This window comes from Amphritea pacifica (assembly GCF_016924145.1).
In the GTDB taxonomy this organism is placed as follows: domain Bacteria; phylum Pseudomonadota; class Gammaproteobacteria; order Pseudomonadales; family Balneatricaceae; genus Amphritea; species Amphritea pacifica.
In genome coordinates this window covers 1-51,233 of the sequence record NZ_JAFFZO010000036.1, presented here as the reverse complement: position 1 = coordinate 51,233, position 51,233 = coordinate 1, and the positions used below count along the sequence as shown (strand labels likewise).

Sequence of the window (51,233 nt, the reverse complement as noted above, 5' to 3'; positions counted from 1 at the left end):
GCTCAGCCTTTTCTTCTTCAGTAAGCACAATAGGGGTGGCAATTCGCATGCGATAAGTCCGATTCTCTCAGGGTATTTGAGCTGAGGATACATTAAGAATCATCAAGAGTGAAACACTACACTAGCAAGTGACGAAGTCACGTTCTAGCCACTTTGTTTTTCCCGCATAACGCAGTACAGTCTGAATCCATAAATTGTGTAAAGACAGTTAAGAAAACCGAAGACAATATCGAACAAACTGCGGATCATCAGTGAATCAATGCCCATAACCTGCAGCAGGGTTTCGATTAACAGGTTACCGCCCAGCAGTACAACAAACAGAAAAGCCAGTCCGTTAAGCAGCGGCCAGAAGTAGTCTGAGGTGTCCTGCCAGCTGTTTTTGAGGGCATCAGCCGGAGCCGATCGTTCGATAATGCTGTGATATTCAGCGAAGCCCAGGCGGATCAGGATAAACACTCCGGGAATAAAAAACAGCAGCAGACCCATGACGATAGCGAAAGCGCCTAGCAGTTTGGTGACAAACAGTGATCCCCAGCGCTGGAGGCCAATTTTCAGGGCTGCTGTAGTGCTGATCGGAGCATTATTGACCACTGACTCCAGGTAGGCGATGGTGGCGCCTGCATAGAGGGGCAGGAAGATCAGGCTGGCCAGATAGAACATCAGGACTGAGTTGTTTAACTCCGGGTTTTCCGGGTCGACCGATTGCATCGCGCTCATGCTGATCAGGGTTATCAAAATGATAAACGGCAGCTGTATACGCATTATCGGTTGCATATTGGCGCGGAAGAAAAACCAGGTTTGTTTAAGATAGGTGGAGACCATGCTGTGTTTTTAACTCATCTCTTATTTCGGTTGGGCCAGTAATATCAGCTTAAAACTGCCATTATCGGCGATTGTTTCTACGGTTGAGAACCGCTTTTGGGCTTTTCGTTCAAGGGGAATGTGCAGGTTTACCACAAAACAGGCGACACCATCAGTCTGCAGATGTTTACGGGCAGCCTCCAGAAACCGGTCGGTCATGTCTCCCTCGATACCGAAGCCCTGATGGAACGGGGGGTTGCAAACGATCAGTGGAAATCGCGCCGCAACGCCCTCTGCACAATCGGCCGCAACGACCTCGGCATCGATCCCCTGCTGCTTAAAGTTTTCCCTGCAGGCTTGCAGGGCGCCGGCGTTGTTATCGGTGGCGGTGAGCCGGCAGTCTCTGGGGGAACAGTTCAGCGACAGATAACCATAGCCGCAGCCCAGATCAAGGGCGGTTTGCGGCGGGCTTGGTAACCGTTCGATAAAGCGGGGTAGTTCGGCGACCAGAAAAGCGCTGCCTTTGTCGATCTTATTCCAGCCGTAGACCCCAGGTTTGCTGATATAACTGAAGTTTTCGTCAGCCGCTACTTCACGAAGGCGGGTGTAATCCTGATCTTCGAGTAACTCTGTATCAGGGGCTCCCGGTGACGTCAGCACCCCCATCCAGGTATTCTTGTCTGACTTGGACTGTTCCATCTGTCCGGCAAACAGTTTTCTGGCCTTATCCAGATAGGTTTTTATCCCTTCGTTTTTCAGACCGGAGATACACAGAGTGCCGCCGGGTTTGAGGATGCGGATCGCCTGGTTGATCACATGGTGCACCACCGGCTTTTCTTTTGAGATCCGGTAGATAATTTTATCCACACTATGATTCTCATAGGGGCTGAAATCAAAGTCAGAAAACTGGCTGTTCCAGCCGGCCACGTTCAACTGCTGGCAGAGGTCAAAGCGGTTGCTGATAACGGTAACGGCCGGATTAACCCGGCTGGTCTGATTCAGCAGGTTTTCATCGGCAATCCACAGAGCGATGCCGGCAGCGCTGTCCAGCTCAGGTTTTAACAGGGAAAAGGCGGTGTCAGTCATCAGAAAGAGTTAGCCTCTGCTTCGGTAAGATAACGAAATTCGCCAGGTTCCAGCGCATCATCCAGGGCAATCGCGCCAATCTGCTCGCGGTGCAGGGCGACGACTTTATTGCCCATGGCGGCAAACATTCGCTTAACCTGATGGTAACGGCCTTCGTGCAGGGTCACCCGGGCCTGAGTCTCCGAGAGGATATCCAGCTGAGCCGGCTGTGTCGGTTTCTCCTCGTTGCGCAGCGTGATACCGGCAGCAAACGCTTCTACACAGTTTTCTGTGATCGGATCAGCCGTGGTGACAAGGTAGACCTTATCGCAACGATGTCGCGGTGAGGTGACCCGGTGTGACCATTGCCCATCGTTGGTGATCAGTACCAGTCCGGTGGTGTCAATATCCAGTCGTCCGGCGGGGTGAAGGTCACGGATGTTGTCCAGCTCAAGCAGATCGATCACTGTTGGGTGTTCTGCATCTTCAGTGGCACATACGGTGCCCTGCGGTTTGTTCAGCATCAGATATCTGGGGCCCGGTGGTGAAACTTCCCGCCCCTCAAGTGACACCTCATCATCGCTGCTAACTTTATAACCGTGATCCTGACAGATCTGACCGTTGACCTCGACATTCTTACATTTGATCTGTCGTTTAATAAGACTGCGGGGTAAACCGGTTGCCTGACTCAGATATTTATCCAGTCGCATCGAATTTCATCTGCCTGTTATCAAAAAACAGCTAGTATACCGGTAGCAGCCGGAATGCAATAGAGCTGGTAATCAGCTAATATATGCCGCCCGTCTAATGACTAATTTAAACTGACCGTGTGACTGCCTGTGAAGCTTTTTGTAGATAACCTGACCAACGTTGACTTTTCTTACCTGCACCCGCAAAGAGGTCTGCTGGGAGAGTCCTGGCTGGTCCAGCTGGTGCTGGATGGCAACCTGAATGAGCAGGGCATGATCTGTGACTTCGCGATTGTCAAAAAAGCGGTCAAGCAGTGGTTTGATAACTGTATCGACCATGGCTTAGTGGTGCCCACCGCAATGGCTAACCTTTCAGCCATTCAAACCGGTGGGGAAACAACCGTGACCTGGCAATACCCTGATGGCGGAGAGTTTTTCTGCCGTTCACCAAAGCAGGCGATAGTGCTGGTGGATCTGGAGCAGGTGACGGAGACCAGTCTGGCTAAGTGGTGTAAAGATCAGCTGCTGGCGCTGTTTCCTGATGAGGTGCAGGGGCTGGAGATCAGTTTTGTGCCTGAGGCGATCAGTGGTGCCTTCTATCACTATAGCCATGGTTTACAGCAGCACGATGGCAACTGTCAGCGCATCGCTCACGGACATCGCTCGCGGATTGAGATCTTTCTCGATGGTCAGCGTGATACCGGTGTGGAGCAGCTGTGGGCTGAAACCTTCCGTGATATCTATATCGGCACTCGCAGCCACCTGCTGGAAGAACCATCTGCAGAGCACCATTATCAGTATGATGCGCCTCAGGGGCAGTTTGAGATCAGGTTGCCTGCAGCGCATTGCTATCTGATCGATACGGAAACGACAGTGGAGCAGATTGCCTGTCATCTGGCCGGGCAGGTGAAAGCGGAATACCCTGATCGAGAGGTGATGGTGAGAGCATTTGAAGGGGTCGGTAAAGGCGCGATAGCCACTGCCTGAGGATTGTGGGAAGCGCGCCCCGCGGCGATTAGGGCTCCAGCGTGAGGGATACCTCCCGATGACGCAAAAAAAAGCCCTGACTAATCAGTCAGGGCTTTTTTGTTTTCGGAATGCGATTATGCGCGTTCGATCGCCAGTGCAGTACCCATACCGCCACCGATACAGAGTGTCGCCAGACCTTTCTTCGCGTCCCGACGAGCCATCTCGTGTAGCAGCGAAACGAAGATACGGCAGCCTGAAGCACCGATTGGGTGACCCAGAGCGATAGCACCACCGTTCACGTTGACGATGTTAGTATCCCAGCCCAGGTCTTTGTTAACTGACATCGCCTGTGCCGCAAACGCTTCGTTGGCTTCAACCAGTTCCAGATCATCAATGGTCCAGCCCGCTTTTTCCAGCGCTTTCTGCGTGGCGCAGATCGGGCCAGTACCCATGATAGAAGGGTCAACCCCTGCAGAGGCATAGGCTTTAATAGTCGCCAGAACCGGCAGACCCAGTTCAGCAGCTTTCTCTGCAGAGCAAAGAATTACCGCAGCAGCGCCATCGTTAATCGTAGAGGAGTTACCGGCAGTAACGGTACCATCTTTCTTGAATGCTGGGCGTAGTTTGCCCAGTGCTTCAGCAGTAGCGCCGTGACGTGGCTGCTCATCCGTATCAAAAACGACTGGATCGCCTTTGCGCTGAGGAATAATCACAGGGATGATCTCATCAGCAAATTTGCCTGCTTTCTGAGCAGCTTCAGCTTTGTTCTGAGACGCTGCGGCAAAGGCATCCTGCTCTTCACGGGTGAAACCGTATTTCTCAACGATGTTTTCAGTGGTGATACCCATGTGATAGTCGTTGAACGCATCCCACAGGCCATCTTTGATCATGGTGTCGACCATCTTCCAGTCACCCATGCGGGCACCGTTGCGGGAGTTAGGCAGGATGTGCGCAGAGGCGCTCATGTTTTCCTGGCCGCCGGCAATAATCATCTCAGCATCGCCACAGCGGATTGCCTGAGTGGCCAGTTGCAGTGCTTTCAGACCGGAACCACAGACTTTGTTGATCGTCATGGCCGGGACATCAATCGGCAGGCCGGCATTGATCGTTGCCTGGCGGGCAGGGTTCTGGCCGCAGCCAGCGGTCAGAACCTGTCCCAGAATAACTTCATCGATCTGGTCAGCCTGGATGCCGGATTTTTCCAGCAGACCTTTAATAACGGTAGCGCCAAGATCGCTGGCAGGAACTGATGCCAGAGAACCATTAAAATTACCTACAGCCGTACGGCCTGCAGCTACAACAACAACATCACGCATGATCATTCCTCTTGCTTGTAAGATTGCTGCGGTAGTGTAGTCACGCACTGTGACTATTTAATGGCAGGTCAGCCAGTAACCCGTCACGAAACACTCTGCAGCTTTTTTGTAGTAATCATATTTGTGCAGTGCAGTACAGCATAGTCGAAAGCCAACTGCAATGGGGTTTCCCCTAATCTGGCGGCATGAAGAATAAAAAAATGACGCCAGACCGTTCAATTTAGCAGTAGTTTAATCGATTACCAAGCCGACCAAAGGTGAAGATGCCGCATAAGGGTTATGTTCAGAGATCAACAACCATATTATCAATCAGACGGGCTTTGCCTAAATAGGCGGCAGCCACCAGTACTAACTGGGTATCTTCCGGGCCGGCGGGTTGCAGATCCTTGCGGTTGCAGATGGTGTAGTAGTCCCGCTTAAAGCCTGCCTCTTCGAGGCGCTGCTGAGCTTCTTCCTGTAATGCGGCATAGTCACGGCGACCAGCACTGATCTGGGCAATAGTCTGACAGATCGTCTGGTTCAGAATGGGAGCCGTCGCTAGCTCTGCTTCGGTCAGATAGCCGTTACGTGAACTCAGGGCCAGGCCGCTCTGGGCCCGGGCAATTGGTGCGCCAAGGATTTCAACCGGCAGAAACAGATCTTCAGCCATACGACGGATAACCATCAGTTGCTGGAAATCTTTTTCGCCAAAGATAGCGACATCGGGCTGGACGATTCCAAACAGCTTACACACCACGGTGGCAACCCCGCGAAAATGTCCTGGGCGGCTGGCACCGCAGTGGATATCGGAGATCCCTGGCACTTCGATCAGTGTTTGGATTACCTGACCGTTGGGGTACATCTCATTGATATTCGGCGCAAACAGATAATCGCAGCCAGCGGCTGTCAGTTTTTCCTGGTCTGATGTCAGGGTGCGTGGATAGGCATCCAGGTCCTCATTCTCACCAAACTGCAGTGGGTTGACAAAGATGCTGGCGACGGTTATATCGGCATGATTGTTCGCCTGGTGAATCAGTTGGATATGCCCGGTATGGAGATTGCCCATGGTTGGAACAAAACCGATTTTTTTGCCCGCACGACGCTCTTGGCCGAGGGCTTCACGCAGCTCAGCGATAGAATAGATGGTTTTCATGATGGTTAGAATCCGTGTTCAGGTCCGGGGAAGGTACCGGCCTTCACTTCGTCAGCATAGGCTTTGAAAGCGGCGGCGATATCATTATTGTCAGCCATAAAGTTTTTGACAAACCTGGGGCTGCGGCCCGGAGTGATTCCCAGCATATCGTGCATCACCAGCACCTGAGCATCAGTGTCTGCACCAGCGCCGATACCGATAACCGGAATGTCTACCGCTTTAGTGATCTCGCCTGCCAGCAGTGCGGGAACGCATTCCAGCAGCAGCATCGCTGCGCCAGCCTGTTCCAGACGTACGGCATCTTCGATCATCTTTTTTGCGGCACTGTTATCACGTCCCTGTACCCTATATCCCCCCAGGACATTGACCGCTTGTGGTGTGAGCCCAAGATGAGCGCATACCGGAACTCCGCGTTCTGCCAAAAGGGTAATTGTTTCGTCCAGCCAGGCAGCACCTTCCAGTTTAACGATATGGGCGCCGGCCTGCATCAGTGCTGCGGCGCTGTCCATTGCCTGCGCGGGAGTGCCATAGCTCATAAAGGGCAGATCGGTCATGATCATCGAGCCCTGATTACCTGCTTTTACGGCGGCGGTATGGTAAGCCATCTCTTCAAGGGTGACCGGCAGAGTGCTGTCATTGCCCTGCAATACCATGCCCAGGGAGTCGCCCACTAATATCACCTCAACACCAGCGGTGCTGATAAGGTGGGAAAAACAGGCGTCGTATGCGGTAAGTACCGCAAACTTTTCACCGGCCTGTTTACGAGCCATCAGTGTATGAAGGGTAATGCTGCTCATAAGAGAACCTGCTTATTTATTACTCAGACGGGGGGATTATACATAGCCCTTTTCCGTTTAACTATTATCTATTGTGCATAGCAGTAAAAAACGATTTATATTATTGTTTTTAAAGTATTTTATGTTTTATTAAATTCGTTCGAGAGTGCCTTTTTCGCACTGCTTAATGCATTCAGCGAGACTTTTTTGCTGTGCAATAGTGAGGTCTGGGTTAATTTCTGCCAGAGGATAGAGCACAAAATTGCGCTCATGAAGGTAGGGGTGGGGGACGGTTAATCGTTCATTGCTGATCAACTGATCACCGTAGAGCAGCAGGTCCAGATCCAGAGTTCGGGGACCCCAGTGCTGAACTCTGATCCGCTGATGCTGTTGTTCCAGTGCCTGCAGTGCATCAAGCAGCTCAAGCGGAGAAAGACTGGTCTCCAGGCTGGCAACTGCATTGATATAGTCGGGCTGACCGGGCGGACCAACCGGATCGCTGCGATACAGGCTGGAGTGGATCAGATGGCGGCAGTTGTCTAAACGTTGCAGCTCCAGCAGTGCGGTGGTCACCTGTGTCACCGGGTTTTCAAGATTGCTGCCCAGCCCTATATAGCAACGGGTCCAGGGGCGGGATACGGGTGACTCAGCCATTATTCTGCTCATGCTTCTTTGCCGGTGAGCGGCGTCTGCGGCGTCGTTTGGGGGCCTCATCTTTGGGGACTTCGCGGGACATATGGCTGCGTATCTGCGGGTTCTGTGTCTGATAGTCAGTCCACCATTTACCCAGGCCTTCCAGATCTTCACCGCTGTTTTCGCGCAACACCAGCAGGTCATAGGCGGCCCTGAAACGTGGATGTTCCATCAGCCGGTCGGCCCGTTTGCCCTGGCGACGGGGCAGGCGGAACTGCAGCTCCCAGATCTCTCTGATCGGAGTGGAGAAGCGCCGTGGAATGGCGGTCTGGCTTATCTGTTCACCAATTACCTGATTGGCAGCTTCATGCATTGCCGGCACCGTATGCAGCCCCTCCTGCTTTTGCAGTTTGCGCATCCGTTGTTGCATTGGATACCAGAGCAGGGCGGCAAACAGGAAGGCTGGCGTGACGCTTTTGTCCTGCTGCAGCCGGCGATCGGTATTCTGCAGGGCATTCAGTACCAGTTGCTCTACCGGAGCCCCTTGCGGGTTATCAAGACAGTATGCGGTCTGGCTGAAGATATGTTCCAGCAAACCGTATTTACGGAACTGATGGTAAGATTCCACACCATGGCCAGACTGGAATATTTTCAGTACTTCGTCAAACAATCGGGCCGGCGCGATATCTTTCAGCAGATAGCCCAGCTCATACAGCGGGGCTTCTGTTTCTGGCTCAATGGTAAACCCCAGTTTGGCAGCAAAGCGCGCTGCTCTGAGCATCCTTACCGGGTCTTCCCGGTAGCGGGCCTCGGGATCACCGATCATCCGCAGGGTGCGGTTTTTCAGGTCGTTGTAGCCGTGAGTGAAATCATAGACACAGTGGTCTTTCGGACAGTAGTAAAGTGCATTGACGGTGAAATCGCGCCGTAGTGCGTCCTCTTCAATGGTGCCGTAGACGTTATCGCGCACGATCATACCGCTGTCGTTCTGACGGCCATGCTCGCCATCGCTATTTTTGGGGTGGCTGTCATGGCTGGCGCGGAAGGTGGCTACTTCGATCATGTCCCGGCCAAACCGGACATGCAGTAGTTTAAAGCGCCGGCCGATCAGGCGCGAGCGACGGAACAGCGCATGTGCCTGCTCCGGGGTGGCATTGGTGGCAACATCAAAATCTTTGGGGTGCTTATTCATCAGCAGGTCGCGAATACATCCGCCCACCAGATAGCCTTCGTAGCCTTCATCCTGCAGGTGATAAGCGGTTTTCATCGCCGCGTCATTCAGCTGTCGGCGAGGAATTTGATGAACCTCTTCGGGTATAAGCTGAGGGCCGCTGGTTTGCGGGCTGGCTTCGCCGGCTGAGCGTTTTCGATGACTACCGAATAGTTTACGGATAAACGAGCCTATTGGTGATGAGTTTTTGTCCATATAACACTGAGAAACTTGCGCAGAAATAAGAGCGCAGAATAATAGCATGAAATCTAATCAAAAACGCAGTTAAAGCCGCAGTTTTACTGATCTATAGTGCAAAGAATGTGTGAAATATAACAGGACAAAAGGAGATGGGTAAGCTGACCGCTTTTAGACAACAACTCTGTCTTAGCTTGTTGTTTTTATTTCTAAGAGCACTGTTTCGGGACCGTTGTATTGGGTGTCAATTCAGCGATCAGCTTGTAGAGCCTCATTTTTATTTTTATTCGAGGCGGAGTACTTATCGACCATAATCTGGGTTTTATTTTTATTATGATTATTGGCGGTAAGTATTGTTCTTCTTCTTGCCCGTATATAGAGCAGTAGTTGTGCCAGTTTTGTTAACTTTTTGTTTTTATTGTATTTATTGTTTTTGTGGTCTGTTTGTTACCCTGTCGCCACAATGAAGGGTAACAAAAAGTGTTACCTTTTTACTCATGCTGCATCTGCTCAATGGGGGATAAGTAACACTTTTGCCCCCGTTCTGGTGACAGCCTTTTCAGACGTTGTTATGTTCTTTAGACTTTCGTGGGATGCCCAGTTTCTGGCGGCGCTCCCATAAACACTTGCGACTGATACCCAGTTTTTTTGCCAGCTTGGTTTCACTCATGCTGTCCTGATTCTCCAGTACGAAGCGCTGGAAGTAATCATCCAGAGAGAGGTTCTGTTCCGGGCGGCGCTCACGGAGATCGATGTCTGTTTCCGCGACAAGTGAGTGACCACTGGCAAAACTGGATTCCAGCTCTGCCAGGCTACCGCACTCGATATCGAGCCCCAGCAGGTCTGTGGTGATGTGGTGATCATCCGCCAGAATAACCGCCCGTTCAATGGCATTCTGCAGTTCGCGGACATTACCTGGCCAGTTATACCGTATCATCGTCTCACAGGCATCGGCACTGAAACTGAGCAGAGGGGAGCCGAGCTTCTCGCAGCTTTTCTGCAGGAACTGCTGAGCGATCTCAATAATATCCTCACCGCGTTCCCGCAGTGGTGGCATTTGCAGCTCCATTACATAAAGCCGGTAATAGAGGTCTTCGCGGAACTCGCCTGTTTTGGCCAGGGCTTTCAGGTTGCGGTGGGTGGCGGCAATCAGCCGGACATCAACATGGGTCGATTTGACCGCGCCTACTCTGCGGATCTCGCCCTCCTGTAAAAAGCGCAGTAGCCGGGCTTGTGCTTCCAGAGGCAGTTCGCCAATCTCATCAAGGAACAGAGTGCCGCCATTGGCGGCTTCGATCAGGCCGTTGCGGGCCGAGTCTGCTCCGGTAAATGCCCCTTTCTCGTGGCCAAACAGCTCTGATTCGATCAGGGTTTCCGGGATCGATGCACAGTTTACAGACACCATGGGCGAGCCTGAACGGTCGCTTTGCTGGTGGATCGCTCTGGCCGCCAGTTCTTTACCGGTGCCAGATTCGCCCTGAATCAGAACGGTGGCATCGGTGCGCGCCACCTTGTGAATCCGGCTGAAGAGGTTTCTCATCGCAGCGCAGTTACCAACCATCTGGTTTTCCGGCAACTGTGCTCCTGCACTACGGTCAGCGGTTTTGTCATCGCCCCCGCGCAGCTTGATAATACTGGCGATGGTTTCCAGAATCTCTTCGTGATCAAACGGTTTAGCAATATAGTCAACGGCCCCCAGCTTCATCGCATCCACGGCGGAGCGCATGCTGGCATAACTGGTCATAATGACCACCGGGACCGCTTTGGCCAGGTTGATCAGGTCAGTGCCTGGTGCTCCGGGCAGGCGCAGGTCGCTGATGATCAGGTTGTAATCATTGAGATTGAACTGGCTGGTTGCTTCGTCAACGGACCCTGCGTCGTCGACACTGTAGCTGTTGCGCTCCAGCAGTCGCCGGAGGGCAGAACGTATAATAGACTCATCTTCTACGATCAGAATGCGGCTCATTCGGTTTACCTTTGCTTCTTGTCCTCTGGTCTGCAGGTGTTTGTTATCTTACAAACTTAATCCTGCAAAGTGACCGGGAGGGTGATAACCACCTGAGTGCCATTGTTCTGATTTTTATTGGCGGGACTCACTATGCTTATACTACCATAATGCTCTTCAATGATGTTATAGACCAAAGGCAGCCCTAATCCAGTGCCTTTACCGGGGTCTTTGGTGGTAAAAAAGGGTTCAAACAACTTGTTCTGGTGTTCCGGGGCGATCCCGCTGCCCTCATCCGTCACCGTGATCTCGAAGGAGTTGCTGTTGCGTTTGGCATCCAGCCATACCCGGCCATGGATCGGAGTTGCATCACAGGCATTATTGATCAGATTGACAAACACCTGCATCAGCCGTTGTGGGTCGCCGCTGATATTGATGGCTGCATCGATATTGTTGATCAGGTTAATCTCGCGTCCACGGCTGTCCATCGACACCAGGTGAAGTGCCTCATCGGTCAGCGCTTTGAGGTTGATATCTTCCTGAAGCTGTTTGCCCTCACTCTGACCGGTATGCGCAAAGCGGATCAGCGACTGCACAATACGGGTGATGCGGTTAGTCTGAGCAACAATCTGTTCGCCGCTTTCAAGGATGATCTCATCATCGGTTTCATATTTCAGGTTCTGCGCCAGGCAGGCGATTCCGGTGACCGGATTGCCAATTTCGTGTGCTACTCCGGCAGCAAAGCGGCCGATTGAGGCGAGTCGTTCGTTGTGGGATAGCCGGTTGACCAGAATCTGGTTTTCGGTTTCATTTTCCAGCAGGATCACCATCGACTCTGAGTTTTCCGCCAGACTGGCTTTGTGCAGACTCAGCCAGCAATTCTCTCCGTTGATCAGCAGATGGTGAGAGAGCAGATGGTTTTGTTCCTGTGTTGAAAAATCATGCAGCAGCTCCCCCCAGGGCTCAGGCAGGTTGATTAACCTGCGGGTTAGCACCGATGAGGTTTGCAGGCCGGTAAACTGTTCCATCTCCTGATTCCAGAAGATAATCTGGCCTTTTTCGTCCAGCGAACAGGCGCCCACAGGTAAGCGTTGCAGGGTCATCCGGTGGTGGCGGCGCAGGTTATCCAGTTCAGCTGCCAGGCCGCTGAGCCGGGTTTGATAGTTTTCCAGTTGTCCCTCCAGCAGATGGATGTCCCGGGTGCGGTACTGATCCAGGGTGTCTTTGTGAATCTGCTGGTTTAACAGCGTGCTGGCCTCAACCGGTCCGAACAGAGCGCTAAGCCGGCTCTCAATCAGGGTCCTGAGGCGCATCAGGTCGATAGCGTTAAGCTCGCCGCGATGCAGATTCAACTCCTGTAATGCTTGTTCAACCTCCTTCTGGGCGGTCCCTTTTCCCAATCGGGTACTGAGTAACGTCACCAGTTCATCGCTGTGACTGATGTTTAACTGGGGGCCAACCGGACGTTGCAGGCTGTTATGCAGACAGGCGCTGGCGCTGGCGATCTCTTCCGGTGAGCTGCGGGTCAGAATGGAGGCCAGCAGGAAGACGATAATATTTGCTGTCAGCGCATAGATGGCGATGTGGTGCCAGTTCTGATGATACATAATCGATGCGTCATCGCTGATCGTTCCATTCAGCAGAGCGGTGAGCATCGGAAAAATCCAGGTGCTCATGCCAACAATCAGTCCGAGGCAGAAGCCCGTGCGGTTGGCTCCCGGCCAGAAAAGTGTTGCGAGGATGCCCGGCAGAAACTGCATAAAGGCGATAAATGCCAGGGTGCCAAGCCAGTGGATATTGTAATTCAGGCCGACCTCAGCATAGAACAGATAGCTGCCGATCATCATCACGATAATGAGTATCCGTCTGAGCCACAGCAGGTGGGAATATAACCGCTGTGTTGATAGCGGCGGAACCAGTGGCAGGATCAGATGATTCTGTAGCATAGAGGCGATTGATATGGTCGCTACAATGATGATTCCGCTGGCTGCGGTCAGGCCGCCGATAAAGGCCAGGGTGGTGATAAAACCGGATTCCAGTTTAATGCCCAGATTGAGAATCAGGAAAGCGGGCTGATCTGCAATCCCAAGGCGGATGCCCGCCCAGAGAACAGGAGGCACTGCTAACGCCAGTATCAGCAGGTAAAGCGGTACCCCCCAACTGGCTTTGTGCAGGCTGTTGGATGAGGTGTTTTCGGTAAACATCATATGGAAGGTGTGCGGCATCACGATGATGGCTGAGAAAAAACCCAGCAACATGGTGCGCCACATATCGCTGTCCAGTTGTGTGTCGAATACCGCCAGCTCTTCAGGGTGCTGCTGCAGCCATAGCTCCAGTCCGCCCGGACCTCCCATCACATTGAACAGAGCGTACAGCGCTATGGTCGTGAGGGCGAACAGCTTGATCAGTGATCCCGTTGCCATCGCCACAATCAGACCGGTACGGTTATAGCGCAGAGAGGGGTTGCGGGCCCCCACCAGAATCGAAAACAGAGCGATCAGCGTGCAGAAGCCCACCGCGATCTGATCTGAAGAGAAGTCCTGATTAAGAATATGCAGTGAATCTGAGACCGCCTGAATCTGAATCGATATGAGTGGCAGAATTGCGATCAGGGAAAAAATCGCTGTCAGGGCACCAGCCGTGGCGGAACGAAAGCGGAAGGCAAACAGGTCGGCCAGCGAGCTTAGCTGGTAGGTGCGGGTGATCCGCAGAATCGGAATCAGAATCACCGGAGCCAGAAAGAAGGCGGCTGACGCACCGAGGTAGGATGCCAGAAAACTGTAGCCAGATTCTTTGGCAATGGCGAAGGTGCCATAAAAGGTCCAGACGCTGGTGAATACCCCCAGTGACAGCACATAGGTGGCCGGATGATAGATGATGCGTTTGGCAATCCAGCCCCGTTCAGTGATGTAAGCGGTACCAAACAGGGCGGTCAGATAGGCGATGGCGATCAGCAGCAGGCCAGCCAGATTAAAATTCATCGCTACGCCGTCTCCTTTCCAGTATGGCGACAATCAGGATCAGAGCAGCCCAGATAATATAGGGCCTGTACCAGGGCGTGGCGGAATCGGGCCACCACTGATCGAGCATAGGCGACAGCAGGTACCCTCCGATGACCAGGACGATCAGGGCGCGGTAAAAATGCATCAGCTATCCTCCAGAATGATGCCTGTTTGGTTTGGCACAGCCGTGATATCCCAGTGCGCAGAGGCCCAGCTAAGACACTCTTCAATATTGCTGTCGGTTAATTCTGCCACGGGTTGCTGGCCAAGAAAATCCAGGGCGCGGATGATCAGCTGTAGCGCCTGACCTTCATCCAGCGCCGGGGCCAGGGTCTGTTTACTGAGCTTCTGGCCCCGGATGTTGGTTGCGACGGGGATATGGGCATAGACAGGCTGAGGGTATCCCAGCTGCTGTTGCAGCTGTATCTGCTTCGGCGTTGAATCAAGCAGGTCGGAACCGCGAACGATGTGGCTGATCTGTTGCGCGGCATCATCAATAGTGACGGCCAACTGATAGGCAAAAAAACCATCGCGGCGGAAGATGACAAAATCCTCAACCTGATTACTGAACTGCTGGTGGCCCTGAATCCGGTCGTAGAACGGGTGATCCTGATCACAGCGACTGCGAATAGCACAGTGCGTATCGGTTGCGGGCGGGTTGTTGCGGCAATAACGATCATAAAGTAAGCCGCCGCTACGCTTGCGAATCTGCTGTCGGGAACAACCGCAGCGATAGGCCGCGTCATTCTGGATGAGTTGTGACAGGATATCGCTATAGATCGCGTATCGGTCACTCTGACGAATGACTTCACCATCCCAGTGCAGTCCAAACTGTTCCAGTGTTTTTAAGATGCTGTCGCTGGCACCTTCAACTTCGCGCGGTGGGTCAAGATCTTCGATGCGTAACAGCCAGCGACCCTTATGTGCGCGGGCGTCGAGGTAGCTGGCAATCGCAGCGAGAAGGGAGCCGAAATGGAGCGGGCCAGTGGGTGAGGGAGCGAAGCGACCGGTATAGACCATTGCAGAAGCGGCTGACAGGGTCAGCCGCGAACAGATCAGATACCCAGCTGTTTCTCTTTGATCTCAGCCAGTGTTTTGCAGTCAATGCAGAGTGTTGCTGTCGGGCGTGCTTCCAGACGTCGCACGCCGATCTCTACACCGCAGGCTTCGCAGTAGCCGTAATCATCTTCGTCGATGCTTTCCATCGCTTTAGATATTTTGTTGATCAGCTTACGCTCCCGGTCCCGGGTGCGTAGTTCAAGGCTGAACTCTTCTTCCTGGCTGGCGCGGTCGCTGGGATCAGCAAAGTTGGTTGCTTCTTCCTGCAAATGGTTAACGGTACGGTCTACCTCTTCCATCAGCTCCTGTTTCCAGGCGTTCAGAATTTGGCGGAAATGATCTTTTTGAGCTTCGTTCATGTACTCTTCGCCATCCTTAATAGGATAAGGCACAAAGTGTGTGAACTGTGTTTCTTGATTCGGCATAGTTCTGCCTCGCTTCTCTCTCAACAGGTCGGGCAATGGTGCCCGAACGCTTCTACCAACGGCCATGATACTGAAGGTGTTTAAACCAACCATCAGAAGGGAGCTGAAGTTACCAGAACCTTTGAGTTTTCACCAGCCCCAAGATCAAAAAACTGTAAATCATCTGAAACGGCTACATTTTAATTTTTTTCAATCTGTTGTGTAGTCCAGAGTCATTCAAAGCGGCACAACAACTAACTATAGCAGCGATTAGCTGTTTTATCGCAATCGTTACCTGGCGGAAATGGTGATTCCGGGGAGTGAAGTTCTGCTTTCAGGCTATGACTAATGTATAATCCTGACCATTCAAAAACGGTCAACAGAGGGAGCCGCGTGTGATGAATCACTGGTCGGATCGGGTCGCTGATATCGAATCCTTTAAAGTTATGGATCTGCTCAAACGGGCCAAAGAGCTGGATGCTCAGGGGCATGATGTCGTGCATATGTGTGCCGGAGAACCCGACTTTGCCACCCCGGCACCGGTTGCCGAGGCGGGGATCGCGGCGATTCGTGATGGCCACACCCAGTACACTCCAGCGGCCGGAATTCCCCCGCTACGTGAGGCGATCGCCGGGTTTTATCAGCAACGTTATGGTCTGAATATTCCGGCGGAACGGGTGATTGTTACGGCGGGCGCTTCCGGAGCATTGCTGATGGTGTTTGCGACCCTGACTAACCCGGGGCAGACCTTTATGATGGCTGATCCCGGTTACCCCTGCAATCCCCGTTTCCTGCGTTTGCTGGAGGCTCGGGGACAACTGGTGCCGGTTGGCACAGACGACAACTACCAGTTAACTCCGGAGCTGATCGAGCAGAACTGGAACAGCAATACTGCGGGGGTTCTGCTGGCTTCGCCCGCTAATCCTACCGGTAGTGTGGTGCACAGAGAGCAGTTGGAGCTGATCTCGCAGACGGTCAAAAGCAGAGCGGGTCACCTGGTTGTGGATGAGCTGTATCATGGCCTGACCTATGGCTTTGATGCCCCCACGGTACTGTCGGTAGATCAGGATGCGTTTGTTCTGAACAGCTTCTCAAAGTATTTCGGCATGACGGGCTGGCGACTGGGCTGGACGATTGTGCCCGACGCTGCGGTGGCGGATATTGAACGGCTGGCGCAGAATCTGTTTATCTCGCCTCCGACGATTGCTCAGCACGCCGCCCTGGCGGCGTTTCGTCCTGAGACTATTGATATCCTTGAACAGCGCCGCGAAGCGTTCCGCGAGCGGCGGGATCTGCTGGTCGATGGTTTGCGGAAACTGGGTTTTGAGATCCCGCTGATGCCTGAGGGCGCGTTTTACGTCTATGCCGATGCCTCCAGGTTTACCGATAATACCTTCGATTTCTGCTGGGAGCTGCTGGAACAGGATAAAGTGGCGGTAACCCCGGGTATCGACTTTGGTGAGTACCGGGCCAACCGATATATCCGTTTCTCTTACACCACCAGTCTGACACAGATCGAAAAAGCGCTTGAACGACTGCGGAAAAGGCTGAGCTGATGCAACTGAACAATATGCAACCGGGCCGGCTGATCAAACGCTACAAACGGTTTCTGGCGGATATCGAACTGGACAATGGGCGACAGTTGACGGTGCACTGCCCGAATACAGGGTCAATGAAAAACTGTGCCGATCCTGGCAGTCAGGTCTGGATTCAGGACTCCGGCAATCTGAAACGTAAATACCCCTTTGGCTGGGAGCTGGTGCAGGTTGAGGGGCGTTTCTGGGCCTGTATCAATACCGGCCGGGCGAATGCGCTGATCCGGGAAGGGATCGAAACCGGGGTGATCTCTGAACTGCAGGGGTACAGCTCAATCCGGCAGGAGGTCAGGTATGGCGATGAGAACAGCCGTATTGATCTGTATCTGGAGGATGAGCAGCGGCCCCCCTGCTATGTGGAGATCAAGAATGTCACCCTGCTGGAAGAGAGCGGGATCGGCACCTTTCCTGATGCGGTTACCGCCCGGGGGGCTAAGCATCTGCGGGAGCTGATGTTGATGGTCTCTGAGGGATATCGGGCGGTGTTGATGTTCTGTGTCCCCCACACCGGTATTGAACAGGTGCGCCCGGCGGATCATATCGATCCGGCCTATGGTCAGTTGCTGCGCGAGGCGGCCGCTGCGGGTGTGGAGGTCTACGCCTATGGCGCCTCGATTTCGCCACAGCAGGTGGTGATCAGTCAGTCGCTGCCGGTCTGTCTGTGATCCCTATTCCGGGATGCAGAGCTGCCCGTCGATAATCTCATAGCTAACCGGGATCAGGCTGGCTCCGGCGCAGGGGCCTGCGATGCAGAGCCCCTTGTCGATGGTGAATAGCGCACCATGGGTGGAACACTGGATAAACTGTTTTTCCACATCGAGAAATGTATCGGGCAGCCACTCCAGCGGAACACCTTTATGGGGACAACGGTTTTCATACAGGTAGATGCGTCCCTGTCGACAGACCGCAAACAGCTTGCGCTGATTCAGTTCGATCCCTTTCGCGCTGTTTTCAGTCAGCTCACTGATGTCGAATAACGGGGTAACGGTTGGCATAGTGAATCCGGTTAATCTTCGGTTGAGAAAATATCAGGTCGTTGTGCTGATACTGCTATTATAATCGCCAACTTTCATTGCCAATGATAGCGTCTTATTAAAAAGAGGATGCCCTTAATCTGTGAATAGCCTGCTGGCAACTCTGATTGAGTTGCGTGTTTTTATAATTACCCTGTTAGTGTCGGGTGCTGTTCATCTGACACTGATCGGTAGCGGCTGGCTGTCTTCACCACAACCGGTTCGTCTGGGCGGACAGGAGCTGAATGTCCGGGTGACCGCTCCCCGCAGCGACAACGGCAGTGAGGAAAGCAGCCGGGAGGTGAATGAATCACATGAGCATAGTGCGCCACATGAAAGCAGCGCGCCTGTTATTGCAACGGCAACCGATCAGCCGGCAGTAATGTCTGCAGCCAAACCGCCTGTCAGGCCTGCAGCTCAGCCGGTTGCGACCTCCCCCGAACGGGTGCCTGATCATGTTCCCCCCGCCGCTGAGCCGGATTCGAAAGCTGACTCCGCTGAGACTCAGCTACCCAAAGCCGAGGCTCCTGCGGTGGTTCGGGAACCGCCTGAGAAGCCACCGGTAACGCGTCATCAGGCAGAACTGCTGTCATCTCAAAGCACACCGGTGTATCAGAACCACCCGGAATTTAGGGTGTCGCCAGAGCCGCCTCCGTATCCGCGACTGGCACGTAAAAGGGGGATTGAGGGGCAGGTGGTTTTGCGGGCTGAGATCGGCCGGGATGGCGCTGTCGAGGGGGTAAAGGTGGAACACAGTTCAGGCTCTGACTTGCTGGATCAGGCCGCCCGGGACGCGGTGCAGCAGTGGCAGTTTGTTCCGGCCAGACAGAATGGATTAGCGGTGGCGTCTTATGTCCGGGTGCCGGTTGATTTTGTTCTGGAGAAACGCTGATGAGTCATCGCACGATAGTGATTGGATTATGGTTTTTATTATTAATATCGGCGCTTTTTTCACTGATGACCGGTCCTGTGGCGGTCGATCTGAGTGGCGTGTTTGATGACTCTGTCGCCAGTCAGGTGTTCTGGCAGCTGCGTCTGCCACGCCTGCTGCTGACGTTGCTGGCCGGGGCACTACTGGCGATCACCGGAGCCGCTGCACAGTCGTTGTTTCGTAATCCGCTGGCCGATCCCGGTCTGATCGGTATCTCCGCCGGGGCGGCCCTCAGTGCGGGGGGAATGATGGTGTTGCTGGGCAGTTCGGTCTACCTGCTGGGGGGGCTGATGTTACCACTGGCGGCGTTTGCCGGAGGAGTGCTGACCACTTTGCTGGTGGCGCGGTTATCGGTCACCCTGCAGGGGGTGTCAGTCACCAATATGTTGCTCTGCGGTATCGCGATCAATGCGATTGCGCTGGCCGGTCTTGGCGGGCTGAAATATCTGGCAGGAGATCAGCAGCTGCGTCAGCTGAGCTTCTGGTTACTGGGCAGTCTGAATCATAGTCGCTGGCAGGACCTGCTGGTGCTGCTGGTGGCTGCAGTACCGGTATTATGGTTATTACCCCGCTATGGCCAGAAGCTGAATCTATTGTTGCTGGGTGAACAGCAGGCCGGTTTGTTAGGACTGAATGTGGTGCGTTGTAAGCGGCTGATGATTCTGCTGATCGCTCTGGGAGTCGGCGCCGTTGTGGCTCTCACTGGTATTATCGGATTTGTCGGTCTGGTCGTCCCCCATCTGGTGCGTCTGTTAACCGGCCCTGATAACCGCCGTCTGCTGCCTCTGTCGGCGCTGCTGGGGGCGGTGTTGCTGACCGTTGCCGATAGTGTATCGCGACTGCTGGTGAGTCCTGCGGAGTTGCCGGTCGGTATTGTCACAGCGCTGGTGGGCGGGCCATTTTTTCTGTTGCTGTTAACCCGGCGCAAGCGGGAGTTGAGCATATGTTAACCGCTACCGGTCTCTGCCTGAAACGCAATGGACAAACGTTGCTGGACGATATCTCTGTAGAACTGCCGCCCGGGGAGATAACGGTATTGCTCGGACCAAATGGTGCAGGTAAATCCACTTTGTTAGGGATGCTCTGTGGGTTGAACCGGGCAGACAGTGGCCGGGTTTGTCTGGCTGGCGTTGAGTTGTCCGGGATGGAGCCGCAGCTGAGAGCGCGTTATCTGGCGATGTATACCCAGCAGCAGCCGCTCAACTTTCCATTCCGGGTGGAGGAGGTGGTGGCGCTGGGCTGCTACCCGTTGCTGTTGGACCGGTCTGCGACAGCGGTAAGGGTGTCAGCCTGTTTACAGCAGTTTCAACTGGAATCGCTGGCGCAGCGCGATTATACCTCCCTCTCCGGCGGTGAACAGCAGCGGGTGCAGGTTGCCCGGGTGCTGGCTCAGGCGGGGCCCGATTGTCAGGTGTTGTTGCTGGATGAGCCGGTCAGCGAGATGGATCTGAGGTATCAGCAACTGCTGCTGCAACAGATCAGAATGGTCGCCGCGGCAGGGGTATCGGTCTGTTGTGTGCTGCATGATCTCAATCTGGCGGCGCAACTGGCAGACCGGGTGGTGCTGTTACAGCAGGGGCGGATGGCCGCCGTGGGGCCGGTGGACAGTGTGATGACCGAACGACAGCTCAGCGATCTTTATCAGGTGACTGTGCGAAAAACCGACACCCTGTCTGGTCCTGTCTTTATCAGCCAGCCCGGCCCTTAATCGTTTAATGATAAACTGATCTGTGGATCCCGCCGGATCTGCTCAAAGAGACTTTCGACTGGATCTGCGCAGTTGGTATCCACTTTATAGCAACAGCGTTGCTCTGCCTGGGTTAATGGCTGTTTGGTTTTCTGCTGCTGCCGCATGATCTGTACATCGGCATCGGAAGGGTCTGCAGCCTCTGCTACGCGACGTTCCAGACGTTGCTCCATTAAGGTCTGGTTGCAGGTGCAGGAGATAATGCGCATCTCAATCCCCAGTTTTTCAGCGATGCGGCGATAGCTCAGACGGGTACGTTCGCGGATAAAGGTGGCATCAACGATCACCGTTTCCCCCACTCTGAGCAGCTTCTCTGTGAGGGCCTTGAGATGGTTGAAGGTATGCACATTCATCTCGTTGCCATACAGCTGCAATTTTTCCCCTTTCAGACTCAGCTCCCGGTGCAATCGTTTACGTTCAACGTCTGAGCGGATTCGGATCGCGCCACTGCGCTCCAGCAGTTGCTGGCTCAGGTAGCTTTTGCCGCTGCCTGATACACCATGCATCAGAAACAAAACCGGGGAGGGTTTGTTGGCATAGCTCAGTGCCAGCCTGATATAGCGGCGGTATTCCGCAAGGTCGACTTGCTGGCCAATCACCGCAACTTTGGCGCGTACCATCGCCCGATAACCTTTGTAAAAGTTAAGTAACCGGGTGCCGTCGTAGTCACCGGTAATTTCCAGATAGCGGTTCAGGCAGCGATTGGCAAAGGCATGCTGTTGATTGGCTTCCAGGTCCATCAGCAGGAATGCCAGATCGCAGATGGTGTCGATCCAGCGAAACTCCAGATTGAACTCAATACAGTCAAACAGCCTGACCTGGTTATCCAGCAGGGTGGTATTACCCAGATGCAGATCGCCGTGACATTCACGAATATTGCCGTCGCGCTTGCGTTGTTCAATCTTTGAAGACAGACTGCGGAACTGCTGACTGACCTGATAGGCTAACTGCTGTAGTTCCAGCCAGTCATCGAGTGAATGCAGATGCTCGCCGGTGTGGGTGAAATTATCGCTGACCACCTGCCAGACCGTGTCAGTTTCGCCCCAGGGACCATCGTTGCTGGCGTGGGGTACAGCAAGGTGAAAGTCTGCAATCTGCTGACTCAGCGCGTCAATGTGGGCGTTGGTCAGGGCGCATTTCTGTAACAGCCGGTCCAGCCGCAGGCCGTCATCAAACTGGCGCATTTTTACCGCATACTCGAACGGTTCTGCCGAACTATTCGGTTCAGAGTTGTCTGTATCAGCAGCGGGTGCGTCGCTCTCCACCGGTGTGGCTGTCACTGAAGATGTGTTGGCCGGTTCAGGAATGGTTAATTCCACAGCGGTTAGTGTGGGGCTGGCCGGCGAGCCGCAAATGGCGACGACCTCCTGATATATATCCGGAGCTAATCGTTGATTCAGGCGGAGTTCTTCATAACAGTAGTGTTTGCGACTCTCCAGACTGGTAAAATCAAGAAAACCAAAATTGACCGGTTTCTTGATTTTATAGGCGATCTCGCCGGTCAGAATTACCCAGGAGATATGCGTCTCAATCACCCGGATCTCAGCGACCGGATGAGGATAATGGTTTGGATCTGACAGGGCTGTGATCAGTTCTTGAGTCATATATTTTTTAGTAGTTGCCGGAATTCACAGAGGATTATACGTAGCCAATGGCAAAAAAGAGAGGGGCAGCTGCATCCCGTTCCCAAAAGAGTCGCAAAACGAAGTCAAATAAGCCCTCCTGGAAGCGTCGGCTGTTTAAACTGTTTCTGAAAGTGTCCCTGGTGATGCTGGTGATTGCCGCCGCCGGGCTGGTATATCTGGATGCTCAGGTGCGGGCGAAGTTTGAGGGTAAACGCTGGGCGCTGCCCGCGAAGGTGTATGCCCGGCCTCTGGAGCTGTTTCCCGGTCAGCAACTGAGTCGTGACGATCTGAAAATCGAGCTGAAAGGGTTGGGCTATCAGTTTACCTCCCGCGCTACTCAGCCGGGCAGTGCCGAATGGGCAACCTCGCGGGTGCGGCTGTATACCCGTGGGTTTGATTTTCCCGATGGTCAGGAGAGCGCCCGTAAACTACTGATCGATTTCAGTGGCGATACGCTGACCCGTATTCGTGATGAGTCGGGCAGTCAGTTGCCGCTGGCACGCTTAGAGCCTGTTTTGATTGGCGGTATCTACCCCAAAGATAATGAAGACCGCGATCTGATCCAGCTCTCTGAAGCGCCCCCCCATCTGGTGGATGCCCTGATCGCCATCGAAGACCGCAACTATTACAGTCACTTCGGTATCTCCCCGCGGGGGATCGCCCGGGCGATGGTCGTCAATGCTAAAGCGGGTCGTTTTGTACAGGGCGGCAGTACCCTGACGCAGCAACTGATTAAAAACTTCTACCTCAGCTCAGAACGTTCGCTCAGCCGTAAGCTGGCCGAGATTCCGATGGCGGTGCTGCTGGATCTGCACTACAGCAAAGATGAGATTCTCGAGGCGTATCTCAATGAAGTTTATCTGGGGCAGGAGGGTTCCCGGGCGATTCACGGTTTCGGTCTGGCCAGCCAGTATCTGTTTGCACAGCCGATTCGGGAGCTGAAGCTGCATCAGGTTGCGCTGATGGCGGCGCTGGTTAAGGGGCCTTCGTTTTATGATCCCCGTCGCCACCCACAACGGGCCACTGAGCGGCGAAATCTGGTGCTTAAAGTGTTGCAGGAGCAGGGCAGCATTACTCTGGAAGAACGGCAACAGGCGGAGCAGCAACCGCTGGGGGTGGTGGAACAGCAGAGTCTGCTCAAAGGCGCTTATCCGGCATATCTGGACCTGGTAAAGCGGCAACTGCGACAGGAATATCCCGAAGAGGCGCTTAACAGTGAGGGGCTGAGGGTGTTTACGGCCCTGGACCCGATCGCCCAGACACGGGCTGAAACCAGCCTGGTCAGTGTTATCGGTAAGTTGCAGCAGCGTTATGGTAAACCGGTTAAAGAGCTGGAGGGCGGGATGGTCGTGAGTAACCCGCTGAGTGGAGAGGTGCTGGCTATTGTGGGTGGGCGCAATACCCGCTATCAGGGGTTTAACCGGGCGCTGGATACGCTGCGTCCGGTGGGATCATTGATTAAACCGGTGGTATATCTGGCAGCGCTGGAGGGGGATTATACCCTCGCTTCGATCATAGAGGATGAACCGCTCGAGGTGAAACTGCCCAATGGCGACGTGTGGCAACCACAGAACTACAGCCGTACCAGCCACGGTCCGGTGCCGTTGCACACTGCGCTGGCACACTCCTACAATCAGTCATCTGCGCGACTGGGACTTGAGATCGGCACCGCTAAGGTGGTGGATATGCTCAGGCGACTGGGGTTGCAGCGTGATGTCGATGAGTACCCTTCAATGCTGCTGGGGTCGACCGCGCTATCACCGCTGGAGGTCGCTCAGCTGTATCAAACCATCGCCGGAAACGGCTTTCAGGTGCCGATGCGGGCGATCCGGATGGTGACCGATAGCAACAATGAGGAGCTGTCCCGATACTCTTACAACATCCTGCAGACAGTGGCATCCGGCCCGGTACACCTGATTCAGTATGGTTTGCAGGAGGTGGTGCGCGAGGGCACCGCCCGTTCGGTGTATAATCGTTTACCTCAGGATCTTATTGTGGCGGGAAAAACCGGCACCACCAATGATCAGCGGGATAGCTGGTTTGCCGGTTTTGCCGGTGACCGGCTGGCGGTTGTCTGGCTGGGACTGGATGATAACCAGCCGTTGCCGCTGACCGGTAGTAGCGGCGCGCTGCGGGTATGGACCGAGTTTATGGCGCGCACCCGGCCGCAGCCTTTCATGGCGGAAAGACCGGATACAATCAAGTATCATTGGGTTGAAGATAGCACCGGGCTGATGTCGGGTGAAGGGTGTGAGGGAGCCCGGGAACTACCCTTTATCGAGGGCACTGAACCTAAGGAATCATCCGGGTGCGGTGACAGTGTTATCAGTAATCCGCTTGATCTTCTCAAGCGCTGGTTCAGAACGGAATAAACAGATGAAAAAAGTGATATCGACAGGTTGTGGGCTGCTCTTAACATCATTACTCGCCGGTTGTATGGGCGGTAATGCCAATATTAATCCGATTGTGGAAGACCGCTCAGAATCCGGCAGCGGGGTCGCGGTTGATCCGAATGTCGGTTCAGATACTGCCGTGGCGACGCCGGTTGATACCGGTCAGGGCTTCACTGTGGTGAACCGTCAGGTTGCCGCGCCAGCGCCTGTATCCAGCAGCAATCCGGCCGTTATCGCTCTGCTTCAGGGCGCGCTTGAACAGCAGAAACAGGGTGAGTACAGTGCAGCGCAAAGCAGCCTTGAGCGGGCTCAGCGGATAGCTCCCCGTGATCCCCATGTGTATATGCGGCTGGCCGATCTGCGTCGTCAGCAGGGACAGTATCTGCAGGCAGAACAGTTTGCCCTCAAAGGGCTGACCCTGGCCCGTGGGCAGTCGGCCATGGAGCGCAAATTCTGGATTCTGATTGCGGATATTCGCAGTGAGGGTGGCGATCACAGCGGCGCGGCGGCTGCCCGGGATAAGGCGAACATGTTGTGAAATACGGCGTTATCGCTGGTGTTGAGTTAAACCGATTATTGCCGCTATGATTGAATAGCGGTTTAGGCGGCTTTTAATATTCACAGTGTCTGAGTCATAAACCGGTTTATCAGACCGGGCAGCGCTGACGCCCAGGGTGGAAGTGCTGACCGCTGATCGCCTTGGCTAAGGCGAAGATGCCCAGCAATACAAATCCGGTATGCATCACAATCAGGTACAGCAGGATCATAGAGATGCCTGCTGCGCTGCCTGCCAGTAAGACCCACAGGGTGGTTCCTCCCCCGATCACAATCAGACAGAACCAGCCGCTTATCAGACACGCCTGATGCAGATGGCAACGCTCCAGTGGATTACTGCTATGGCGGTATTTCCAGCGCAGAAAACAGAGTATCACCAAGGCGATGCCGGGCAGAGCCAGTAAATTGATCAGATAAAGCGACTCAGCGACGATGGCCAGCCGGTTTCTGTTTGCTGTTGATTCGATGGATCGCATAACGCGCTTCAGTCTCCGCAAAATCTTTATACGCTCATTAATAGCGCAGGTTTTTCTAAAAGCCTATAAAAACACTCAGGTATTTTTCCAGAATTGACCTTGATCAAGGTTACCTTGCCGTAAGTGGCGACAATTGTGGCACGTAGTGAGTTGCTATAAGGCGGCTATATTCTGGTTGCCAGTCACAGTTTAAGGGGTGGAGATACCTTATGAACGAAACGTTTACCAAGTCGATGGCCAGGAATATCTTCTTCGGAGGAAGCTTGTTCTTCTTTCTGTTGCTGATAGGACTAACCACGCATTCCGTACAGGGATTACCTAAGCAGGATAACCGCCAGAATCTGACTGAAGAGGTTGCTCTCGGTAAGAAGGTCTGGGAAGACAATAACTGTATTGGCTGCCACACATTACTGGGCGAAGGTGCATATTTCGCACCGGAACTGGGTAATGTCTATGAACGGTTTGGCCACAGTAAAGAGGCGATTAAAGGGTTTATCAAGAGTCGTCCGGTGAATGGTATTCCGGGACGGCGCAGTATGCCTCAGTTCAACCTGACCGATCAGGAGCTGGATGCGATTGCAGCGTTCCTTAAATATACCTCAGAAATCAAAGCCAATAACTGGCCACCGAATATTCAGGGCTAAGGGGCACTTATGAAATATAGATCTCAATCTGTTGCTAAACCGTATTTTATTGCGGCAATTGGTCTGTTCGTCGGACAGATTCTGTTCGGTTTGATCATGGGGCTGCAATATGTTCTGGGGGATTTCCTGTTTCCGGAGATACCTTTCAACGTTGCCCGTATGGTGCATACCAATCTGCTGATCGTATGGTTGCTGTTTGGTTTTATGGGTTCGACTTATTATCTGGTACCGGAAGAGTCTCAAACTGAACTTTTCTCACCAAAACTGGCGCTGCTGCTGTTCTGGGTTTTCCTGGTCGCTGGTGCGCTGACAATTATCGGCTATCTGGCGGTGCCTTATGCCAGGCTGGCAGAGCTGACCGGTAATGATCTGTTACCCACCATGGGACGGGAGTTCCTCGAGCAGCCGACAATCACTAAGATCGGTATAGTGATTGTGGCGCTGGGCTTCCTGTTTAATATTGGCATGACCATTTTGCGGGGACGTAAAACCGTGATCTCCATGGTGCTGTTGCTGGGGCTGGTCGGGTTGGCAGTGTTCTTCCTGTTCTCCTTCTACAACCCCGATAACCTGGTGCTGGATAAGATGTTCTGGTGGTGGGTGGTACATCTGTGGGTTGAGGGTGTCTGGGAACTGATTCTGGGGGCGATCCTGGCGTTTACCCTGATCAAAATTACCGGTGTCGATCGGGAGGTCATTGAAAAGTGGCTCTATATGATCATTGCGATGGCGCTGATTACCGGTCTGCTGGGCACGGGTCACCACTATTACTACATCGGAACTCCGGATTACTGGCTGTGGATTGGTTCGGTGTTCTCTGCGATGGAACCGGTGCCGTTCTTTATGATGACGCTGTTTGCATTCAATATGGTCAACAAACGCCGTCGTCAGCATCCTAACCGGGCTGCGACGCTATGGGCGCTGGGTACCGGGGTGATGGCCTTCCTTGGGGCCGGTGTCTGGGGGTTCCTGCATACGCTGGCCCCGGTAAACTACTATACCCATGGTTCGCAGATCACCGCCGCCCATGGTCATATGGCTTTTTACGGTGCCTACGTAATGATCGTCCTGACGATGATCTCCTATGCGATGCCGATGCTGAATGGCCGGGATGCAGCCAATAGTAATAAGTCGCAGGTCGCTGAGATGTGGGCTTTCTGGCTGATGACCGTTTCTATGGTGTTTATCACTCTGTTTCTGACCGGTGCCGGAATCCTGCAGGTTTATCTGCAGCGTTACAGCGAAAGTCCGCTGCCATTTATGGTGGTACAGGATCAGATTTCACTGTTCTACTGGTTGCGTGAAGCTGCGGGTGTGATCTTCCTGATCGGGTTGGTGGTGTATCTCACCAGCTTCTTCATCAAGGGAGAGGAAGCGCGTCTGGTCAAAGCTGAAAATGTGATTTCCGATTAACAGGAGACGCTCTCCCCGCCACTGATCGTGGAGAGCGTCTGGATATTCTGATGTACCAGCCTCAGCAGTTCTATCGCAACCTTAGCCGCAGTGGTTTTTTTATCCTGTTTCTGCTGGCACCGGTTACCAATCTGTTCCGTTATGACCTGACTCAGGGGCACTTTATCCTGTTTGGACAGCCGTTGGGGCTGGGTATCGATCAGGCGGTCGCCGGGGTTGCCGGTAGCGATGCTGCAGTACAGATTCTGTTACGGGTACTGCTGCCCATTGTGGTGCTGGTGGTTGCTGGAATCTGGATTGCTGTCAGGTATGGCCGGCTGTACTGTGGCTGGCTGTGTCCCCATTTTTCCGTCGTGGAGCTGATTAACGGGCAGATGCAGCGATTGATCGGCCGCCCCACCGTCTGGGAAAAAGGCAGTAAACCTCACAGTCTGAGCGCCTGGCTGATGCTGCTTGTCAGCAGTTCGGTTATTGCGCTGGTCTGGTCTGTCGGATTGCTGGGTTATCTGGTGTCGCCGCTGGAACTGTACTCAGATCTGTGGCAACTACAGTTAAACGGGGGACGAGCGATATTTATCGCTGTCGCCACGCTGGTGTTCCTCACGGACTTTTTGTTTGCCAGGCATCTGTTCTGTAAGTATGGCTGTGCACTGGGGGTATTGCAGAGCCTGTTATGGATGATGAACCCCAAAGCGCTGATGGTCAGTTTTGACAGTAGCAGAGCGGCGTTATGCAAGGATTGTAATAATGCCTGCGATACCGCTTGTCCAATGCGCTTACCCGCACGCAGTATCAAACGGCGTAAATTTACCTGTACGCAGTGCAGTGAATGTATAGATGCCTGCAATGAGGTGCAGAAAGACAACCCACAAGGAGGCCTGTTGCACTGGACCGCGGGTGATCAGCGGCGCTCAGCGAATAGTGACCGGATGATCCCGGTACTGGAACTTGATAGCGCTAAGGATAGTACTAAGGAGAGTGAAAGATGAACGCTGCTGAATACCCTCAACCGGTTAGCGCTACGAAAATTCTCCCGGGCGATTTTGCTGTCTGGTTGTTTATTTTTGCTGAGCTGAGTGTATTTGCTCTGCTGTTCCTGTTGTTTGCGATCACCCGGGTGCGATATCCGGAGATGTTTGCTCAGGGACAGGCGTCTATCAGCACCGCCGCCGGGTTGGCAAATACTCTGGCACTACTGACCAGTAGTTACTTTGTGGTTATCGCTCAGCGGGCGCTGTTAAATCGGCAGAGAATCGCCAGTGTGATTAATCTGCTGTTGGCGCTGGCCTGTGCCGGGCTCTATCTGGGGGTAAAGAGCGGTGAATATCAGCATTTGGCGGAACGTGGCTTTGGTTTCGGGAGTAATGATTTTTATTTTTTCTACTTCGGCCTGACCGGCTTTCATATGCTGCACGTGATTTTAGGCATGCTGGTGCTGCTGTTCCTCAGTCACCAGGTGTACCGGGGCCGTTATCACTGCGAACGGATGAATGAGTTTGAGAGTGGCGCCTGCTACTGGCATATGGTCGATCTGTTATGGCTGATGCTGTTTCCGCTGGTGTATGTGTTGCAGGCCTAAAGCGGCACAGGAGGATCAGGTGGATGACAGATAGATACAAACTGACCGGACTGTGGTTGCTGCTGTTACTGTTGACCGTGGCTATGGCGCAGCTGACAGAACCTTACCAGGTAACCTTTGGGCTGGTGATTATCGCACTGTTGGGTAGCGTGATAAAAGCCGCTGTGCTGGTGGAGTATTTTATGGGTCTGAAACAGGCTCCGCTGTTGTGGCGTGGGCTGATGCTGGCCTATGTACCGGTGCTGGCCATCTGTATCAGCCTGACCTATGTCTTCTGAGCCTGTAAAAGTGAACATTTTCGGAGGTGCGTTATGAGCACGGTTTCTCAACTTAATCAGGCAGAGTCTCTGCCGTTTTATGAGCCGCAGGGGCATGAGATTGAGCTCTTCATGCATGCCTATAAACACAAACTGCCGGTACTCATCAAGGGACCGACCGGTTGCGGCAAAACCCGTTTCATCAGCTATATGGCTGAAAAGCTGGGCTTGCCTCTGTATACCGTGGCCTGCCACGATGATCTGAGTGCCCCGGATCTGGTGGGACGTCACCTGATCGGTGATGGTGAAACTGTCTGGAGCGATGGCCCGCTGACCCGGGCGGTGCGCACCGGCGGTATCTGTTATCTGGATGAGGTGGTGGAGGCCCGCAAAGACACCACCGTAGTGATTCACCCGCTGACCGATGACCGGCGTATCCTGCCCATCGACCGCACCGGCGAAACTCTCCAGGCCCCGGATAATTTCATGCTGGTAGTCTCCTACAACCCCGGTTACCAGAACCTGCTGAAGGGGATGAAGCCCAGTACCCGGCAGCGTTTTGTCTCGATGAGCTTTGATTACCTGCCAGCCGCGGCAGAGGTCGAAGTGCTGCTCAATGAAACCGCGGTGGATAAAGCGATGGCTGAACAGTTGGTGATTCTGGGCAATGGTTTGCGGCAACTGAAGGATCAGGACCTGGAAGAGGGCGCCAGTACCCGTTTGCTAGTGTACACCGCAACACTGATCAGTACCGGATTTGAGCCGGTGCAGGCCTGCCGGGCGGGTATGATTGAACCCTTGAGTGATGATCCGGATACTATTGCCGGGTTGATGGAATTGGTGCAGGCGGCGTTTGGTCGTGCTGATTAAATCCTAGTCATCTGGTTTCGCAGGAGGTACAGCGATGGAAGAGCGGGTCGGTCAGATATGGGATCGGTTTATCACCCGGATGGCCCACCAGGGACATCCACAGGCGGCGGTGGCCCTGGATCAGGTCAGCGGCCCGCTGGGTGTTTTTTACCGGGCTATGGGTGGCAATAGCGCGTTACGTATCAGCGCGACCACCGCAACCCCTCATCGGGCTCGCCGCAGCTGGTTACATCGGGTGGCCGGTACCGGACGTAAGGTTGAACTGGCCTGGCAGGATGAAAATTGCCTTTATCTGCCCGCCAGCCTGGACCTGTTTGCTGAAAAGTCTCTGAACCGGGATCTCTATTTCTGGCTGGCAGCGTTGGCGGGTACACCTTTAGCGTCAGCAAGCCCTGCGGATTTAAGCTGGATTGTTGAAAGCCAGCTGCGCACCTGCCAGACCCTGCAGCAGTATCCTGGGCTACTGCAACGCTATCAGCGACTGGTGCAGGCCTATATCGCGTTACGACCAGCGCCTGCAGATTTGAAACATGAGGCGGCCGCGCAGGAGCGGGCGATTCAGCAGGCGCTGATCTCGCCGGGTTCTGTTGCTGAGTTGCCCGAAGGTAAATATGCACCAGCCCCCGTGACGCTCTGGTTGCATCCGGATGCACCTCGCAGTGGCGGCCAGGCTGCTGATGAGATCAGTGATCGCCAGGCTTCGCAAGGGGAAACCCGGCAGGCCGAACAGCGGCGGCGACAGGCTGAACGGGTGGATAAGCCGGATGAGCAAGGGGCTACGCTGGGGGTGCGCCATGAGGCGGACCTGTTTTCCTTTGCCGAGTTTATTAAAATGGATCGCAGCAGCGATGATGAAGATAACCCGGCTCAGGCCGAAAATATCGCAAACGATATCGATAAAATGTCGGTCGCACAGGACAATACGACAGTGGCCAGCCGGATCAAATTTGATCTGGACCTGCCCTCCGCGCAGGAGGATGATATTCCGCTTAGCGAAGGTATTCTCTACCCGGAATGGGATTATAAGAGAAACCGGTTGCTTAACGACTATTGCCGCATCATACCGATGCGCAGCCGTCATGCAGTTGCTACTGAACTGCCGCAGCATTTGCTCAAACCGGCGCGCCGGCTGCGGCGCCAGTTTGAAAGCCTGTCGCTTAGCCCGCAGTGGCTGCGGGGGCAATATGAAGGGGACAAGCTGAATCTGGATGCTTATCTGGACTACCGTGGCTCAATCGCCAATAATCCATCGGCATGCGCCGCTGATCCGCGCCTGTATTGTCAGAAGCGCCCGCTGGTCAGGGATATTGCCAGCCTGCTGTTAGCTGACCTGTCGCTGTCGACCGATGCCTGGGTCAATGATGAGCAGCAGATTATTGATGTAATTCGCGACGCTGTCCATCTGTTTGCTGAAAGCCTGCACGCCAGTGGCGATCAGTTTGCTATTCATGGCTTTTCATCCCGCCGCCGCCAGCATGTCCGTTTTAACTGTATCAAAGCGTTCAATGAAACCTATGGTGCGGGTATCAGAGGACGGATTGCCGATATGAGTCCGGGTTTCTACACCCGGATGGGGGCTGCTATTCGCCATGCAACTGAGTTGCTTAGTCATCAGGCGGCAGAGAAAAAGCTGTTACTGATTCTGACCGATGGTAAGCCTAACGATCTGGATCGCTACGAAGGCCGGCATGGTGTCGAGGATACCCGTAAAGCGATTCAGCAGGCCCGCTGCCAGGGGCTGATTCCGTTCTGTATTACCATCGATGACGATGCCAGCCAGTATCTTCCCTACCTGTTTGGGGGGCAGGGTTATACGGTTATTCGTCAGGCCGAACAGTTACCGAAACGTTTACCGCAACTTTATATGACCCTGACAGGAAAGTTGTGTGCCGGATAGAAAGTTGAATATTGACTCTGGTTGTTGGCAAAACTCCGGTTATGATAGTGCTATTCGTTGTTCAAAAATGAGTAGCTCTACCATGTCAGAATCCAGATTGCAGGCAGTCATCGGTGAACACTTCCTGTTTTCATCGTTATCGCAACAGGCCCGTGAAACACTGGTGCAGCACTGTCGTACGACAAAACTGAAAAATGATGAAACCCTGTTCAGTCAGGGGGGCGAAGCCCATAGCTTCTATCTGGCGCTCAGCGGTGCGGTGAAACTGTTTCGGGTATCCCCGGATGGCCAGACCAAGGTGATTGAAGTGATCCATGCTGGCGAGGCCTTTGCTGAGGCTCTGATGTTTATGGATCAGATACGTTACCCGGTCAATGCGTCAGCGATGGGCAGTGCCGAGGTGATGGTGATCCCCAATAAGCTTTATAAAGAGATGCTGCTGGCCGCCCCCCAGAGTGCGATGAAGCTGATGGGCACCATGGCGGTTAAACTGCACCGGCGGATCAAAGAGATTGAAACCCTGACCCTGCAAAACACCCGTCACCGGCTGGGCAATTATCTGTTCGGTCTGGCGCCGGATCCGGCGGCAAAACAGTGTGTCTTCCAACTGCCGATGGCGAAACAGCTGATCGCATCGCAGTTAGGCATGCAACCGGAAACCTTCTCCCGACTGATCAAAGAGATGAAGACCCAGGGGTTGATTGAGGTGAACGGGGCTGAGGTACAGGTGCATGATCTGCAGGGGCTTCGGGCGTTTGGTCACTGACGATTTCCGGCAGCTGAGTCCGCGGTATTACTGAGATAAAAAAAGGGCAGACCCCGAAAGGTTTGCCCTTTTTTACATCTGGCTATCGATCAGATAGCAACAATGTTTTCAGCCTGAGGGCCTTTAGGACCACAGGTGACAGTAAACTGTACCTGCTGGCCTTCAGCCAGGGTTTTGAAACCATCGCTGATGATTGCGCTGAAGTGAGCAAAAACATCGGGACCGGAGAGCTGCTCGATAAAACCAAAACCTTTAGTTTCGTTGAACCATTTAACCGTGCCGGTTGTTGAATTAGACATAATAATATCCTGAAATTTAAATAGAGTAGTGCCTTCAAAAGGCTTGAATCGCATCAAAATGTAGACTGAGACTTAGAAACTGCAGGACGTGGTGTTACGAATAAAACAACGCAATGTAGGATGTAAATATGAGACTTCTTTCTAGCTGCCGATCACTGTATAGCGTTAGTGCGGGCTTGTATATAAGTTTCTGAGTTTATCTGTGATCCACGGAGGGGCGGTTACCAGCATGCAGCTTTAGCCGGCCATCTGATTCAGATGCGTTGCTTTACTTTGATGGCGATGGCGCCAACGCCGAGGAAGGCAATCCCGAGGAGCACCAGTGTGACAGGCCAGCCCAGCGAGTTGGCAAAATACTTCTCAGAGAAATAGACCATGAAGCCGAACATTGCCAGAACGGTTGTTAATAGTAGTGCCCGGCTTTGCAGTACCACGCAGGCATAGAGACCCGAGGCGGCTACGGCCAGATAGAGCAGTTCCACTCTGGTGTTCTGTACCAGGTCGAACAGACCGCAGTAGACCATGATCGAACCGAAAAAATAACCGAGAGCAACCAGACGGGGATAACGTCTCGCTTTATGCATACCGTAAGCGGTAAAGATGATGCACAGACCGGTGATCAGCGTTGCCCAGTTGCTGGAGGTGAACAGATTCATACGGTCAAATAAGCCGCTGTTCAGCCAGCAAACACCTATCAACAGGGCGGGTTCTGAAAGTAGTTTATACGGTGTTTTTTCCAGAGCATCTCCCACCAGAAATACTGAGGCACCCAGTGCAATGGCACTATACGCGATGGGGACACCGAGGATGTCGAGTCCCACCTGTAAAAATCCATAGCTGAAAAACAGGCTGGTAAACAGCAAAGCCGTACGTCGATATTTAAAAAACAACGCTCCCTGATGCAGGGCCATCACGGCAAACACGCACAGTACGGCAGTCCGCCAGTTGTCTCCTTTGGGATAGAATTCGTTCATCAGCACAAACCAGCCACCGGTCATCATCGTTACCGAAGCGACGGTCAGGGGCAGAATGAGTTTGGGAAACCGGTTTTCATGCAGTGCGCTGACAAGCACGATAAACAGGATATAGCCGATACCCAGGGTTGAGAGAATGCGCATTGTACTGCCCATACTGTCCCAAAACATACTGATATAGGTGCTGACACCGGCGAGAATAAAAATCCCGCCGAGATAGGCAAACAGGGTTCTGGCAATTTCCCCCTTGCTACGATTGTCGGTTGCGCCGGTGGCACAGAGCTGTCTGTGAAAAGTGCTTTCAACATCGTCGGGGGTAATGTCGTAACGGTTCATCAACTGGACAATATGGTTTAAGGCTCCGGCCTTGTCCGTGACGCTGGATATTCCCAGAACGCCCGCCAGCAGTGGCCACCCCCAGATGCCACCACCAATAAGCACGATGATGACGATAAAGATCAGTAATGTGGTCATGGCGAGACGATCCAGCCGATGAAGTGGGCGTTACCCCGGTAGTACTGGCCAGTCATATTGGGCAGAGGGATGCTTCGTCCTCCTTTGCTCAGCACCGCCTGATGGCGATAACCTGAGGCATAAAACAGATCACCGAAAACATTGCGGGATCTGTTATTAGCGACGCTGAATTCGTAGCCATCCGGAGCAATGCTGGAGGAGTCTACGGCCACGCCCTGAAGATCGGGCAGATCGATCACTCTGGTGTCCGGCCCTCCGTCCGTTGAGGCCGGTTTGCTTTGACCCGGAAAAACCTGCCCTGGAGGCAGCACATAGGCGATCTCCTGAACTCCTCCGGTTTTAGCCTTGTAGCGCCAGATACGGGGCTTCTGGTTGTTTGGCATTTTGCCCAGATCGATGACCTGAACCGAACGGTTGATCACCGAAATCTGCACGCCATTCTGATAGTTATAGTATTCGGTGGCGAACAGCAGATCGTATTGCGGCGGGGCAACCAGAAGTGCGGGTATCCCGGATATCAATAAAAACAGTACAACCAGCAACAGAGGCAAACCCAGGCCAAAAGCGATAGTGGGATTCTCTCGGAGGAAACTCTTCATAACCGGTGTCCTGCTACGGGATGATGGAAATAATAACGCCGCGATTAATTTACGCGTTACAGTATATCAGGACATTTGGCTGCGGCTTAGCAGACCCAGATCAGGCTGTTGATCATGCAGATGTTCCCGGACTGATCATTTTTGCACGTTTGCTTTAAAGCACAAAAGGCAGATCGGTGACACCAAAATCGATATTCAACTGACTCAGGGCCGCGGTGAGCTGTCCCCGGTGATGAGTGCTGTGGTTAAACATATGGGTTGCCAGCAACCATGCAGGTTTAGTCCGCGATTTTCCATCGACTTTACTGACATAGGAAAAATCGCTTTCCAGCCAGCTTTGCTCCAGACGATCCGCCCAATCGATGATGTTCTGGTCCCACACTTTTCTTGTGTCAGCGAGTTCGGAGAAATCCGGGTAAAGAATACCCCCAAACTCAGGCACCTTATCATCCTGATCCATAAAGCGGGATAACCAGGCAATATCACCATACATAAGATGATCCAGAGTGCCATGGATCGATTTGAAGAACAGCTTCATATCCGCCCGGCGTTGTTGATCCGGAATGGCGGCGCAGGCGTTGTAGAGCTGATCATTCATTCTTGCGTTGTAGCGGGCCATGGTTTGACAATAGCTGGGGCTAATCATGGGGGATTCCTTTTCAATTATGCCTTCTGGAACACAGGTAAAGTCTCACTTCCAATCTGACGGAGAGTGTATCAGATCAGCGTGAGTTTCCAGTGACTGGTCGTGAGGGAGAGCTCATCCCGGGAAGGTGGAGCCTGACCGGCTTTTCTGACGTTAGCTTTTGTCAGGTCTGTCAGGCTTGTTGCTGATTAAACCGAACCATCTGTTTAATTGACATCGCGCAAAGGGGCAGAGCTGCTGCCAGCAGCAGAGGGTACAGATAGTTGCTATCAACCAGTGGGCTGGAGACCAGATTACCGGGGCCGGTCAGCATCAGGGCGACCGCCATATTGATTGCCGCCAGCAGGGTAATACTGCGCAGTTGTTTCTCACCGGTCATGAAGGCTGAGGCGAGCATGGCTGCGCTGACGGCAACCGCAACCATCTGTGTATAGATCTCGCCATGCTCCATCCGCCGTAACAGCTCAAACAGGGCGAACAGGCCGATCAGCCAGCGTCCCCAGGCGGGGCGACTCCAGTGACTGTTGCGGGCGCTGACCAGCATAGCGCTGGCCAGCAGTGGGATGGCGGCATAGTAGGCCAGATTGCTTAGCAGACGCTGGAAGGTTTGCAGATCTATGCTACTGCTGGCAAGCGACAGCGTTGTCAGCAGGTCAGCAAGGGCGGCAACGCCGATAAACGCCAGACTCAGTGATGCGGCTTGGAGTGTGGCTTCAGGCTGATCATCAACAAGGGACTGCGCGGCGCGTTTAAGGAGCAGTGCCGAGGCCATTGAACTGATGATTAGCGCAACCAGTGTCAGGGTGTGCAATACAGCTTACTCCGCAGCCAGTCTGGCAAATACCCGGCCAGCCGCTTCGATGGTGGCGTTGATATCCGCTTCGGTGTGCGCCTGAGACATGAAGCCTGCTTCAAACGCAGACGGTGCCAGATAGATTCCCTCGTCCAGCATGCCATGGAAGAAACGGCCAAACTTATCGGCATCGCACTTCATCACTTCAGCGAAGCAGGTGACCTGCTCCTGATCGGTGAAAAACAGACCGAACATACCACCAACCTGGGTGGTGGTGAATGGCACGCCGTGACGCAGTGCCATCGCTTCGAAGCCCTGCGTCAGCAGTTCCGTTTTAGCACTGAGTTTCTCGTGGAAACCCTCCTCTTGAAGGGCGGTCAGCATCGCCAGACCGGCCGCCATCGCCAGTGGGTTGCCGGACAGTGTGCCAGCCTGATAAACCGGTCCCAGAGGTGAGATGTGTTCCATAATCTCTCGTTTGCCTCCGAAGGCACCGACCGGCAGGCCACCGCCGATAACCTTGCCCATGGTGGTCAGATCGGGAATGACACCGTAATAACCCTGGGCGCCCGTCAGAGAAACCCGGAAGCCGGTCATCACTTCGTCCAGAATCAGCACGGTGCCGTACTGGTCACAGATCTCACGCAGGCCCTCCAGGAAGCCCGGAACAGGAGGAATGCAGTTCATGTTGCCGGCAACCGGCTCAACAATAATACAGGCGATTTCGTTGCCCGCTTCTGCAAACGCTTCACGGACATTGTCGAGGTCGTTGTAGGTGAGGGTAATGGTGTGTTCAGCCAGACTGGCGGGGACGCCCGGAGAGCTTGGTTCGCCCAGGGTCAGCATACCGGAACCTGCTTTCACCAGCAGCGAGTCAGAGTGGCCGTGGTAGCAGCCTTCAAACTTTACTATTTTGTCACGCCGGGTATAGCCACGGGCCAGGCGGATAGCGCTCATGGTGGCTTCGGTACCGGAGTTAACCATCCGTACCAGATCCATGCCCGGCATCATCTCGCAGACCTTGTCCGCCATTTCGATCTCAATCGCGGTGGGCGCACCGAAGCCCAGCCCCGAGTCCATGACGTTGCGGACAGCATCCATAACCGTTGGGTGTGCGTGACCCAGAATCATCGGTCCCCATGAACCAACATAGTCGATATATTTATTGTCATCCTCATCGAACAGATAGGCCGCTTCACCGCGCTTGAAGAAGATCGGCGTACCACCGACACCTTTAAAGGCGCGAACCGGTGAATTAACGCCACCAGGAATATGGGCCTGTGCGGCCTGAAATAAAGATTCTGAACGGGACATGATGAACTCTCTTAAATTCGTGTCGTGAGCGGATCAGTTAAACAGACTGTCAAACTGTCCGGCCCGGGCGCAAATATCATCGCAGGCAAACAGACTGTGGATCACTGCGATCATATCCGCCCCGGCTGAAATTACCTGCCCTGCATTATCCATATTAATGCCGCCAATCGCTACCACCGGAACGGGTAGTGTTGATCCAGCTTCAGCTAACAGAGTAATGGGTGCAGGCGTGGCATCGGGCTTGGTACTGGAGGGGAAAAAGGCGCCAAAGGCAACATAATCAGCGCTTTGCTGACAGGCGGTCTGGGCCAGTGTCAGCGAGCTGTGGCAGGTGCTGCCGATAATGGCTTCCCTGCCCAGATATTCACGGGCCTGGCTGATGTTCCCGTCACTCTGACCCAGATGAACGCCATGGGCTCCGCAGGCCCTGGCTAACTCAGTATCATCGTTGATCAGCAGAGGGCGATGATACTGATTGCACAGATCCACCAGTGCCAGTGCCTGTTGCAGGCGTTTTGTCTGATCGGTTGATTTGTCCCGGTACTGAATGATGCGGGCACCGCCCCGCAGAGCCTGCTCTACCTGGAACAGCAGGTTGTCGGTATCTGGCATAAGAGTACTATCGGTAATGGCGTACAGGCCTTGTAACGGGTGTTTTGTCATCGGTGGATCACTGCTATATTTGTGGGTTAATCGATTTTCTGGGTATAGAACTGTTCCACCTGTTCCCGGGTCAGGGTGCCGGTAATCTCTTTGCTGTAGTTCTGTATCCAGAGGGCATCCAGCCGTTCACTGTTCATCCGGTCCAGGGCTTCTTTCAGGGTTGCGTTGATGCCCAGAGAGACAATATCTTTGCGGATGGCGGGCACTTCCAGAAGATCCAGTTCAAGCTGTGGGTCAAAGCCGTTCAGTTCGCTCTCCCGGTCGATAAAATACTGTAGATCTGCTGGTAACAGAATATAGCGGGGAATTCCCTGGTTATCCTCCAGTACCAGCCACTCCGGTCGTTGTTCCAGTGCTTTTATGGCGGATTCACAGCCGATAATCCGGTCACAGCGGACAAAACTGGTATTCATTACACTGGCAACCCCCAGGCGGGACAGCACCTGAGTCAGCGGTTCCTGACGGTAGTCCAGCCCCTGTGCTTTGAGAGAACTGAGGAAGATCGATGGCTGATTAAAAAAGAACCGCACGGTGGTGCTGGCGACCACAATAGCCAGCATCCCGGGGAAGATGATATTGGGGTTGCCGGTCAGTTCCAGCAGTGCGATCAGGGCCGCCAGTGGTGCATTCAGTACGGCTCCCATCATCGCACCCATCCCCAGCATGGCGTAGAAGCCCACACCGGAATAACTCTCGCCGGTATAATAACCGACCAGCAGGGCGAAGGTCGCGCCGGCTACGGCACCGATATAAAGTGTCGGACCGATCAGCCCGCCGGGAATGCCCAGACCGAGAACAATGGGCGTCAGTAACCATTTAGCGATGAGTAATCCTGCCAGCAGTGCCAGGCTGGTGTGGCCCTGTAATACCTCTGAAATGGTGTCATATCCGAGCCCCATGACCTGTGGATACCAGATCGCAACCAGACCCGTTAGCGCGCCTGAAATCAGAAGTTTGATCCCCAAAGGCCAGCTAACTGACTTCTGTGTTTGTACCATAATGCGGATAAATCCCCCGGCGAGTAGCGCACAGATAATGCCCAGTAAAATTACAAAAGGGATTTCGGCGACCGACTGAATCTGCAATGCCGGGATCGTAAATGCTGGCTCCGTGCCATAGGTCACCCGGATCAGCAGGGCGGCGGTGACAGAAGCAACCAGCACCGGGGTAAAGCCGATCACGGTATACTCCATCAGAATCACTTCCATGGAGAAGATCACCCCGGCCAGCGGTGTATTAAAAGCGGCGGATATCGCGGCGGCCACCCCGCAGCCGACTAATAATCGCAGCGTGTTGTTGGGCAGTTTAAGCACCTGACCGATAAGACTGCCGCAGGCCGCACCCAGATGGATGGCCGGCCCCTCCCGACCAACGGAGTGGCCGGTTAGCAGTGCAATAGCGGCACCGAAAAACTGCACCAGCATATTTTTCGCAGGCAGTTGTCCCTGATGGTAACTGAGCCGTTCGAGCACATGGACAACCCCGACTTTGCGGCTGGAGGGGGGTAATTTCCACAGCAGTATTAAGATTGCGATGCTGCCGCCAGGCGGCAGCATCATGCGTACCCAGGTGGGTAATGCTTCAAAATTTTCGCTGTTAGTATCCGGTAGCCAGACTTCCAGAGGGAGATCTATCAGCAGCCGGAAGGCCAGAATGAGCAGGCCTGAAAGCAGTCCGGAAACAATTCCCAGAAGCACCAGTTGGGGCAATGCCTCCGCATGGGCCAGACGGTTACGAAAGTGAGCGAATGTGAGGGAGTCTTTGAACATCCGGAACGAGTCAGCCTGTATTTAAAAGTGCTTTAAAGTAAGACGTGGCCGGGGCTTTTCGTGGTGTATTTTACTGATAGCCAATAGTAATGCCCCTCAAGGGTTTGTATCATACGCACATAGAATAGAAAACCGTAGAACGATTTGTGAGGTCAAAGTGATCAAAGTAGGTATCGTAGGCGGCACCGGGTATACCGGCGTAGAGCTGCTAAGATTGTTGGCGAACCATTCTCAGGTATCGGTCGAGGTGATTACCTCCCGCTCTGAGGAAGGGATGCGAATTGACGATATGTACCCTAATCTGCGTGGTCACTACGATCTGCAGTTTACGGTCCCGGATGTGGCGACCCTGGCGCAGTGCGATGCAGTGTTCTTTGCAACCCCGCATGGCGTGGCGATGAAGATGGCCCCTGAGCTGGTTGAACGGGGTGTGCGGGTGATCGATCTGGGGGCCGATTTCCGCATTAAAGATCTGCAACTCTGGTCTCAATGGTACGGTATGGAGCACACCAGCGCAGAGCTGGCTGCGGAAGCGGTGTATGGTTTGCCTGAGGTGAATCGTGAAGCGATTAAGACCGCGCAGATGATCGCCTGTCCGGGATGCTATCCAACAGCGACCCAGCTGGGTTTTCTGCCGCTGGTTGAAAATGGTCTGATCGATCATCGTCGTCTGATTGCCGATGTGAAATCCGGTGTCAGTGGTGCCGGTCGCGGAGCCAGTGTCGGTTCGCTGCTGTGTGAAAGCAGTGAAAGCATGAAGGCCTATGCGGTTGCCGGCCATCGCCACCTGCCAGAGGTGAAACAGGGATTAAGTGAAGCGGCGGGTCGTCCTGTGGGTCTGACGTTTGTACCCCACCTGACACCGATGATCCGGGGGATTCATGCAACCCTTTATGGCATTCTGAAAGATCCGGTTGATGGTTTGCAGGAGCTGTTTGAACAACGTTATGCGAATGAGCCGTTTGTGGACGTGATGCCTGCAGGCAGTCTGCCTGAAACCCGCAGTGTCAAAGGCGCCAACATGTGTCGTATCAGCGTTTTCCGGCCTCAGAACGATGATACGGTGGTGGTATTGTCGGTGATCGATAACCTGGTCAAAGGGGCAGCAGGGCAGGCAATTCAGAATCTCAACATTATGTTTGGCTTTGAAGAAACAGAGGGCCTGCGTCACGCCGGGATGATGCCATAAACAGGAATTATCTATACTTGACTAATTTACTTGGTTAATAAGATAATAGCGCCTGAACAGGCAAAATCGATTTAAGTGGAGCAGATATGACAGAGATGACTGACCAGCAGCCGGAGATGGTTTTTTCCGATTCCGCAGCGGCAAAGGTAAGAAGTCTGATCGAAGAGGAACAGAACGATAACCTTAAACTACGGGTATTTATTACCGGAGGTGGGTGTGCCGGGTTCTCTTATGGCTTCACATTTGATGAGGCGATAGCCGACGATGACACCGCAATAGAAAATCATGGCGTCACCATGGTGGTAGACCCGATGAGCTATCAGTATCTGGTGGGATCAGTGGTGGATTACAAGGAGGGGCTGCAAGGCTCCCAGTTTGTGATTAATAACCCAAATGCCACCACAACCTGTGGCTGTGGCTCCTCTTTCTCCATCTGATTGCACATCTGTTACCACAGTTAAAAAGCCAGCATCTGCTGGCTTTTTGCTTTTCGGTCATTGGGTGATTAACCCAGCACGTGGGAAATATATATTTTTGCTGTCAGACCAAACAGTGTCAGGCCCCCTAATATTCCGAGAAAAATAGTCCGCCCTTCACGATTAGCTCCCGCTTTCAGCGATACGTGCCAGACGCTCCAGAGCTTAAAAACAATCATTCCGATAACCGCAATAAAGACACTGATTTCGCTTGTAGACCAGATAACCATTGTCTGATTCTCCAATAATATTCATTTGACATGAATATTATATCTGAATAACATTCATTTCAAATGAATATTAAAAAGATCTGTTCAGGAGTCAGGCAATGAAAAGATCAGCACTTCTTAAATCTCTGAGCCGTGAGCACCATGGCGCACTGGTTTATGCCAAACGGTTGCTGGATCTCTCGCAAAAAGACCCCCGTTTAATGCAGAGCTATTGGCGGGATATTTGTGAGGTTGTGCAAGCAGAGCTCAAGACCCATTTTGCCGAGGAAGAGAAGCTGGTTGAGGGGATCAGTGAACCGCTGTTGGCGCGCTTCAGAGATGAGCACCGGCTGCTACGAGCGTTATTCAAGAGTGAGGATGCCGACCAGTTGAAGCGATTTGCTAACCTGCTCAGAGAGCATATTCGTTTTGAAGAGCGGGAGTTATTTCCCTGTTTAGAAGCGCGTTATTACGATGTTTTGCAACAGAGTCAGGTGCGCTGAAGTAGTGATGCAGCGTCTGGTAATACATAAATCAAATAAAGTTTTGTCAATTTAAAGGGTGGTTATGCAAACAGAAACAATAGCTATTGTGAAAGCGACAGTGCCTGCTATTCAGGCCTCGGGAGAGGCGATCACACAGCATTTTTACGAACTGCTGTTTGCCGAAAATCCAGAGCTTCAGCATCTGTTTAATATGGCGAGTCAGGCCAGCGGTCGGCAACAGTCAACCCTGGCAGCCGCTATTCTGGGATATGCGGCGAATATCGATAACCTTGGCGCGCTGGGTGGTGCGGTTGAGAAAATCGCCATGAAGCATTTCAGTCTGGATATAGCCCCGCCGCAGTATGAGGTTGTCGGGCGTAATCTGCTAAAGGCGATCAGAGCGGTGTTGGGGGAAGACGTGGCAACCGATGCTGTTCTGCAGGCATGGGCAGAAGCGTACCAACAGTTAGCAGATATTCTGATTGGCCGCGAACAACAGCTCTATGCGCAGGCTGAAGCAGAGGGATGGTCTGGTTTTAAAGCGTTCAGCGTTACCCGTATCGTCGATGAGAGCGATGAAATCCGCTCCATCTATTTGCGTCCTGTCGATGGTAAACCGCTGCCTGCATACCTTCCTGGTCAGTTCATCAGTATGAAAGTCGTCAACCCGGACTGGGAACATGAAGAGATACGTCAGTATAGCCTGTCTGACCGTCATACCCCCGAGGGGTATCGCATCTCAGTTAAGCAGGAGCCTGCGCCGGTTGCGGGCATTCCTGAAGGGCGGGTGTCTAATTATCTGCATACACAGATCGGGGTGGGGAGTCAGCTGGCGATCCATATGCCCGGTGGTGATCTGCTGCTGCAGCAGAATAATCGTCCTGTGGTGCTGATTAGCGGAGGCGTGGGGATCACCCCGATGCTGAGTATGCTGAATGAATTGCTGCTCAATCAGGATGGCCGAAAAATTGTCTGGCTGCATGGTACCCGTAACCAAAAGAGTCATGCATTTGCAGAACATATTCATTGTCTGAAAAGGGACTACCCTGAGCTGACCGCAGCTACCTTTTATGATGATCTGAGCGGTGCCCGGCAAGGGGGGGATTATGATCACCAGGGTCATATTACAGCGGACTGGCTGGCGCATTATTGCCCGGAGGATGCCGAATACTATTTTTGCGGGCCTGTCCTCTTTATGAAAGCGATCTATCGGCAGTTGAAAGCGCGAGGTGTCGAGGATGAAAGGCTTCACTATGAAGTCTTTGGACCGGGGGAAAGCCTGGCTTAAACAGATGAAACTGATTCTTAAGAGTGCAATGGTTGCCGGAGTGATGTCGCTGTTCTTCTGTTTCAGTACTGATCAGTTGGGCGTGTGGAGTAAACTTTATCCACAAGCGGCGGCACTCGCGGCATGCTGCAATTTGTTGTTACGGCGATTATGATTGCTTCCGCTATGGCGAGGCAATTAAACGGGGTATAGTTGTCTATGCCCCGTTTTTTATTGTTTCTGACTTGAGGAGTGGCTATGAGACTAAGCGCTTTCACCGATTTTGGCCTGCGAACATTGATGTATCTGGCTACTCTGGAAGAAGCGCGGTTGAGTAGCGTGGCAGAAGTGTCCGCCGTCTATCAGGTGTCCCAGAGTCATATGGTGAAAGTGATTGGGCAACTGGCTAAACTGGGATATGTGCAGACGATACGCGGTAAGAATGGCGGCATCCGGCTGGCGCAGTCCCCTGAATCGATCAATATTGGCGATGTCATCGAACAGTTGGAAAACCATCTGGATGGTGTTGATTGTCTGTCAACGTCCTGTCAACTGCTGCCTTGCTGTGAATTAAAAAAAGCACTGATGGAGGGGATGCGGGCGTTCATTGATACCATGCGTCAGTACACGCTGGCCGATCTGATGGTAAATAAGCGGCAACTGATCCCGTTGCTGGCCGCAAGTTAGGTTTGACATTTCAGACGAGTCAGCCCCGGTAAATTGCCCCCAGGGGGCGGTATCCTGCCGCGCCGGTGACGTCCGGAATATTACCGCTCAGATGGTTGAGGGTGCGGTAGGCCAGCCAGGCAAATGCCGCCGCTTCAACCCAGTCCGGGTCGAGGTTTAGCTCTGCGGTGGTGCTCAGGTAGTGCGGTTCAAGCAGCTCAGTCAGGCGGGCCTTCAGCAGGCTGTTATGGCTGCCTCCGCCACAGAGAAAGACCTGCAGATCGCTCAGTTGATGGCTTTTGATGGCGCCGGCAATCGACATAGCGGTCAGTTCCAGCAACGTGGCCTGAACATCCTCTGGCGGAGGGCTTACTGCGAGGGCATTCACCTTCTGCTCCAGCCACTGCAGGTTAAACTGCTCGCGTCCAGTGCTCTTCGGGGCCGGTTCATTGAAGTAAGGCAGCGCCAGCATCTGCTGCAGCAACTGAGGGACTATTTTCCCCCGGGCCGCCCAGCGTCCATCCCGATCATAGCTTTCATGCTTGTGTTGCATTATCCAGCTGTCCATCAGCACATTGCCGGGACCGGTATCGTAACCCCTGATGGGTTTGTCTTCAGCGGCTTCGAGAATGGTGAGATTGGCCATACCGCCGATATTCACCAGAACCCGGTTCACTGTTGTGTGACGAAACAGGGCGTTGTGAAACGCGGGCACCAGCGGTGCCCCCTGACCGCCAGCGGCCATATCACGGCGGCGGAAGTCGCCGATGGTGGTGATGCCGGTGCGTTCGGCGATCAGATTCGGATCACCGATCTGCAGGGTGAAGTTTGCTTCGGGTCGGTGACGAATGGTCTGCCCGTGGCTGCCGATCGCAGCAATCTGTTTCTGCTCCAGATGGTGTGTGCTGATCAGGTTATTTACCGCGCTGGCAAACAGTTCGGCCAGTTGAAGGTCAAGCCGCCCCAGCCGTTCAATCTCATTATCACCGGGGGTTAACAGGGACAGGATGGCCGCATGGACCGCAGGAGGGATCGGTTCACTATGGCTGGCGAGCAGCTCAAATTGCGGCTCAAAGCGAACCGCTACCGCATCGATACTGTCGAGACTGGTGCCCGACATCAGGCCTATATAGACGGGTGCACAGATGGAGCCGTTCATCAATATATCTGCCTGTCGCTTACGAAGATCAGTGGGCTGCTGAGGCCAGTTGGGTTGCTTTAAACGACTCCAGCTGTGCCAGTGTTTGTTTCGCCATGGCGAAGAATTTTTGCCGCTCTGCTTTAGCTATCGGTGCAGCGTGGGGCAGTTTTACTGTCTGAGGGTTTTTATGTACCCCGTTAACCCGGAACTCGTAGTGCAGATGGGGACCTGAGGCGAGTCCGGTCTGGCCGACATAACCGATCACATCTCCCTGGCTGACCCGGCTACCGGTTTTCTGGCCTTTGCGGAAACTGTTCATATGGCCATAGAGAGTGGTGATATTACCGCCATGCTGGACGATAACACAGTTGCCGTAGCCGCCTTTTTTGCCGCGCCAGATAATTTTACCATCGCCCGCCGCCTTGATCGGTGTGCCGGTGCGAGCGGCATAGTCGGTGCCCTTATGGGCTCGTGTCAGGCCAAGCACCGGGTGCTTTCGACGTGCTTTGAAACTGGAGCTGATGCGGGCAAAGTCCACCGGGCTGCGCAGGAATGCCTTACGCATACTGTCACCTTCCGGGGTGTAGTAACTGCTATTGCCATCGCTGTCGGTATAACGGATAGCGGTGTAGGTTTCTCCCTGATTAATAAACTGGGCTGAGAGTATATTGCCTTCGCCGATCTTTTTACCCTCGAGATATTTCTCTTCGTAGACCAGGTTGAAACGGTCACCCTGGCGCAGATCGAGCACGAAGTCGATATCCCAGCCAAAAATAGCCGCCAGTTCCATAATCATCTTGTCAGACAGGCCTGCCGCAGAGGCATCCAGAAACAGCGAGTTTTCGATGCTGCCTGAGGCAAAGCGGGTCTCGATGTCTGGCTGCTTGGTTATCTCTTTAACACTGAACCCCTGATCAGTGGCGGTGAGCAGTGAGCTTTCCAGCTGATTGCGGATATGCTTCAGTTTTATCAGCTGTTTATCTTCGATGACAAAGCTCAGGGTTTGACCGGGGTAGATCCGTTTCAGAGCCTCAGTGCCTTTCACGGCAGTGCTGACCAGAAAAGCATCCCGACCGGTAAGCCCCGCGCGTTTAAAAACAGAGGTCAGGGTGTCACCACTGCGTACGGTCACATCCTTCCACACATCTGCTTTCTGCGTTGCTGGCTGAGCAGGGGACGTTAGCTTAGAGGGGAGCATCATGGCGACCTGAGTGTTCCCTGCGTCAGATGGGTGCTTGTTGTCAGGATCAGATTGCTGCGCTGCCGAGGAGAGCGGTTGTGGGTCGTTGATATGGGGTTGAGTAAAGGTTATTGGTGCATCCGAAGCGGGCGCCTCCGCAGAGGGCATCAGCATCGCTGTCAGGCCGATGATTACCGTACAGATAATGACCGCCATCAGGTGGGTGACCGGAAGATGCTTTTTTAACCGCTCAACTAGAAACACGGCAGTGTACCTCAGTATTGTAAAATTCGATGAATTATACCGGATGCTGTCACATAACCGAAATATTCACTCTGTATCGGCGAAAATCATTACAAATTAAGCGAATATTCGGCTATCCGCAGACACGATTGTCTCTTTTTTATATCAGACCGGCAGGTTTACCCGCTCGGTAGGTCTGGATCAGAGCTTCTTTTGTCAGAAAAGTTCTGTTTTGCCCGTTGCTTTATTCAGGCGAAGGAAGTCCAGAAAAAGTGACGCTTATCGCTCTATAGCAGCATCATAGGTTTGTCGGATCTGATGTGGAAGGGTAGAATACGCCCCCAATCCATGATGACTACTTATTTTGAGAAGGTAAATAGAAGGCAATGACAGACAAAACACTGCTACAGGATCTCAGTGCGCGCGGACTGATCGCGCAGATGACCAGTGAAGAAGAGCTGGAACAACACCTGGCTGAAGGTTCTGTCACCCTCTATTGTGGTTTTGACCCCACCGCTGACAGCCTTCACATCGGTTCGCTGGTGCCACTGCTGGCGCTGAAACGTTTTCAGCAGGCCGGCCACAAGCCGCTGGCGCTGGTGGGGGGAGCCACTGGTTTGATCGGTGATCCGAGCTTTAAAGCACAGGAACGCAAACTCAACGATGACAGCACCGTGGCGGGCTGGGTTGAAAAACTCAAAGGTCAGGTGAGTCAGTTTATCGACTTCGACTGTGGTGAAAACAGTGCGGAAGTGGTGAATAACCTCGACTGGACCCGTGGGATGGATATTCTCACCTTCCTGCGTGATGTCGGCAAGCATTTCTCCGTTAACCAGATGATTGCTAAAGAGTCGGTCAAACAGCGGATCGACCGGGAAGGTGAGGGGATCTCCTTTACCGAATTTACCTACATGATTCTGCAGTCATACGATTATCAGCAACTGAACGCCAGTCACGGCTGCACCCTGCAGATCGGTGGTTCTGACCAGTGGGGTAATATTACCGGTGGTACCGAGCTGACCCGACGCATGAATGGCAACAAAGCCTTTGGTCTGACCCTGCCGCTGATTACTAAGTCTGATGGTACAAAGTTTGGTAAAACTGAGTCCGGTACCATCTGGCTGTCCTCTGCAAAAACATCGCCTTACGCCTTCTACCAATTCTGGCTGCAGACTAATGACGCTGATGTGTACAACTTCCTCAGATACTTTACCTTTTTATCTATTGAAGAGATCGACGCCCTGGAGAAAGCGGATGCCGAGCGTGAAGGCCGTCCTGAAGCGCAGTCAGTCCTGGCACGGGAAGTGACGCGTCTGGTGCATGGTGAAGAGGGGCTGGTTGCTGCGATGCGCATCACTGACGCCCTGTTCAGCGGCAACCTCTCTGATCTGAGTGAAGCGGATTTTGAACAGCTGCAACTGGATGGACTGCCTTCATCAAGCCTGACGGACGTTGATCTGGCAGAGACGCCCCTGACCACTCTGCTGAGTGATGCAGGTCTGGCGGCTTCCGGTAAACAGATCAAAGATGCTCTGCAGCGTAATGCAGTCATCGTCAACGGTGCTGAGAAGGGTATGGATGACAACATGAAAGCGGCTGAAGTGTTTGCCGCTGCGAACGGCACTTATAGCCGGTTCTTCCTGGTGAAACTGGGCAAGAAAAAGCACCACCTGTTTGTGATCTGATTATTTACCTGAAACCTAAAAAAAACGCGCTGATTCGAAAGAATCAGCGCGTTTTTTTATGGCGAAACTCAGTGCATATAGAAGTCAAAATCTTCGACGGATTCTTTTAGTGCTTGAATAGCGTGTTCATAGTGTTTGATGTGACGTGATACTGACAATATCGGGAATATGAAAATAATGACAAATGCGTATACCGGCAGGTAGGGGAAAGTTATCATCGCAAAGAGTGTGAACGCTAATAACAGTAAGCGAGCAACAGCTGGTACTTAAGACGGTTCAGATTTTTGTTTAACCTGGCCATCTTTTCATTGTATTCACTGGCTTTGGAAAAACTAAGATCTTTCAATACAGAATGATTCATCGGTTACACCTCCATGTGTTAACTACTATGGCAGTCAAAGTTTGATTAGCTATAATCAATTGCTTTTGTAATGATCGAAAAGTCCTTTTCCTACTTTATAATTGAAGACTTCACCTGGTTTGGCTTCCGAGATTTCATCGTATGATAGTCCGCGAACAAAATATGATTCTTTTGTTTTATCTCCAATGATTTTAAACCTCATGAAGCATGTTGGTATATTGATTGTTGCGCCTGTAGATGAATAAGAATTTACAATACCGCAATTTGCATATTCGACCATTACCGGAGTATTTTTCTTTATAACGATAGGTAATAACAGTTCTAAAATTGTAAAAGCAAAAAAGCAGAATAGAAGCACTCTTGTTTTTATGCTTTTTTCAAGTTCCTCTCCTCTGTGTAATAGAACTCCACAACCAATCATTATTGATATGATGATGATTGTTCTTGCTGTTCCTTCACTATCATTTAAGCCAAAGTGTGTGTCAGATATTGCTGATATGAATAGTGAGTTGGAAATGATTGCGGTCCAGAATAGCAAATGAGAGAAACGATCTTCCGGTTTTTTCCCAAAAGCAGCAACCATGAACCAAGCTATCATGATATAAAGCAAAGAAAATATGCAAATAATAGCTATTGGTGTCAAGCTTACTAGCAGTGCTGTTACTACCACTGAATAATTAAAGTTTGATATTGCTGCTGCAAGAAATAATATTGTTGAAGAGGAAAACCATATTATAAACGATATTCCAATTCTAGGGCCTATTTTCATAAATAGTCGCCCTATGGCTTTGTTTGCTTTTCTGCTTATTTCGCTGGCTGGGTAGCTGAGTTCGGTTTGGAAGCCCATAATTTTATTTATGCCTTTTGATATGCTTTTAATAAAGTTGTCTTTGTTTCTTTATTTTTATAGTGGTTTTATTTTTGATTACTACGATTTATTTTGTATGAAGTCCATGTCTATCAAACAGATCGATCTCCGGGCCCATACTAGGCATAAAACGTTGCTCAGCGCGTAGTTGAGCGATCGCCTCTTTAAACTCGTCATCATCCATTGAGAACCAGTAATCGGGTTGTCGATTGGTTTTAGCATCGTAGGCGGCGGTGGTGGGGTCGCGAGGGCGAGCGGGTTCCAGCTCTGGCACATCGGGCATCGGCTGGCTGGTGTCCATATAGCGCTGGATCAGGTTCCAGACCCGCTCAAACTCGTCCGGTTGCTGGCTGGTGCTGAAACCGTGCAGGGGGATGCTGTCGAAGTAACGGTGATAGCGGTGCACCAGATGCAACTGATAGCTGAGTATGCCCTGATGGCTGGGGCTGCTGACCAGATAACAGTCGAACTCGGGGAAAGGATGGCTATAGAGCTCTTTATTGTTTTTATAGCGGGTGACCATGCCAGTGGCACGGCTGAACGTAAAATGTTTGACCGCTTTCATAAACCAGGGCATGGGGAGGTAGCCGTGCTCAGAGGCTTCCGCATAACCCCAGATCAGGCCTGAAGGGAGAAACACGTAAACGCTATATATATATATAACATCCAAGAGCTCTGTAAAAACAATGGTATCGTCGAAGAGTATATTAGCTAATACTACAATTAAAAATATGGGTGCTAAAATTACAATCCCACCCTTAGCAAACATGGTGATGTAAAAGTAGATTAATCCCCAGCGATTAAGCGAGCCTATGGTACATTGATTTTCATCCCAATAGGTTTCCCCTTTATTGTCTTCGATGCGCTGTTTAATCTCTGCAGGTGTTGGCTCCTGGATCATACTGACGGGAACCGTTTCGTTGGCCCGGCTCCACGGCAGCGGATCACCGCCCTGCAGCAGTTTAATCAGCG

At 52.9% G+C, this 51,233-nt stretch carries 52 protein-coding genes; 23 read left to right on the top strand and 29 right to left on the bottom strand.

Going from position 1 to position 51,233, the window contains the following annotated elements:
* Positions 1 to 144 precede the first annotated feature (144 nt).
* From JW499_RS18170 to rsuA, 3 genes are all read right to left on the bottom strand, one after another.
* Positions 145 to 762, bottom strand: coding sequence for a hypothetical protein (locus JW499_RS18170; RefSeq protein ID WP_205211916.1), 618 nt, complete (start codon positions 760 to 762; stop codon positions 145 to 147).
* Positions 763 to 843: 81 nt separating this feature from the next.
* Positions 844 to 1,887 carry a methyltransferase gene (locus JW499_RS18165; protein ID WP_205211915.1) on the bottom strand — a complete coding sequence of 348 codons (1,044 nt, stop codon included), beginning with the start codon at positions 1,885 to 1,887 and terminating at the stop codon, positions 844 to 846.
* A complete protein-coding gene (gene rsuA / locus JW499_RS18160) occupies positions 1,887 to 2,576 on the bottom strand; it encodes a 16S rRNA pseudouridine(516) synthase RsuA (protein ID WP_205211914.1) in 690 nt (229 codons plus the stop codon). Before rsuA ends, JW499_RS18165 begins: the two co-directional genes overlap by 1 nt.
* A gap of 129 nt (positions 2,577 to 2,705) precedes the next feature.
* Between rsuA and JW499_RS18155 the strand changes: the two genes are divergently transcribed.
* The gene (locus JW499_RS18155; protein ID WP_205211913.1) at positions 2,706 to 3,542 is read left to right on the top strand and encodes a 6-carboxytetrahydropterin synthase; all 837 of its coding nucleotides are present in this window, start codon (positions 2,706 to 2,708) and stop codon (positions 3,540 to 3,542) included.
* A 116-nt stretch (positions 3,543 to 3,658) separates the two neighbouring features.
* On the opposite strand, the gene JW499_RS18150 is transcribed toward JW499_RS18155, so the two are convergent.
* The 10 genes from JW499_RS18150 to dksA all read right to left on the bottom strand — a co-directional run bounded on the left by JW499_RS18150 (position 3,659) and on the right by dksA (position 15,220).
* Positions 3,659 to 4,840, bottom strand: coding sequence for an acetyl-CoA C-acetyltransferase (locus JW499_RS18150; protein ID WP_205211912.1), 1,182 nt, complete (start codon positions 4,838 to 4,840; stop codon positions 3,659 to 3,661).
* A gap of 283 nt (positions 4,841 to 5,123) precedes the next feature.
* Positions 5,124 to 5,972, bottom strand: a complete 849-nt coding sequence (panC, locus tag JW499_RS18145; protein WP_205211911.1) for a pantoate--beta-alanine ligase — start codon at positions 5,970 to 5,972, stop codon at positions 5,124 to 5,126.
* Between the two features lie 5 nt (positions 5,973 to 5,977).
* The gene (panB, locus tag JW499_RS18140) at positions 5,978 to 6,769 is read right to left on the bottom strand and encodes a 3-methyl-2-oxobutanoate hydroxymethyltransferase (RefSeq protein ID WP_091361607.1); all 792 of its coding nucleotides are present in this window, start codon (positions 6,767 to 6,769) and stop codon (positions 5,978 to 5,980) included.
* Positions 6,770 to 6,898: 129 nt separating this feature from the next.
* Positions 6,899 to 7,402 carry a 2-amino-4-hydroxy-6-hydroxymethyldihydropteridine diphosphokinase gene (folK, locus tag JW499_RS18135; RefSeq protein WP_205211910.1) on the bottom strand — a complete coding sequence of 168 codons (504 nt, stop codon included), beginning with the start codon at positions 7,400 to 7,402 and terminating at the stop codon, positions 6,899 to 6,901.
* Positions 7,395 to 8,807: a polynucleotide adenylyltransferase PcnB gene (gene pcnB / locus JW499_RS18130; protein WP_205211909.1), complete on the bottom strand. Its 1,413-nt coding sequence runs from the start codon at positions 8,805 to 8,807 to the stop codon at positions 7,395 to 7,397. Before pcnB ends, folK begins: the two co-directional genes overlap by 8 nt.
* Positions 8,808 to 9,348: 541 nt before the next feature.
* Positions 9,349 to 10,755 (bottom strand): sigma-54-dependent transcriptional regulator, encoded by a 1,407-nt coding sequence (locus JW499_RS18125; RefSeq protein ID WP_205211908.1) that lies wholly within the window; start codon positions 10,753 to 10,755, stop codon positions 9,349 to 9,351.
* A gap of 56 nt (positions 10,756 to 10,811) precedes the next feature.
* On the bottom strand, positions 10,812 to 13,715 hold the full coding sequence (locus tag JW499_RS18120; protein ID WP_205211907.1) for an ATP-binding protein: 2,904 nt from the start codon (positions 13,713 to 13,715) through the stop codon (positions 10,812 to 10,814).
* Positions 13,705 to 13,881, bottom strand: a complete 177-nt coding sequence (locus JW499_RS18115; protein ID WP_205211906.1) for an Asp23/Gls24 family envelope stress response protein — start codon at positions 13,879 to 13,881, stop codon at positions 13,705 to 13,707. The genes JW499_RS18120 and JW499_RS18115 overlap by 11 nt, the downstream gene beginning before the upstream one ends.
* A complete protein-coding gene (gluQRS, locus tag JW499_RS18110) occupies positions 13,881 to 14,756 on the bottom strand; it encodes a tRNA glutamyl-Q(34) synthetase GluQRS (RefSeq protein ID WP_205211905.1) in 876 nt (291 codons plus the stop codon). Before gluQRS ends, JW499_RS18115 begins: the two co-directional genes overlap by 1 nt.
* Positions 14,757 to 14,791: 35 nt before the next feature.
* Positions 14,792 to 15,220, bottom strand: a complete 429-nt coding sequence (gene dksA, locus JW499_RS18105; protein WP_091361626.1) for an RNA polymerase-binding protein DksA — start codon at positions 15,218 to 15,220, stop codon at positions 14,792 to 14,794.
* A 377-nt stretch (positions 15,221 to 15,597) separates the two neighbouring features.
* Between dksA and JW499_RS18100 the strand changes: the two genes are divergently transcribed.
* Both JW499_RS18100 and sfsA read left to right on the top strand, forming a co-directional pair.
* Positions 15,598 to 16,755 carry a pyridoxal phosphate-dependent aminotransferase gene (locus JW499_RS18100; RefSeq protein WP_205211904.1) on the top strand — a complete coding sequence of 386 codons (1,158 nt, stop codon included), beginning with the start codon at positions 15,598 to 15,600 and terminating at the stop codon, positions 16,753 to 16,755.
* Positions 16,755 to 17,459, top strand: coding sequence for a DNA/RNA nuclease SfsA (sfsA, locus tag JW499_RS18095; RefSeq protein ID WP_205211903.1), 705 nt, complete (start codon positions 16,755 to 16,757; stop codon positions 17,457 to 17,459). Before JW499_RS18100 ends, sfsA begins: the two co-directional genes overlap by 1 nt.
* 3 nt (positions 17,460 to 17,462) lie before the next feature.
* On the opposite strand, the gene JW499_RS18090 is transcribed toward sfsA, so the two are convergent.
* Positions 17,463 to 17,789 carry a Rieske (2Fe-2S) protein gene (locus JW499_RS18090; protein WP_091361632.1) on the bottom strand — a complete coding sequence of 109 codons (327 nt, stop codon included), beginning with the start codon at positions 17,787 to 17,789 and terminating at the stop codon, positions 17,463 to 17,465.
* A gap of 121 nt (positions 17,790 to 17,910) precedes the next feature.
* Here JW499_RS18090 and JW499_RS18085 point away from each other — a divergent pair, with 121 nt between their 5' ends.
* The 3 genes from JW499_RS18085 to JW499_RS18075 are packed head-to-tail and all read left to right on the top strand — an operon-like array spanning position 17,911 to position 20,446.
* Positions 17,911 to 18,699 carry an energy transducer TonB gene (locus JW499_RS18085; protein WP_205211902.1) on the top strand — a complete coding sequence of 263 codons (789 nt, stop codon included), beginning with the start codon at positions 17,911 to 17,913 and terminating at the stop codon, positions 18,697 to 18,699.
* Positions 18,699 to 19,688: a FecCD family ABC transporter permease gene (locus JW499_RS18080; RefSeq protein ID WP_205211901.1), complete on the top strand. Its 990-nt coding sequence runs from the start codon at positions 18,699 to 18,701 to the stop codon at positions 19,686 to 19,688. The genes JW499_RS18085 and JW499_RS18080 overlap by 1 nt, the downstream gene beginning before the upstream one ends.
* A complete protein-coding gene (locus tag JW499_RS18075) occupies positions 19,682 to 20,446 on the top strand; it encodes a heme ABC transporter ATP-binding protein (protein ID WP_205211900.1) in 765 nt (254 codons plus the stop codon). The genes JW499_RS18080 and JW499_RS18075 overlap by 7 nt, the downstream gene beginning before the upstream one ends.
* Here the strand turns inward: JW499_RS18075 and JW499_RS18070 are convergent.
* Positions 20,443 to 22,089, bottom strand: coding sequence for a bifunctional aminoglycoside phosphotransferase/ATP-binding protein (locus JW499_RS18070; protein ID WP_205211899.1), 1,647 nt, complete (start codon positions 22,087 to 22,089; stop codon positions 20,443 to 20,445). The two genes, JW499_RS18075 and JW499_RS18070, sit on opposite strands and share 4 nt — an antisense overlap.
* A 47-nt stretch (positions 22,090 to 22,136) precedes the next feature.
* On the opposite strand from JW499_RS18070, the gene mrcB reads away from it, so the two are divergent.
* Both mrcB and JW499_RS18060 read left to right on the top strand, forming a co-directional pair.
* Entirely contained in the window at positions 22,137 to 24,482 is a 2,346-nt protein-coding gene (gene mrcB, locus JW499_RS18065; RefSeq protein WP_205211898.1) for a penicillin-binding protein 1B, read from the top strand.
* Between the two features lie 4 nt (positions 24,483 to 24,486).
* Positions 24,487 to 25,041, top strand: a complete 555-nt coding sequence (locus tag JW499_RS18060; RefSeq protein ID WP_205211897.1) for a tetratricopeptide repeat protein — start codon at positions 24,487 to 24,489, stop codon at positions 25,039 to 25,041.
* A gap of 109 nt (positions 25,042 to 25,150) precedes the next feature.
* Here JW499_RS18060 and JW499_RS18055 read toward each other — a convergent pair whose 3' ends face one another.
* On the bottom strand, positions 25,151 to 25,534 hold the full coding sequence (locus JW499_RS18055; protein ID WP_205211896.1) for a hypothetical protein: 384 nt from the start codon (positions 25,532 to 25,534) through the stop codon (positions 25,151 to 25,153).
* 209 nt (positions 25,535 to 25,743) lie between these two features.
* On the opposite strand from JW499_RS18055, the gene JW499_RS18050 reads away from it, so the two are divergent.
* The 8 genes from JW499_RS18050 (at position 25,744) to JW499_RS18015 (ending at position 32,960) form a co-directional block, all read left to right on the top strand.
* A complete protein-coding gene (locus JW499_RS18050; RefSeq protein ID WP_205211895.1) occupies positions 25,744 to 26,178 on the top strand; it encodes a c-type cytochrome in 435 nt (144 codons plus the stop codon).
* A gap of 9 nt (positions 26,179 to 26,187) precedes the next feature.
* A complete protein-coding gene (locus JW499_RS18045) occupies positions 26,188 to 27,591 on the top strand; it encodes a cbb3-type cytochrome c oxidase subunit I (RefSeq protein ID WP_205211894.1) in 1,404 nt (467 codons plus the stop codon).
* Between the two features lie 50 nt (positions 27,592 to 27,641).
* Entirely contained in the window at positions 27,642 to 28,580 is a 939-nt protein-coding gene (locus JW499_RS18040; protein ID WP_205211893.1) for a 4Fe-4S binding protein, read from the top strand.
* Positions 28,577 to 29,170: a cytochrome c oxidase subunit 3 gene (locus JW499_RS18035; RefSeq protein ID WP_205211892.1), complete on the top strand. Its 594-nt coding sequence runs from the start codon at positions 28,577 to 28,579 to the stop codon at positions 29,168 to 29,170. Before JW499_RS18040 ends, JW499_RS18035 begins: the two co-directional genes overlap by 4 nt.
* 23 nt (positions 29,171 to 29,193) lie before the next feature.
* Positions 29,194 to 29,448, top strand: coding sequence for a cytochrome C oxidase subunit IV family protein (locus JW499_RS18030; protein WP_205211891.1), 255 nt, complete (start codon positions 29,194 to 29,196; stop codon positions 29,446 to 29,448).
* Positions 29,449 to 29,481: 33 nt separating this feature from the next.
* Positions 29,482 to 30,297: a CbbQ/NirQ/NorQ/GpvN family protein gene (locus JW499_RS18025; RefSeq protein ID WP_205211890.1), complete on the top strand. Its 816-nt coding sequence runs from the start codon at positions 29,482 to 29,484 to the stop codon at positions 30,295 to 30,297.
* 34 nt (positions 30,298 to 30,331) lie between these two features.
* The gene (locus JW499_RS18020) at positions 30,332 to 32,194 is read left to right on the top strand and encodes a nitric oxide reductase activation protein NorD (RefSeq protein WP_205211889.1); all 1,863 of its coding nucleotides are present in this window, start codon (positions 30,332 to 30,334) and stop codon (positions 32,192 to 32,194) included.
* An 82-nt stretch (positions 32,195 to 32,276) separates the two neighbouring features.
* Complete coding sequence (locus tag JW499_RS18015; RefSeq protein ID WP_205211888.1) at positions 32,277 to 32,960, top strand: Crp/Fnr family transcriptional regulator; 684 nt, start codon at positions 32,277 to 32,279, stop codon at positions 32,958 to 32,960.
* Positions 32,961 to 33,049: 89 nt separating this feature from the next.
* On the opposite strand, the gene JW499_RS18010 is transcribed toward JW499_RS18015, so the two are convergent.
* The 8 genes from JW499_RS18010 to JW499_RS17975 form a co-directional block, all read right to left on the bottom strand.
* Entirely contained in the window at positions 33,050 to 33,259 is a 210-nt protein-coding gene (locus JW499_RS18010; RefSeq protein ID WP_205211887.1) for a cold-shock protein, read from the bottom strand.
* A gap of 254 nt (positions 33,260 to 33,513) precedes the next feature.
* Positions 33,514 to 34,707, bottom strand: coding sequence for a DUF2157 domain-containing protein (locus JW499_RS18005; protein ID WP_205211886.1), 1,194 nt, complete (start codon positions 34,705 to 34,707; stop codon positions 33,514 to 33,516).
* Positions 34,704 to 35,306 carry a hypothetical protein gene (locus tag JW499_RS18000; protein WP_205211885.1) on the bottom strand — a complete coding sequence of 201 codons (603 nt, stop codon included), beginning with the start codon at positions 35,304 to 35,306 and terminating at the stop codon, positions 34,704 to 34,706. The genes JW499_RS18005 and JW499_RS18000 overlap by 4 nt, the downstream gene beginning before the upstream one ends.
* A gap of 154 nt (positions 35,307 to 35,460) precedes the next feature.
* On the bottom strand, positions 35,461 to 35,952 hold the full coding sequence (locus JW499_RS17995) for a DinB family protein (RefSeq protein WP_205211884.1): 492 nt from the start codon (positions 35,950 to 35,952) through the stop codon (positions 35,461 to 35,463).
* Between the two features lie 172 nt (positions 35,953 to 36,124).
* Entirely contained in the window at positions 36,125 to 36,763 is a 639-nt protein-coding gene (locus JW499_RS17990; RefSeq protein WP_205211883.1) for a hypothetical protein, read from the bottom strand.
* Positions 36,764 to 36,769: 6 nt separating this feature from the next.
* On the bottom strand, positions 36,770 to 38,059 hold the full coding sequence (hemL, locus tag JW499_RS17985; protein ID WP_205211882.1) for a glutamate-1-semialdehyde 2,1-aminomutase: 1,290 nt from the start codon (positions 38,057 to 38,059) through the stop codon (positions 36,770 to 36,772).
* A 33-nt stretch (positions 38,060 to 38,092) separates the two neighbouring features.
* Positions 38,093 to 38,722 carry a thiamine phosphate synthase gene (thiE, locus tag JW499_RS17980; protein ID WP_205211881.1) on the bottom strand — a complete coding sequence of 210 codons (630 nt, stop codon included), beginning with the start codon at positions 38,720 to 38,722 and terminating at the stop codon, positions 38,093 to 38,095.
* Between the two features lie 26 nt (positions 38,723 to 38,748).
* On the bottom strand, positions 38,749 to 40,491 hold the full coding sequence (locus JW499_RS17975) for a chloride channel protein (RefSeq protein ID WP_205211880.1): 1,743 nt from the start codon (positions 40,489 to 40,491) through the stop codon (positions 38,749 to 38,751).
* Between the two features lie 157 nt (positions 40,492 to 40,648).
* Here JW499_RS17975 and argC point away from each other — a divergent pair, with 157 nt between their 5' ends.
* Positions 40,649 to 41,680, top strand: a complete 1,032-nt coding sequence (argC, locus tag JW499_RS17970) for an N-acetyl-gamma-glutamyl-phosphate reductase (RefSeq protein ID WP_205211879.1) — start codon at positions 40,649 to 40,651, stop codon at positions 41,678 to 41,680.
* 86 nt (positions 41,681 to 41,766) lie between these two features.
* On the top strand, positions 41,767 to 42,117 hold the full coding sequence (erpA, locus tag JW499_RS17965; RefSeq protein ID WP_091361657.1) for an iron-sulfur cluster insertion protein ErpA: 351 nt from the start codon (positions 41,767 to 41,769) through the stop codon (positions 42,115 to 42,117).
* 68 nt (positions 42,118 to 42,185) lie between these two features.
* On the opposite strand, the gene JW499_RS17960 is transcribed toward erpA, so the two are convergent.
* Complete coding sequence (locus JW499_RS17960; RefSeq protein WP_205211878.1) at positions 42,186 to 42,386, bottom strand: hypothetical protein; 201 nt, start codon at positions 42,384 to 42,386, stop codon at positions 42,186 to 42,188.
* A 98-nt stretch (positions 42,387 to 42,484) separates the two neighbouring features.
* Here JW499_RS17960 and JW499_RS17955 point away from each other — a divergent pair, with 98 nt between their 5' ends.
* The 4 genes from JW499_RS17955 (at position 42,485) to JW499_RS17940 (ending at position 44,804) form a co-directional block, all read left to right on the top strand.
* Positions 42,485 to 42,868, top strand: a complete 384-nt coding sequence (locus JW499_RS17955; protein WP_205211877.1) for a hemerythrin domain-containing protein — start codon at positions 42,485 to 42,487, stop codon at positions 42,866 to 42,868.
* 64 nt (positions 42,869 to 42,932) lie between these two features.
* Positions 42,933 to 44,138: an NO-inducible flavohemoprotein gene (gene hmpA / locus JW499_RS17950; protein WP_205211876.1), complete on the top strand. Its 1,206-nt coding sequence runs from the start codon at positions 42,933 to 42,935 to the stop codon at positions 44,136 to 44,138.
* 4 nt (positions 44,139 to 44,142) lie between these two features.
* Positions 44,143 to 44,292, top strand: a complete 150-nt coding sequence (locus tag JW499_RS17945; protein ID WP_175483605.1) for a hypothetical protein — start codon at positions 44,143 to 44,145, stop codon at positions 44,290 to 44,292.
* An 83-nt stretch (positions 44,293 to 44,375) separates the two neighbouring features.
* On the top strand, positions 44,376 to 44,804 hold the full coding sequence (locus tag JW499_RS17940) for an Rrf2 family transcriptional regulator (protein WP_205211875.1): 429 nt from the start codon (positions 44,376 to 44,378) through the stop codon (positions 44,802 to 44,804).
* A gap of 19 nt (positions 44,805 to 44,823) precedes the next feature.
* On the opposite strand, the gene JW499_RS17935 is transcribed toward JW499_RS17940, so the two are convergent.
* A complete protein-coding gene (locus tag JW499_RS17935) occupies positions 44,824 to 45,942 on the bottom strand; it encodes an anhydro-N-acetylmuramic acid kinase (protein ID WP_232846502.1) in 1,119 nt (372 codons plus the stop codon).
* A 28-nt stretch (positions 45,943 to 45,970) separates the two neighbouring features.
* Positions 45,971 to 47,368, bottom strand: a complete 1,398-nt coding sequence (locus tag JW499_RS17930) for an OapA family protein (protein WP_205211874.1) — start codon at positions 47,366 to 47,368, stop codon at positions 45,971 to 45,973.
* 365 nt (positions 47,369 to 47,733) lie between these two features.
* On the opposite strand from JW499_RS17930, the gene tyrS reads away from it, so the two are divergent.
* Positions 47,734 to 49,032 carry a tyrosine--tRNA ligase gene (tyrS, locus tag JW499_RS17925; RefSeq protein ID WP_205211873.1) on the top strand — a complete coding sequence of 433 codons (1,299 nt, stop codon included), beginning with the start codon at positions 47,734 to 47,736 and terminating at the stop codon, positions 49,030 to 49,032.
* A gap of 416 nt (positions 49,033 to 49,448) precedes the next feature.
* Here tyrS and JW499_RS17920 read toward each other — a convergent pair whose 3' ends face one another.
* Positions 49,449 to 50,240: a hypothetical protein gene (locus JW499_RS17920; RefSeq protein WP_205211872.1), complete on the bottom strand. Its 792-nt coding sequence runs from the start codon at positions 50,238 to 50,240 to the stop codon at positions 49,449 to 49,451.
* An 88-nt stretch (positions 50,241 to 50,328) separates the two neighbouring features.
* Positions 50,329 to 51,233 (bottom strand): hypothetical protein (locus JW499_RS17915; RefSeq protein WP_205211871.1); only part of this gene is annotated, 905 nt, incomplete at its 5' end.

Bases quoted from the DNA above. Each gene is read 5' to 3' on its own strand.
- JW499_RS18170 (WP_205211916.1), bottom strand. From the start codon at position 762: ATGCGTATACAGCTGCCGTTTATCATTTTGATAACCCTGATCAGCATG.
- JW499_RS18165 (WP_205211915.1), bottom strand. From the start codon at position 1,887: ATGACTGACACCGCCTTTTCCCTGTTAAAACCTGAGCTGGACAGCGCT.
- rsuA (WP_205211914.1), bottom strand. From the start codon at position 2,576: ATGCGACTGGATAAATATCTGAGTCAGGCAACCGGTTTACCCCGCAGT.
- JW499_RS18150 (WP_205211912.1), bottom strand. From the start codon at position 4,840: ATGCGTGATGTTGTTGTTGTAGCTGCAGGCCGTACGGCTGTAGGTAAT.
- panC (WP_205211911.1), bottom strand. From the start codon at position 5,972: ATGAAAACCATCTATTCTATCGCTGAGCTGCGTGAAGCCCTCGGCCAA.
- panB (WP_091361607.1), bottom strand. From the start codon at position 6,769: ATGAGCAGCATTACCCTTCATACACTGATGGCTCGTAAACAGGCCGGT.
- folK (WP_205211910.1), bottom strand. From the start codon at position 7,402: ATGGCTGAGTCACCCGTATCCCGCCCCTGGACCCGTTGCTATATAGGG.
- pcnB (WP_205211909.1), bottom strand. From the start codon at position 8,807: ATGGACAAAAACTCATCACCAATAGGCTCGTTTATCCGTAAACTATTC.
- JW499_RS18125 (WP_205211908.1), bottom strand. From the start codon at position 10,755: ATGAGCCGCATTCTGATCGTAGAAGATGAGTCTATTATACGTTCTGCC.
- JW499_RS18120 (WP_205211907.1), bottom strand. From the start codon at position 13,715: ATGAATTTTAATCTGGCTGGCCTGCTGCTGATCGCCATCGCCTATCTG.
- JW499_RS18115 (WP_205211906.1), bottom strand. From the start codon at position 13,881: ATGCATTTTTACCGCGCCCTGATCGTCCTGGTCATCGGAGGGTACCTG.
- gluQRS (WP_205211905.1), bottom strand. From the start codon at position 14,756: ATGGTCTATACCGGTCGCTTCGCTCCCTCACCCACTGGCCCGCTCCAT.
- dksA (WP_091361626.1), bottom strand. From the start codon at position 15,220: ATGCCGAATCAAGAAACACAGTTCACACACTTTGTGCCTTATCCTATT.
- JW499_RS18100 (WP_205211904.1), top strand. From the start codon at position 15,598: ATGAATCACTGGTCGGATCGGGTCGCTGATATCGAATCCTTTAAAGTT.
- sfsA (WP_205211903.1), top strand. From the start codon at position 16,755: ATGCAACTGAACAATATGCAACCGGGCCGGCTGATCAAACGCTACAAA.
- JW499_RS18090 (WP_091361632.1), bottom strand. From the start codon at position 17,789: ATGCCAACCGTTACCCCGTTATTCGACATCAGTGAGCTGACTGAAAAC.
- JW499_RS18080 (WP_205211901.1), top strand. From the start codon at position 18,699: ATGAGTCATCGCACGATAGTGATTGGATTATGGTTTTTATTATTAATA.
- JW499_RS18075 (WP_205211900.1), top strand. From the start codon at position 19,682: ATGTTAACCGCTACCGGTCTCTGCCTGAAACGCAATGGACAAACGTTG.
- JW499_RS18070 (WP_205211899.1), bottom strand. From the start codon at position 22,089: ATGACTCAAGAACTGATCACAGCCCTGTCAGATCCAAACCATTATCCT.
- mrcB (WP_205211898.1), top strand. From the start codon at position 22,137: ATGGCAAAAAAGAGAGGGGCAGCTGCATCCCGTTCCCAAAAGAGTCGC.
- JW499_RS18060 (WP_205211897.1), top strand. From the start codon at position 24,487: ATGAAAAAAGTGATATCGACAGGTTGTGGGCTGCTCTTAACATCATTA.
- JW499_RS18055 (WP_205211896.1), bottom strand. From the start codon at position 25,534: ATGCGATCCATCGAATCAACAGCAAACAGAAACCGGCTGGCCATCGTC.
- JW499_RS18050 (WP_205211895.1), top strand. From the start codon at position 25,744: ATGAACGAAACGTTTACCAAGTCGATGGCCAGGAATATCTTCTTCGGA.
- JW499_RS18045 (WP_205211894.1), top strand. From the start codon at position 26,188: ATGAAATATAGATCTCAATCTGTTGCTAAACCGTATTTTATTGCGGCA.
- JW499_RS18040 (WP_205211893.1), top strand. From the start codon at position 27,642: ATGTACCAGCCTCAGCAGTTCTATCGCAACCTTAGCCGCAGTGGTTTT.
- JW499_RS18035 (WP_205211892.1), top strand. From the start codon at position 28,577: ATGAACGCTGCTGAATACCCTCAACCGGTTAGCGCTACGAAAATTCTC.
- JW499_RS18030 (WP_205211891.1), top strand. From the start codon at position 29,194: ATGACAGATAGATACAAACTGACCGGACTGTGGTTGCTGCTGTTACTG.
- JW499_RS18025 (WP_205211890.1), top strand. From the start codon at position 29,482: ATGAGCACGGTTTCTCAACTTAATCAGGCAGAGTCTCTGCCGTTTTAT.
- JW499_RS18020 (WP_205211889.1), top strand. From the start codon at position 30,332: ATGGAAGAGCGGGTCGGTCAGATATGGGATCGGTTTATCACCCGGATG.
- JW499_RS18015 (WP_205211888.1), top strand. From the start codon at position 32,277: ATGTCAGAATCCAGATTGCAGGCAGTCATCGGTGAACACTTCCTGTTT.
- JW499_RS18010 (WP_205211887.1), bottom strand. From the start codon at position 33,259: ATGTCTAATTCAACAACCGGCACGGTTAAATGGTTCAACGAAACTAAA.
- JW499_RS18005 (WP_205211886.1), bottom strand. From the start codon at position 34,707: ATGACCACATTACTGATCTTTATCGTCATCATCGTGCTTATTGGTGGT.
- JW499_RS18000 (WP_205211885.1), bottom strand. From the start codon at position 35,306: ATGAAGAGTTTCCTCCGAGAGAATCCCACTATCGCTTTTGGCCTGGGT.
- JW499_RS17995 (WP_205211884.1), bottom strand. From the start codon at position 35,952: ATGATTAGCCCCAGCTATTGTCAAACCATGGCCCGCTACAACGCAAGA.
- hemL (WP_205211882.1), bottom strand. From the start codon at position 38,059: ATGTCCCGTTCAGAATCTTTATTTCAGGCCGCACAGGCCCATATTCCT.
- thiE (WP_205211881.1), bottom strand. From the start codon at position 38,722: ATGACAAAACACCCGTTACAAGGCCTGTACGCCATTACCGATAGTACT.
- JW499_RS17975 (WP_205211880.1), bottom strand. From the start codon at position 40,491: ATGTTCAAAGACTCCCTCACATTCGCTCACTTTCGTAACCGTCTGGCC.
- erpA (WP_091361657.1), top strand. From the start codon at position 41,767: ATGACAGAGATGACTGACCAGCAGCCGGAGATGGTTTTTTCCGATTCC.
- JW499_RS17960 (WP_205211878.1), bottom strand. From the start codon at position 42,386: ATGGTTATCTGGTCTACAAGCGAAATCAGTGTCTTTATTGCGGTTATC.
- JW499_RS17955 (WP_205211877.1), top strand. From the start codon at position 42,485: ATGAAAAGATCAGCACTTCTTAAATCTCTGAGCCGTGAGCACCATGGC.
- hmpA (WP_205211876.1), top strand. From the start codon at position 42,933: ATGCAAACAGAAACAATAGCTATTGTGAAAGCGACAGTGCCTGCTATT.
- JW499_RS17945 (WP_175483605.1), top strand. From the start codon at position 44,143: ATGAAACTGATTCTTAAGAGTGCAATGGTTGCCGGAGTGATGTCGCTG.
- JW499_RS17940 (WP_205211875.1), top strand. From the start codon at position 44,376: ATGAGACTAAGCGCTTTCACCGATTTTGGCCTGCGAACATTGATGTAT.
- JW499_RS17935 (WP_232846502.1), bottom strand. From the start codon at position 45,942: ATGAACGGCTCCATCTGTGCACCCGTCTATATAGGCCTGATGTCGGGC.
- tyrS (WP_205211873.1), top strand. From the start codon at position 47,734: ATGACAGACAAAACACTGCTACAGGATCTCAGTGCGCGCGGACTGATC.
- JW499_RS17920 (WP_205211872.1), bottom strand. From the start codon at position 50,240: ATGGGCTTCCAAACCGAACTCAGCTACCCAGCCAGCGAAATAAGCAGA.